The organism is Streptomyces sp. NPDC006261 (genome assembly GCF_040613515.1).
Lineage (GTDB): Bacteria > Actinomycetota > Actinomycetes > Streptomycetales > Streptomycetaceae > Streptomyces.
Genome location: NZ_JBEXSI010000007.1, coordinates 1 through 55,514, shown reverse-complemented (window position 1 = coordinate 55,514; position 55,514 = coordinate 1). Strand labels below are relative to the sequence as shown.

Genomic DNA, 55,514 nt, shown 5'->3' with positions numbered 1-55,514 from the left:
GAGCGCACGGGGGAGTGGGAGCAGGCGCCGCAGGCCACCTGGGAGACGCCGGAGACCGGTGAGGCTCTCCCGGGAGCCGCCCCGGCCCTTACCGGTCCCGCCCTTACCGATTCCCCCACCGGCCCCGCCCCCACCGGCCCCGTTCCCGCCCCCGCCATTACCGCCGTCTCCCCGGCCGACGAGAGCGAGCCCCGGGAGGACGACGGCCGGCCCAAGCGGTTCGCCTACCCGCCGCAGCTCGTCGTGGTCGACGGCGGACAGCCCCAGGTCGCCGCCGCCAAGCGCGCCCTGGACGAGCTGGGCATCGACGACATCGCCGTCTGCGGCCTGGCCAAGCGCCTGGAGGAGGTCTGGCTCCCCGATGACGACGACCCCGTCGTCCTGCCCCGATCCAGCGAGGGCCTCTACCTCCTCCAGCGGGTGCGGGACGAGGCCCACCGCTTCGCCATCACCTACCAGCGCGCCAAGCGGGCCAAGCGCATCCGCTCCAGCCCCCTGGACGACGTGGCGGGCCTGGGCGAGACCCGCAAACAGGCCCTGATCAAGCATTTCGGCTCCGTGAAGAAGCTCCGGCAGGCGACAATCGAGGAGATCTGCGAGGTCCCCGGGATAGGGCGCAGGACGGCCGAATCGGTGGCGGTCGCCCTCGCCTCGGCGGCTCCCGCGGCCCCTGCCGTGAACACGGCCACAGGAGAGATCATGGAAGAGGACGACGGGGGCACGTCATGACCGAGCACACGCGCCGGGCCGACGGCGAAGGCGCCGCCGACAGCGCGCCCGCCGGCGACCGGCAGCACGAACGAACAGACCGAGCAGACGGAGCAGACGTGAGTACGAACGCCACCAACGAGACGGGCGATGCAGCGGTGCCGGCCATCCCCGAGCTGGTGATCATCTCCGGTATGTCCGGCGCCGGACGCAGCACCGCCGCCAAGTGTCTGGAGGACCTCGGCTGGTTCGTCGTCGACAACCTGCCGCCCGCGCTGATCCCCACCATGGTGGAGCTCGGCGCCCGCTCCCAGGGCAACGTGGCGCGGATCGCCGTCGTCGTCGACGTGCGGGGCCGGCGCTTCTTCGACAACCTCCGCGAATCCCTCGCGGACCTGCAGGCCAAGCACGTCACACGGCGGATCGTCTTCCTTGAGTCCTCCGACGACGCACTGGTGCGCCGCTTCGAGTCCGTCCGCCGCCCGCACCCCCTCCAGGGCGACGGCCGCATCGTCGACGGCATCGCCGCCGAGCGCGACCTGCTGCGCGAGCTGCGCGGCGACGCCGACCTGGTCATCGACACCTCCAGCCTCAACGTGCACGAGCTGCGGGCCAAGATGGACGCCCAGTTCGCGGGCGAGTCGGAGCCGGAGCTGCGCGCCACGGTGATGTCCTTCGGCTACAAGTACGGCCTGCCCGTCGACGCCGACCTGGTCGTGGACTGCCGCTTCCTGCCCAACCCGCACTGGGTCCCGGAGCTGCGCCCCTTCACCGGCCTGAACGAGGAGGTCTCCGCCTACGTCTTCGACCAGCCGGGGGCCAAGGAGTTCCTCAACCAGTACACGGAGTTGCTCCAGCTGATCGCCGCCGGCTACCGCCGCGAGGGCAAGCGGTACGTGACCATCGCCGTCGGCTGCACGGGCGGCAAGCACCGGTCCGTCGCCATGTCGGAGAAGCTCTCGGCCCGCCTCGCCGCCGAAGGCGTCGAGACCGTCCTCGTCCACCGGGACATGGGGCGAGAGTGACCGGTCGCAATCTGCGGATGCGGCGGCTGAGCCGCGCCACCTCGGCGCTCTCGGGCCGCAAACGCGGTGGGCAGCCCAAGGTCGTCGCCCTTGGCGGCGGTATGGGCCTATCGGCGTCCCTGGCGGCGCTGCGCCGGATCACCGGCGACCTCACGGCCGTGGTCACCGTCGCCGACGACGGCGGCTCCAGCGGCCGGCTGCGTGAGGAGCTGGGCGTCCTGCCGCCCGGCGACCTGCGCAAGGCGCTAGCCGCGCTCTGCGGCGACGATGACTGGGGCCGCACCTGGTCCCGGGTCATCCAGCACCGATTCGAGTCCAAGGGCGACCTCCATGAGCACGCGGTCGGCAATCTGCTGATCGTCGCCCTCTGGGAGCAGCTCGGCGACCACGTCCAGGCCCTCGACCTGGTCGGCAAGCTGCTCGGCGCGCACGGCCGGGTGCTGCCCATGTCCGCCGTGCCGCTGGAACTCCAGGCGCTGGTGAAGGGCCACGACCCCGAGCTGCCCGACGCGATCGTCACCGTGCGCGGCCAGGCCACGGTGGCGCTCACCCCGGGCGAGGTGCAGTCCGTGCACGTCGTCCCGCCCGACCCGCCGGCCGTCCCGGAAGCCGTCGAGGCGGTCCTCGACGCGGACTGGGTGGTGCTCGGCCCGGGCTCCTGGTTCTCCTCGGTGATCCCGCACCTGCTGGTGCCGGAACTGCTCGACGCACTGGTCACCACGAAGGCCCGCAAGGTCCTGTCGTTGAATCTCGCACCACAGCCCGGTGAAACCGAGGGGTTCTCACCGCAGCGTCATTTGGAGGTTTTGGGACGACACGCCCCTAAACTCGCCTTGGACGTGGTGCTGGCCGACGAGGCAGCCGTGCCCGACCGCGAATCACTCGACGATGCCGCCAGCCGGCTCGGAGCCGCGGTCGAGCTGGCGCCGGTGGCATCGCCCGACGGCGTTCCGGTCCATGATCAGGAGCTGTTGGCCGCCGCGTACGACCGTATTTTTCGGATGCATGGAAGGATCGGCCCATGGCGATGACGCCAGCGGTGAAGGACGAAATCTCTCGGCTTCCCGTGACCCGGACCTGCTGCAGGAAGGCAGAGGTCTCGGCGATTCTTCGGTTCGCGGGCGGGCTGCACCTGGTGAGCGGCCGCATTGTGATCGAGGCGGAGCTGGACACCGCGATGGCGGCGCGCCGGCTCAAGCGCGACATCCTCGAGATCTTCGGGCACAGCTCGGAGCTGATCGTGATGGCCCCCGGCGGACTGCGGCGGGGCTCGCGCTACGTCGTACGGGTGGTGGCGGGCGGCGACCAGCTGGCCCGCCAGACCGGTCTGGTGGACGGCCGCGGCCGCCCCATCCGCGGGCTGCCCCCGCAGGTGGTCTCGGGGGCCACCTGCGACGCCGAGGCCGCCTGGCGCGGGGCGTTCCTCGCGCACGGCTCCCTCACCGAGCCCGGCCGCTCCTCCTCGCTGGAGGTCACCTGCCCCGGCCCGGAGGCGGCACTCGCCCTGGTCGGCGCGGCCCGTCGGCTCTCCATCGCGGCGAAGGCCCGCGAGGTGCGCGGCGTGGACCGGGTCGTCGTCCGCGACGGCGACGCGATCGGCGCCCTGCTCACCCGGCTCGGTGCCCATGAGTCGGTGCTGGCCTGGGAGGAGCGCCGGATGCGGCGCGAGGTCCGCGCCACGGCCAACCGGCTCGCCAACTTCGACGACGCGAACCTCCGCCGCTCGGCCCGCGCGGCGGTCGCCGCCGGGGCCCGGGTGGGGCGCGCGCTGGAGATCCTCGGCGAGGAGGTCCCCGAGCACCTCGCGGCGGCCGGCCGGCTGCGCATGGAGCACAAGCAGGCCTCGCTGGAGGAGCTGGGAGCGCTCGCCGAACCGCCGCTGACGAAGGACGCGGTCGCCGGCCGGATCCGCCGCCTGCTGGCCATGGCCGACAAGCGTGCCCAGGATCTGGGCATCCCCGGCACGGAGGCCACGCTCAGCGAGGAGCTGGCGGACGGCCTGGTCGGCTGACCCGGCCACGGACAGCGCTGCCGACTCGACGGCGAACAGGGGACCTTGGTCCCCCGCCGCCGGGACCAAGGCCCTGAAGCGTGAACGGAGGCCCGTGACCTACTGGGGAGTACGGGCCTCCCGGCGTGTTCCGGTGGCGCGTACGGCCCCTCTCGATGTCACCCCGGAGCCCTTGGAGGGGTAGGGTCGGAGGCGGTCGGGGACATCCCTATACAACTCGCCGGCGTCGAAAACCGGCGTACCTATACGAGGAGATCGGTTCGTGACGATCCGCGTAGGCATCAACGGCTTTGGCCGCATCGGTCGTAACTACTTCCGCGCGCTGCTGGAGCAGGGTGCGGACATCGAGATCGTGGCTGTCAACGACCTGGGTGACACTGCGACCACGGCCCACCTGCTGAAGTACGACACCATTCTGGGTCGTCTCAAGGCAGAGGTCAGCCACACCGCCGACACCATCACGGTCGACGGTCACACCATCAAGGTGCTCTCCGAGCGCAACCCGGCCGACATCCCCTGGGGTGAGCTGGGCGTCGACGTCGTCATCGAGTCGACCGGCATCTTCACCAAGAAGGCCGACGCGGAGAAGCACATCGCCGGTGGCGCCAAGAAGGTCCTCATCTCGGCTCCGGCCAAGGACGAGGACATCACCATCGTGATGGGCGTCAACCAGGACAAGTACGACGCGGCCAACCACCACGTCATCTCCAACGCCTCCTGCACCACCAACTGTGTGGCGCCGATGGCCAAGGTTCTCGACGAGAACTTCGGCATCGTCAAGGGCCTGATGACGACGGTCCACGCGTACACCAACGACCAGCGCATCCTGGACTTCCCGCACTCGGACCTGCGCCGCGCCCGCGCCGCCGCCGAGAACATCATCCCGACCACGACCGGTGCCGCCAAGGCCACCGCTCTGGTCCTCCCGCAGCTCAAGGGCAAGCTCGACGGCATCGCGATGCGTGTCCCGGTCCCGACCGGTTCCGCCACCGACCTCGTCGTCACCCTGGACCGCGAGGTCACCAAGGACGAGGTCAACGCCGCGTTCAAGAAGGCCTCCGACGACGGCGACCTCAAGGGCTTCCTGACGTACACCGAGGACCCGATCGTCTCCTCGGACATCGTCGGCGACCCGTCGTCCTGCACCTTCGACTCCTCCCTGACCATGGTCCAGGAGGGGAACACGGTGAAGATCCTCGGCTGGTACGACAACGAGTGGGGCTACTCCAACCGCCTCGTCGACCTCACGGTCTTCGTCGGCGAGCAGCTCTGACCCTCGGGTCGGCAGGCACATCGATGTGAGCGAAGGGGCTCGGCCGGCGCAACGAAGCGCCGACCGAGCCCCTTAGCATGCTCATCGGTCCTCCCAAGGAGTAAACGGAACAGATGAAGACGATCGACGAACTTCTCACCGAAGGGGTCGCCGGCAGGCGGGTATTCGTCCGCGCCGACCTCAACGTGCCGCTGGACGGCACCACCATCACCGACGACGGCCGCATCCGCGCGGTCCTGCCGACGGTCGCCAAGCTCGCCGAAGCCGGCGCGCGGGTCGTCGTCGCCTCGCACCTGGGCCGCCCCAAGGGCGCCCCGGACCCGGTGTTCTCGCTGGCACCCGCCGCCGCACGCCTCGGTGAACTCCTCGGTGCCGACGTCGCCTTCGCGACCGACACCATCGGCGACTCCGCCCGCGCCACCGTCGCGGGCCTCACCGACGGCCAGGTCGCCGTCGTCGAGAACCTCCGCTTCAATGCCGGAGAGACCTCCAAGGACGACGCCGAGCGCGGCGCCTTCGCCGACCGGCTCGCCGAGCTCGCGGACGTGTACGTGGGCGACGGCTTCGGTGCCGTACACCGCAAGCACGCCTCGGTGGTCGACCTCCCGGCCCGGCTGCCGCACTACGCGGGCTACCTCATCGCCACCGAGGTCGGCGTGCTGAAGAAGCTCACCACCGATGTCGAGCGGCCGTACGCCGTCGTCCTCGGCGGTGCCAAGGTCTCCGACAAGCTCGGCGTCATCGACCACCTGCTGGAGAAGGCCGACCGCATCCTCATCGGCGGCGGCATGGTGTTCACCTTCCTCGCGGCCCAGGGTCACGAGGTCGGCGCCTCGCTGCTCCAGGAGGACCAGATCCCGGTCGTCAAGGAGTACCTCGAGCGGGCCGAGAAGCTCGGCGTGGAGTTCGTGCTCCCCGTCGACGTGCTGGTCGCACAGACGTTCCCCGACGTGAAGACCAAGGCCCCGGCCCACCCGGCCACGGTCGCCGCCGACGCCATCCCGGCCGGTCGGATGGGCCTGGACATCGGCCCGGAGTCCGGCAGGCTGTACGCGGCGAAGCTCGCCGACGCGGCCACCATTTTCTGGAACGGTCCGATGGGCGTCTTCGAGCACCCCGACTACGCCGAGGGCACCCGTGCGGTCGCCCAGGCGCTCCTCGACTCCCCGGCGTTCACCGTCGTCGGCGGCGGCGACTCCGCCGCGGCCGTGCGCATCCTGGGCTTCGACGAGAATGCTTTCGGACATATTTCGACCGGTGGCGGCGCCAGCCTCGAATACCTCGAGGGCAAGACGCTTCCCGGCCTCGCCGCACTGGAGGACTGAACCTCAATGACCACCCGCACCCCGCTGATGGCGGGCAACTGGAAGATGAACCTCAACCACCTCGAGGCCATCGCCCACGTCCAGAAGCTCTCCTTCGCCCTGGCCGACAAGGACTACGACGCCGTCGAGGTCGCCGTCCTGCCGCCCTTCACCGACCTGCGCTCCGTGCAGACCCTGGTGGACGGCGACAAGCTGAAGATCAAGTACGGCGCCCAGGACATCTCCGCGCACGACTCCGGTGCGTACACCGGTGAGATCTCCGGCGCGATGCTCGCCAAGCTGCGCTGCACGTACGTGGCCGTCGGCCACAGCGAGCGCCGCCAGTACCACGGCGAGAGCGACGAGATCTGCAACGCCAAGGTGAAGGCCGCCTACAAGCACGGCCTGACCCCGATCCTCTGCGTCGGCGAGGGCCTGGACATCCGCAAGGCCGGTGACCAGGTCTCCTACACGCTCGCGCAGCTCGACGGCGCCCTGAAGGACATCCCGGCCGAGCAGGCCGAGTCCATCGTCATCGCCTACGAGCCGGTCTGGGCGATCGGGACCGGCGAGGTCGCCACCCCCGACGACGCCCAGGAGGTCTGCGGTGCGATCCGCCGCCGGCTGGCCGAGCTGTACTCGCAGGAGCTGGCCGACGCCGTCCGCATCCAGTACGGCGGCTCGGTGAAGTCCGGCAACGTGGCGGCCATCATGGCGCAGCCCGACGTGGACGGCGCCCTCATCGGCGGCGCCGCGCTGGACGCCGACGAGTTCGTCAAGATCGTCCGCTTCCGCGACCAGTGAGTATGCGGTAGCGCGGATCCGTCGTACCCTTGCGGGGGCCGTGGGGGTTGCCACCCTCCGGCCCCCGCTGTACGTACAGGCAGTAGTCGAGAATTCTGAAAGTAGGGACCAGCCGTGGTTATGGCGTTCCAGATCGCTCTGATCGTCTTCAGCCTGATGCTGATGCTGCTGGTGCTCATGCACAAGGGCAAGGGCGGCGGCCTCTCCGACATGTTCGGTGGCGGGATGCAGTCGTCCGTCGGCGGCTCCTCCGTCGCCGAACGTAACCTCGACCGCATCACCGTTGTGGTGGGTCTGGTCTGGTTCGCCTGCGTCGTCGTCCTCGGCCTGCTGGTCAAGCTGGGTGACTGACCCGTCGTGGCGCGATTGCCGGTGAGGGTGTAACTCCTTGCACTGGACGCGCGTTGGGCCTTACGTAGACTGGGGCATCCTCGAGCACCATCACGCAGGGAGTTACGACCGTGGCAAGTGGCAACGCGATCCGGGGAAGCCGGGTCGGAGCGGGGCCGATGGGTGAGGCCGAGCGGGGCGAGTCCGCGCCGCGCCTCCGCATCTCCTTCTGGTGCTCGAACGGGCACGAGACGCAGCCGAGCTTCGCCCATGACGCGCAGGTGCCGGACACGTGGGACTGCCCGCGCTGCGGCTTCCCGGCCGGCCAGGACCGGGACAGCCCCCCGGACCCGCCCCGCACCGAGCCGTACAAGACGCACCTCGCTTACGTACGCGAGCGGCGCAGCGACGAGGACGGCGAGGCCATCCTCGCCGAGGCCCTCGCCAAGCTCCGCGGCGAGATCTAGCACCGCCACGGCCCGCACAGCGCCACGGATTCACCCAGTCGTTCACCGGCCGGACACCCCACAGGTGTCCGGCCGGACCGCGTTTCCCCCTCCGGGCCCGCGTCCACGCCACCCGCCTCCTCGATCAATTAGGTTGGAGGGGCAGCGGGGAAGCTGACGTACAAGAAGAAGTGGGCTGATATCCGGGATGAACGCAGCAAGCCGAACCAAGCTCAACCAGACCCCCGAGTGGACGGCTCTCGCCAAGCACCGTGAGGAGTTCGGCGCGACCCAGCTGCGCGAGCTGTTCGCGCAGGCGCCGGACCGGGGCACCGCCTACACCCTCAGGGTCGGCGACCTCCACCTCGACTACTCCAAGCACCTGGTCACCGACGAGACGCTGCGCCTGCTGCGCGAGCTCGCCGCCGCCACCGGGGTCGCCGGGCTGCGGGACGCGATGTTCCGCGGGGAGAAGATCAACACCACCGAGGACCGGGCCGTCCTGCACACCGCGCTCCGCGCCCCGCGCGGCGCGGTGATCGAGGTCGACGGTGAGAACGTCGTGCCCGCCGTGCACGCCGTCCTGGACAAGATGGCCGCCTTCGCCGAGAAGGTCAGGGCCGGTGAGTGGACCGGCCACACGGGCAAGCCCGTCAAGAACATCGTCAACATCGGCATCGGCGGCTCCGACCTCGGCCCCGCCATGGCGTACGAGGTGCTGCGCTCCTTCACGGACCGCTCCCTCACCGTCCGGTTCGTCTCCAACGTCGACGGCGCCGACCTCCACGAGGCGGTCCGCGACCTGGACCCCGCCGAGACGCTGTTCATCGTCGCCTCGAAGACGTTCACCACGATCGAGACGATCACCAACGCGACCTCCGCCCGGGACTGGCTCCTCACCGAGCTGCGGGCCGGTCAGGACGCCGTCGCCCAGCACTTCGTGGCGCTGTCGACCAACGCCGAGAAGGTCGACGAGTTCGGCATCGACACGGCCAACATGTTCGAGTTCTGGGACTGGGTCGGCGGCCGCTACTCCTACGACTCCGCGATCGGCCTCTCGCTGATGATCGCCATCGGCCCGGACCGGTTCCGCGAGATGCTCGACGGCTTCCACCTCGTCGACGAGCACTTCCGCACCGCCCCCGCCGAGGAGAACGCCCCGCTCCTGCTCGGCCTGCTCGGCGTCTGGTACGGCAACTTCTTCGACGCCCAGTCGCACGCGGTGCTGCCCTACAGCCACTACCTGTCCAAGTTCACCGCGTACCTCCAGCAGCTCGACATGGAGTCCAACGGCAAGTCCGTGGACCGCGAGGGCGACCCGGTCGACTGGCAGACCGGGCCGGTCGTCTGGGGCACGCCCGGCACCAACGGGCAGCACGCGTACTACCAGTTGATCCACCAGGGCACCAAGCTGATCCCGGCGGACTTCATCGGCTTCGCCGCCCCGGTCCACGACCTGCTGCCCGGCCTGATCGCCCAGCACGACCTGCTGATGGCGAACTTCTTCGCCCAGACCCAGGCGCTCGCCTTCGGCAGGACGCCCGACGAGGTCCGCGCGGAGGGCGTGCCCGAGGAGCTCGTCCCGCACAAGACGTTCCGGGGCAACCACCCGACGACCACGATCCTCGCCGACCGGCTGACCCCCTCGGTCCTCGGCCAGCTCATCGCGCTCTACGAGCACAAGGTCTTCGTCCAGGGCGCCATCTGGAACATCGACTCCTTCGACCAGTGGGGTGTCGAACTCGGAAAGGTCCTCGCCAAGAAGATCGAGCCCGTCCTGACCGGGGAGGCCGGCACCGGGGAGCTCGACAGCTCCACCGCCGCTCTGGTCGCCGCCTACCGCACGCTGCGGGGGCGCTGAGCCCATGCCGACGGGGGAGGGGACGGCGACGGTACGGCTGCGGCCGCCGCGCAACACGCTGAACGAGCGGGTGGTGAACTGGTGGCGGGTCCAGTGGCTGCTGATGACCGCGGCAGCCGTCGTCCCGCTCGCCGTCCTCGGCGGGCTGATCGAGCCCGCCCGCTTCTGGCTGCTGCTGCCCGCCGCGGTGTTCGCCGCGGCGGGCGTGGCGGCCGCCGTCCTCCTCCCGCTGTGGTGGTACCGCACCCACCGCTGGGAGGTCACTCAGGACGCGGTGTACGTACGCACCGGGTTCTTCTGGCAGGAGTGGCGGATCGCGCCGATGTCCCGGATCCAGACCGTGGACACCGTCCGCGGCCCGCTGGAACAGCTCTACCGGCTCGCCACCGTCACGGTCACCACCGCCTCCTCCAAGGGCGCGGTACGGATCGAGGGCCTGGACCACGAGGTCGCCGCCGAACTGGCCGAACGGCTCACCCGCATCACCCGTAACACCCCCGGCGACGCCACATGAGCACCCCGCGCGCCCCGTACGCCTCCGGGGAAGGCTGGCGCCGCCTCGACCCCCGTACGGTCCTGGTCACCGCCCTCGTCGTGGCGGGCGTCGTCGCGGGTGCCGCCGTGCCCGCCACCCTCGGCCTGGCCCGCTGGCTCGGGCTCCCCGGCGCGGTGCTCTGGGCGCTCGCCGCGGCCGCCGGAGTCATCGGGGCCGCGGCGGGTGCCGACCGGGTCCGCTGGCACCGCACCCGCTACCGGACCGGCGAGGAGCGCGTCGAGCTCCACACCGGTCTCCTCCTCGTCAAGCGCCGCTCCCTGGCCCGGACCCGCATCCGCACCGTCGACCTCACCGCCAACCCGCTGCTGCGCCTCCTGGGCCTCGTCACCGTCAGGATCGGCACCGGCGAGCACGGCGGCGACTCCACGCTGGAGCTGGACCCGGTCACCCGCGCCGAGGGCGAACGGCTCCGTCGCCTCCTGCTGGAACGCGCCACCACCCCGCAGCCCGGGGCCCACCGCGACGGCGAACTGGCCACCCTCGACCCGCGCTGGATCCGTTACGCACCGGTCTCCTTCCTCGCCCCCATGCTCGGCGGCGCGGCCGTCGGAGCCGTGATGCAGATCAGCGACTGGGCCGGGGCGCAGGGCGAGGTCATCGCCTGGGTCGGCGACCGCTTCCAGGAGACCCCGCTCCTCTGGGTGTTCGTCATCCTCGCCGCCGCCGCCCTGGTGGCGGGTGTGGCCGGGGCGCTCGGCCTCTGGATCGAGATGTGGTGGAACTACCGCCTGGAGCGTGAGCCCGGCGGCACCATCAGGGTCCGGCGCGGGCTGTTCACCTCCCGGTCCATCTCCGTCGAGGAGGCCCGGCTGCGCGGGGTCGACCTGGTCGAACCCCTCGGCGTACGGCTGCTCGGTGCCGCCCGGCTGGACGCCATCACCACCGGGCTCGCCCAGGACAACGAGTCCAGGGACGCCGGCCACAACACGGTCCTCCCGGTGGTGCCGCGCCCGCTGGCCGACTCCGTCGCCGCCGCGATACTCCGGGAGGAGGCCACCCCGACCGGCGCCCCGCTGACCCGCCACCCCCGCGCCGCCCGCGGCCGCCGACTGCGCTGGTCGCTCGCCGCCGCCCTCGCCCCGCTCCTGCTGCTCACCGTCCTCGGGGCGCTCCTCACCCCCGTACTCCTGTGGATCGCGCTCGGCTGCGCGGTGGTGTTCCCGCCGCTCGCGGTGGCGCTCGCCCTGGACGCGTACCGGAACCTCGGCCACGCGCTCTCCGGCCGCTACCTGGTCACCCGCTCGGGCACGCTCCGCCGCTCCACCGCGGCCCTGGAACGGGCCGGGGTGATCGGCTGGACCGTGAAGCAGTCGTACTTCCAGCGGCGGGCGGGGCTGCTCACCCTCACGGCCACCACGGCCGCCGGAGGGGGCGCCTACGCGGCGTACGACACCGATGCGGCCGAGGGCCTCACCTTCGCGGCCGAGGCCGTCCCCGGACTGCTGGAGCCCTTCCTGGAGCGCACGGTGCGCCCCGGCCTCTGACGGACGGTTCCGGAGCGCGATGTGCGCCCCCGGCCCGTGACCGACGGCACAGCCGGCCTCCTGGGCAGCGCGGCCGCTGTCGGCGACGATAGCGATCATGACCTTCACCCACCGCCGTACGGTCCTCGCCGCCCTGGCCACCGCGGCCGTCAGCGGCCCGCTGCTCGGCTCGCTCACCGCGACTACCGCCCACGCCACCGACGACCTGGACATCTACACCTCCAACACCGACCTCTACAAGAAGCTGGCCGGACAGGAGGGCGTCGAGTTCGCCCGCCGCTACCGGAGACACGAGTACGCCGACCACTCGACCCCGCAGAGATATCCGTACAACCGGACCACCGTCATGGCCCTGCACGGCGGCGGCATCGAGACCGGCACCTCCGAACTCTGCCTCGCCATAGCCGGCTACCACCCGGCCACGCTCGCCCCGCTGCAGGACGGCCACGGGGTGCACGACTACTGGATGTTCGAGGGGCTGCGCACCTCCGGCAACCGCGACCTGCACGTCACCGCCAAGAACTGCGACGATCACGTCGCCATCTCCATGGCGGCCGGCAGCCTCAACGTCCTGAGTCTGCACGGCTGTACGTCGGCCCAGGCGGGCACCGTCCCGCAGGCCGTGGTGGTCGGCGGGCTCAACACCCGCTTCAAGACCCTGCTCAAGGCCGAGTTCGACAGGGTGGGCATCGCCTGGCGGGACGGGAACGAGACGCCCGACCTGGCCGGCGTCAATCCCAGCAACCCCGTCAACCGCACCATGCTGTCCAAGGGCGGTCAGCTGGAGCTCACCACGGAGCTGCGCGCCGCCATGTTCACGAACAACACCCGTGCGGGCCGGGCCGGCAGCACGACCCCGGTCTTCGACCGCTTCACCGCCGCCTGCCGGGCCGCGATCACCAAGCTGGAGCAGGGCACGGACCAGGTCATCCTCTGAGGCCCGCGGCTCCTTCGCCGCCGTGCGTCGTGTCGATGACGCAGAAGCGGTTGCCCTCGGTGCCGGCGAGGACCACGAAGTCCGGGTCCGGCGGGTAGAGCTCCCACGCGACCCGATCGGCGCCGAGCCCGATCAGCCGCTCCACCTCGGCCTCCTGGGTGGCGGAGTGGAGGTCGAGGTGGGCCCGGGGGACCTCCCGCACGGGGGAGGCGGAACGACCCGGCGCCACCCCGACGCCGGGCCCTTCGGCCGCGACCAGCACCACCCAGTCGTCCGTCCCCGGCTCACGCTCGGTGTACGTGAGCGCGGCCTTCCAGAAGGCGGCGGCCCGTTGTACGTCGCTCGCGCCCATCACCACGGTTCCGACGTGCACCATGGGGGGCGAGCTTTTCACACCGCAGGCCCGGCCCGCTGAGGAAGAGCGGGCCGGGCCTGGTGGCCGAAAAGCCGAAAACGGTCAGGCAGAAGCCGGCGGGTACAGCGTGCGCGGCAGCTGGGATGCCGCCGCCGCGTCCAGCAGCCAGAGCGTCCTGCTGCGCCCGTACGCGCCCGCCGCGGGCGCCTGCGTCTCCCCGGCGCCCGACAGCGCGATGGCCGCGGCCCCCGCCTTGTCCTCGCCCGCCGCCAGCAGCCACACCTCACGCGCCGCGCGGATCGCGGGGAGCGTGAGCGAGACGCGGACCGGCGGCGGCTTGGGGGCCCCGTGCACACCGACGACGGTGCGCTCGGTCTCCCGTACCGCGGGCAGCTCCGGGAAGAGCGAGGCCACATGGGTGTCCGGCCCGACGCCCAGCATCAGCACGTCGAACGCCGGCACCCGGCCGTGGTCCTCCGGCCCCGCGGCGGCGGCCAGTTCGGCCGCGTAACCGGCGGCCGCCTCGTCCACGTCCTCGCCGTACGGGCCGTCCGACGCGGGCATCGCGTGCACCCGGGCCGGGTCGAGCGGCACCGCGTCGAGCAGCGCCTCGCGGGCCTGGGTGACGTTCCGCTCGGGATCGCCCTCAGGCAGGAACCGCTCGTCGCCCCACCACAGGTCCAGGCGCGCCCAGTCGACCGCGTCCCGGGCGGGTGCGGCAGCCAGCGCGGCCAGCAGGCCGTTGCCGTTGCGCCCACCGGTCAGCACCACCGAGGCGTGGCCCCGGGCGGCCTGGGCGTCCACGATCCTCGTGATCAGCCGGGCCGCCGCGGCCTGCGCCATCAGCTCCTTGTCGCGGTGCACGACCAGCTGAGGAGGCGTCACTTGGCGGCCGCCTTCTTGGCCGGGGCCTTCTTCGCGGCGGGCGCCTTCTGCTCGCCGCCGTCCTCCTCGGGGGCCTTCTCCGCCGCGGCGGCCTTGACCTCGCCGCCCGCGTGGAGCCTCTCCACCCCGAACTTCACCGCGGCCTCGTAGGTGTTGTCCGGGTCGAGCCGGCGCAGCTCCTCCGCCAGCAGCTCGGCGGTTTCGCGGCGCTTGAGCGCCACCCCGCGGTCCGGCTGGCCCTGCATGGAGAGCGTGGCCAGCGAGCCGTCGGCCCGGTCGAGGACGATGACGCCGTTCTTCGTCTCCATCCGGACGGCGGTCAGCCCGGGGCCACCGGAGTACGTGCGTTGCACCGGGACGCCGAGCCGGTCCGCGAGCCACATCGCGAGCAGCTCGCAGCTCGGGTTGTCGCTCTCGCCCTCGACGGTGACACCGATGACCTCCGCGGGCTGCTGGTCCAGCGCCGCGGCCAGCATCGAGCGCCACGGCGTGATCCGGGTCCACGACAGGTCGGTGTCGCCGGGGCTGTACGTCGCCGCCCGCACCGCCAGCTCGTCCAGCGGGCGCTCGGCGGAGTAGCCGTCGGTGATCCGGCGCTGGGCGAGGGCGCCCAGCGGGTCCTTCGCCGCGTCGGCGGGCGCGTCCTCGGGCCACCACACCACGACCGGGGCGTCCGGCAGCAGCAGCGGGAGCACCACCGACTGGGCGTGGTTGGCCAGTTCGCCGTGGAGGCGCAGCACCACGGTCTCGCCGGTCCCCGCGTCGGAACCGACCCGGACCTCGGCGTCGAGACGGGCGTCGCGCCGGGCGCGCGGCGAGCGGCTGACCCGCTTGATCACCGCGATGATCCGCGAGGGGTGCTCGCGGGATGCGTCACCGGCCGACTTGAGCGCGTCGTACGCGTTCTCCTCGTCGGTGACGATGACCAGGGTGAGCACCATGCCGATGGCGGGGGTGCCGATGGCCCGGCGGGCCGAGACCAGCGCCTGGTTGATCTTGCTGGATGTGGTTTCCGTGAGATCGATCTTCATGGCCGCCTCCAGCTCCGTCCGTCACGTGCGAGCATCTCGTCGGCCTCGGCCGGACCCCAGGTGCCGGCCGCGTACTTCGCGGGCTTGCCGTGCTTGTCCCAGTACTCCTCGATCGGGTCGAGGATGGTCCAGGAGAGCTCGACCTCCTGGTGGCGCGGGAACAGGTTGGCGTCGCCGAGCAGCACGTCCAGCAGGAGCCGCTCGTACGCCTCCGGACTGGACTCCGTGAAGGACTCTCCGTACGCGAAGTCCATCGTGACGTCCCGGACCTCCATCGAGGTGCCGGGCACCTTGGAGCCGAAGCGCACGGTGACGCCCTCGTCCGGCTGGACCCGGATGACCAGGGCGTTGCCGCCGAGCTCCTCCGTGGCACCGGACTCGAAGGGCAGGTAGGGCGCGCGCTTGAAGACGACCGCGATCTCCGTGACCCGGCGGCCGAGCCGCTTTCCGGTGCGCAGGTAGAACGGCACGCCCGCCCACCGGCGGTTGTTGATCGTCAGCTTGATCGCGGCGAAGGTGTCGGTCGTCGACTTGGGGTCGATGCCGTCCTCCTCGCAGTAGCCGAGGACCTCCTGGCCGCCCTGCCAGGCGTGCTCGTACTGGGCGCGCACGGTGTGCAGACCGAGGTCCTCGGGCAGCTCGACGGCGGTGAGCACCTTGAGCTTCTCGGCGACCAGGGCCTTCGGGTGGAAGGAGCCCGGCTCCTCCATCGCGGTGAGCGCCAGCAGCTGGAGCAGGTGGTTCTGGATGACGTCACGGGCGGCGCCGATGCCGTCGTAGTAGCCGGCCCGGCCGCCGATGCCGATGTCCTCGGCCATCGTGATCTGTACGTGGTCGACGTAGGACCGGTTCCAGATCGGCTCGAACATCGTGTTGGCGAACCGCAGCGCCAGGATGTTCTGGACCGTCTCCTTGCCCAGGTAGTGGTCGATCCGGAAGACCTCGTTGGGCGGGAAGACGTCGTGCACGAGCTGGTTGAGCTCCTGCGCGCTGGCCAGGTCGTGGCCGAACGGCTTCTCGATGACGGCCCGTCGCCAGGAGCCCTCGGTCTGGTCGGCGAGCCCGTGCTTCTTGAGCTGCTGGACGACCTTGGGGAAGAACTTCGGCGGCACGGAGAGGTAGAAGGCGTAGTTGCCTCCGGTGCCCTGGGCCTTGTCGAGCTCCTGGATCGTCGCCTTCAGCGTCTCGAACGCCTCGTCGTCGTCGAAGTCGCCCTGGACGAAGCGCATCCCCTGGATGAGCTGCTGCCAGACCTCTTCGCGGAACGGTGTACGGGCGTGCTCCTTGACGGCGTCGTGGACGACCTGGGCGAAGTCCTCGTCCTCCCAGTCGCGGCGGGCGAAGCCGATGAGCGAGAAGCCCGGTGGCAGCAGGCCGCGGTTGGCCAGGTCGTAGACGGCGGGCATCAGCTTTTTACGGGACAAATCGCCCGTGACGCCAAAGATGACCAGGCCCGACGGCCCCGCGATACGCGGGAGCCGTCGGTCCTGTGCGTCACGGAGCGGGTTGGCTCCGGGAACAGCAGACAAAGTGGTCAGCCCTCCGAGGGAGCGAGGCGCGAGAGCTCCGCCTCGGTCGACTTGAGCAGGTCGGTCCAGGACGCCTCGAACTTCTCGACGCCCTCGTCCTCCAGCACCTGCACGACGTCGTCGTACGAGATGCCGAGCTTCTTGATCGCGTCGAGGTCGGCGCGGGCCTGGTCGTAGCCGCCGGCGACGGTGTTGCCGGTGATCTCGCCGTGGTCGGCCACGGCGTCCAGGGTCGCCTCCGGCATGGTGTTCACCGTGTTGGGGGCGACCAGGTCGTCGACGTACAGGGTGTCCTTCAGCGACGGGTCCTTGACGCCGGTGGAGGCCCACAGCGGGCGCTGCTTGTTGGCCTGCGCCTTGTCCAGGGGGGCCCAGCGGTCGCTCGAGAAGACCTCCTCGTACGCCTCGTAGGCCAGGCGCGCGTTGGCCAGGGCGGACTTGCCCTTGGCGGCCTTCGCCTCGTCGGACCCGATGGCGTCCAGACGCTTGTCGATCTCGGTGTCCACGCGGGACACGAAGAAGGACGCCACCGAGTGGATCTTGGAGAGGTCCAGGCCCGCGGCCTTCGCCTTCTCCAGACCCGCCAGGTAGGCGTCCATGACCGCGCGGTAGCGCTCCAGCGAGAAGATCAGCGTCACGTTGACGCTGATACCCCGGCCGATCGTCTCGGTGATCGCCGGGAGACCGGCCTTGGTCGCCGGGATCTTGATGAGCGTGTTCGGCCGGTCGACCAGCCACGCCAGCTGCTTGGCCTCGGCGGTGGTGGCCGTGGTGTTGTGGGCCAGACGGGGGTCCACCTCGATGGAGACCCGGCCGTCCTGGCCGCCGGTCGCGTCGAAGACCGGGCGCAGGATGTCGGCGGCGTCACGGACGTCCGCCGTCGTGATCATGCGGACCGCTTCCTCGACGGTGACGCGGCGGGCGGCGAGGTCGGTGAGCTGCTGCTCGTAACCGTCGCCCTGCGAGATCGCCTTCTGGAAGATCGACGGGTTGGTGGTGACGCCGACGACATGGCTCTGGTCGATCAGCTCGGCCAGGTTGCCCGAGGTGATCCGCTTGCGCGACAGGTCGTCGAGCCAGATCGCCACGCCCTCGTCGGAGAGGCGCTTGAGTGCGTCTGTCATGGGTTGCATCTCCTACTAGTCGTATATCTACGTCGTATATACGGCGTCAGCGTGCTGCGGCGGCGAGAGATTCCCGCGCGGCGGCGGCCACGTTCTCGGCGGTGAAGCCGAACTCGCGGAAGAGGACCTTCGCGTCGGCCGAGGCACCGAAGTGCTCCAGGGAGACGATCCGGCCGGCGTCCCCGACGTACCGGTACCAGGTCAGGCCGATGCCCGCCTCGACGGCGACCCGCGCCTTGACCGACGGCGGGAGCACGCTCTCCTTGTAACCCTGATCCTGCTCCTCGAACCACTCGACCGACGGCATCGAGACGACCCGGGTCGGCACACCGGCCGCCTGGAGCTGCTCACGCGCCTCGACGGCGACGTGGACCTCGGAGCCGGTCGCGATGAGCAGCGCCTGCGGCGTCGTGTTCTGCCCGGAGGGCCCTTCGGCCTCGAACAGGACGTAACCGCCCTTGGCCGCGTCCTCGTTCGCCTCGTACGTCGGAACGCCCTGCCGGGTCAGCGCCAGGCCGTGCGGGGCGCCCTCGCCGAACACCTTGGTGTAGCGGCGCAGGATCTCGCGCCAGGCGATGGCCGTCTCGTTGGCGTCGGCCGGGCGCACGACGTTCAGGCCCGGGATGGCGCGCAGCGCGGCCAGGTGCTCGACCGGCTGGTGGGTCGGGCCGTCCTCGCCGAGGCCGATCGAGTCGTGCGTCCACACGTACGTCACCGGCAGGTGCATCAGCGCGGAGAGCCGCACCGCGTTGCGCATGTAGTCGGAGAACACCAGGAAGGTGCCGCCGTAGATGCGGGTGTTGCCGTGCAGCGCGATGCCGTTCATCGCGGCGGCCATCGCGTGCTCGCGGATCCCGAAGTGGATCGTGCGGCCGTACGGGTCGGCCTCCGGCAGCGGGTTGCCCACCGGCAGGAACGACGACGTCTTGTCGATGGTGGTGTTGTTCGAGCCGGCGAGGTCGGCGGAGCCGCCCCACAGCTCGGGCACGACCTCGCCCAGCGCCTGGAGCACCTTGCCGGACGCGGCACGGGTGGCCAGGGACTTGCCGGCCTCGAAGACCGGGAGCTTCTCCTCCCAGCCGGCGGGCAGCTCGCCCGCCGCGATCCGGTCGAAGTCGGCGGCGCGCTCCGGGTTGGCGGTGCGCCACGCGGCGAACCCCTTGTCCCACTCGGCGCGGGCCTCACGGCCGCGGTCCAGGGCCTCACGGGTGTGGCCGATGACAGCGTCGGAGACCTCGAAGGTCTGCTCCGGGTCGAAACCGAGGACCCGCTTGGTCGCCGCGATCTCGTCGTCGCCGAGCGCCGAACCGTGTGCGGCCTCGGTGTTCTGGGCGTTCGGCGCGGGCCAGGCGATGATCGAGCGGGCCGCGATGAACGAGGGGCGCTCGGTCTCCGCCTTCGCCGCCTGGAGCGCCGCGTACAGACCCGCCGGGTCCAGGTCGCCGCTCGGCAGCTGCTCGACGCGCTGGACGTGCCAGCCGTACGCCTCGTACCGCTTCAGGGTGTCCTCGGAGACCGCGGTCTCCGTGTCGCCCTCGATGGAGATGTGGTTGTCGTCCCAGAGCAGGACCAGGTTGCCCAGCTTCTGGTGCCCGGCCAGCGAGGACGCCTCGGCCGAGATGCCCTCCTGGAGGCAGCCGTCACCGGCGATGACCCAGACCGTGTGGTCGAAGGGCGAGGTGCCGGGGGCCGCCTCGGGGTCGAACAGGCCGCGCTCGTAGCGGGCGGCCATGGCCATGCCCACCGCGTTGGCGACACCCTGGCCCAGCGGGCCGGTCGTCGTCTCGACACCGGTGGTGTGCCCGTACTCCGGGTGCCCCGGGGTCTTGGAGCCCCAGGTCCGGAACGCCTTCAGGTCGTCCAGCTCCAGGCCGTAACCGGCGAGGTAGAGCTGGATGTACAGGGTCAGGCTGGAGTGGCCCGCCGAGAGGACGAACCGGTCGCGGCCGGTCCACTCCGCGTCCGCGGGGTCGTGCCGCATGACCTTCTGGAACAGGGTGTACGCGGCGGGAGCCAGGCTCATGGCCGTACCCGGGTGGCCGTTTCCGACTTTCTGTACGGCGTCCGCGGCGAGGACGCGGGCGGTGTCCACGGCCCGCTGGTCCAAATCGGTCCACTGGAGGTCTGTGGTGGTCGGCTTGTTGCTCACCCTGAGTCAGGGCTCCTCTCCACTGTCGTAAACCGGTGACTGTTACCGCACCGGGCGTTGCCGAGCCTACCCCCGCCGCGGGGCACACTTCCCGAGCACTTTCCAGGGTGCGGGGGGCCTGCGCACTTCGCCTCCCGGCGGACGGGCCCCCTACATCCGCACAGTCACCCTCAACACGACCCCACCCCCGCGAAGGACGGTGTGTGCCCAACGTTTAGAGTGGTCGGGTTCGCGCAAGTCTTCACCGGGCCTCCTCGCCCGGAGCTTGCTGGGATTTCTCTGTCAGGGGTGTGCGTGACGGCCGTCGAGTCCCGACCCGCAGGGGTCGCCTTGACTCCCAGCCCAGGGGGCCATCGCCCGTACGGGGCCCGTGTCAAGGCATTCGTGGCGCTTACCAAGCCACGGATCATCGAGCTGTTGCTCATCACCACCGTTCCGGTGATGTTCCTCGCCGCCCAGGGCGTACCCGACCTGTGGCTCGTGCTCACCACCACCATCGGGGGGTACCTCTCGGCGGGCGGCGCCAACGCGCTGAACATGTACATCGACCGCGATATCGACGCGCTGATGGACCGCACGTCCCAGCGTCCGCTGGTCACCGGCATGGTCAGCCCCCGTGAGTGCCTCGCCTTCGGATTCGCCCTCGCGGTGATCTCCACGCTCTGGTTCGGAGTGTTCGTCAACTGGCTGTCCGCGGGACTCGCCCTCGGCGCGCTGCTCTTCTACGTCGTCGTCTACACGATGCTGCTGAAGCGCCGCACCTCGCAGAACATCATCTGGGGCGGCATCGCCGGCTGCATGCCGGTGCTCATCGGCTGGTCCTCCGTGACGAACTCCCTCTCCTGGGCCGCCGTCATCCTCTTCGCCGTCATCTTCTTCTGGACGCCGCCGCACTACTGGCCGCTCTCCATGAAGGTGAAGGAGGACTACGCCCGGGTCGGCGTCCCGATGCTCCCGGTCGTCGCCTCCAACCAGGTGGTCGCCAGGCAGATCGTCATCTACAGCTGGGTGATGGTCGGCGTCTCGCTGCTGCTCACCCCGCTGGGCTACACCGGCTGGTTCTACCTGTCGGTGGCGCTGCTGGCGGGCGGCTTCTGGCTCTGGGAGGCCCACGGGCTGCAGAACCGGTCCAAGGCCGGGGTGACGGGCGCCAAACTCAAGGAGATGCGGCTGTTCCACTGGTCCATCACCTACGTCTCGCTGCTCTTCCTGGCCGTCGCGGTGGACCCCTTCCTCCGCTAGTTCTTCCCCCTTCGGGCGGGTCACGTGGCACAAGCCACGTGACCCGCCCGTCGCCGTTCGAACTACTCGTCGGTAGCATCCTGTTCATGGGAGAGACGGCAGCAGACGCAGCAGACACCGGGCAGACCTCGCGGACGGACGCCAGGAAGGCGGCCCGCTCGGAGCGCAGGGCGGCGAAGCTCGCCCGTGAGATCGGGGCCTTCGCCAAGGAGCACGGCGGCGCCGAGGGGCAGCTCGCCTACATCGGCCAGGCGGGCGCCCGCATCGTCCTGGTCGGCCAGGACGGTGCCTGGGGCGACCTGGTGGCCCCGACGTACGCCGTGGCCGAGAGGGCGGCGGAGAAGTCCGGGATCGCGATGCACGAGGAGTTCGACGGCGACTTCGCCCTCAAGGTCCGCACGGGCCCGTACGAGTGGTCGCGGATGGCCGGGATCCAGGTCGGCGGGCCGTCCAACGACCGCTGAGCGGATACGACGAAGGGGCGGCGGGCACATGCCCGCCGCCCCTTCGTCGTACGAGAACCCCTAGACCGCCGGAGCGGACGCCGGCTCCCGCTCTTCGGCGGAGGCGGGCGGGCCCGGCAGCGTGGCCGGCTCGTCGTCGCCGCGCTCGCGCATGCTCATCACCAGGCGGATCACGGCGATCCACATGATGGCCGAGCCGAACATGTGGACGCCGACGAGGATCTCGGGGACGTCGCTGAAGTACTGCACGTACCCGATCGCGCCCTGGGCGAGCAGCACGACCAGCAGGTCGCGGGCGCGGGCCCGGGTGTCGGCGGGGGCGTCGACCACCCGCAGGGCCAGCCACATCGCGACGGCCAGCGCGCAGACCACCCAGGCGGCGATGGCGTGCACATGGGCGGCGGCCGACCAGTCCCACGGCATACGCGGTACGTCGCTGCTGTCGCCCGCGTGCTTGCCGGAACCGGTCACCGAGGTGCCGAGCACGATGAGGACCATGGTGGTCGCCAGGATCGCCCAGGAGAGGCGCCGTACCGGCAGGGGGACGCGGGGTCGCGCCGGGCCGTCGCCCTCGCCGACCCGGGCCCAGGTGATCACGGTGACCGCGAGCAGCGCGTTGGCGAGCAGGAAGTGCCCGGCCACCGTCCACGGGTTGAGCCCCGCCCAGACGGTGATGCCGCCGAGGACGGCGTTGCCCAGCACGATCCAGAACTGCGACCAGGCCAGCCGGGTCACCTTGCGGCGGCGCGGCTCGGCGGAGCGGGTCGCGATGATCGCCCAGCCGACGGCCGCCGACAGGACGTACGTCAGCATGCGGTTGCCGAACTCGATCGCGCCGTGCAGGCCCTGCTCGGGCGTCGCGAAGAGGCTGTCGTCGGTGCACTTGGGCCAGGTGTCGCAGCCGAGGCCCGAACCGGTCAGCCGGACGGCACCGCCGGTCACGATGATGAAGACGCTCATCATCACGGCGGAGAGCGCGGCACGCTTCACCACTTTGGTGGACGGCGTCCAGCGCTTGGCGATGGCAGAGATGGGGGTTTCCACGCGGACCATCGTAGGACGAGGCTTGTGCATGTTTTCACGAGGGGTGGGTTCGCACCCGCTTGCCCGCGAAAGTCCCCGGACGGCCTACTCCCAGCGGAAGAGCTTGGCCGCGGCGCCCAGCCCCAGCACCGCCCAGGCCGCCAGGATCCCGGCCTGGGCCCACGGCATCGACGCGCCGTGCTGCAGGACGTCCCGCAAGCCCTCCGAGAGCGCCGAGATGGGCAGCATCCCCAGCACCGCCTGCACCGCGTCCGGGAACTTGTCCAGCGGCACGATGACCCCGCCGCCGACCAGCAGCAGCAGGAAGACCAGGTTGGCGGCGGCGAGCGTCGCCTCGGCCTTCAGCGTCCCGGCCATCAGCAGTCCGAGCCCGGAGAACGCGGCGGTCCCCAGCACCAGGAGCAGCAGGACGGAGAGCGGGTTGCCCTGCGGCGACCAGCCGAGCGCGAGGGCGATCGCCGTCAGCAGCAGTACCTGGAGCACCTCGGTGACCAGCACCGACAGGGTCTTCGCCGTCATCAGCGCCCAGCGGGGCAGCGGGGAGGCCCCGAGCCGCTTGAGGACCCCGTAGCGGCGCTCGAAGCCGGTGGCGATGGCCTGGCCGGTGAACGCCGTCGACATCACGGCCAGCGCCAGGACGCCCGGTGCCAGGAAGTCGACCGACGCGCCCGAGCCGGTGTCGACGATGTCGACCGCGCTGAACAGCACCAGCAGCAGCGTCGGAATGATCACTGTCAGCAGCAGCTGCTCGCCGTTGCGCAGCAGCATCCGGGTCTCCAGCGCGGTCTGCGCGGCGATCATCCGGGGGAGCGGGGCGGCGCCGGGGCGCGGGGTGTACGTACCGGCGCTCATGCGCGCAGCTCCTTGCCGGTCAGTTCGAGGAAGACGTCCTCCAGGGTGTGCCGCTCCACGGAAATGCCCTCCGGCATCACGCCGTGCTGGGCGCACCAGGAGGTGACGGTGGCCAGCAGTTGCGGGTCGATGGTCCCGGTGATGCGGTACGTCCCCGGGAGCGGCTCGGCGGCCTCGGAGCCGTCGGGCAGCGCCTTGACCAGCGCGCCGAGGTCGAGTCCCGTACGCCCGGTGAAGCGCAGGGTGTTCTCGGCGCCGCCCCGGCAGAGCTGCTCCGGCGAGCCCTGGGCGATGACCCGGCCCGCGTCGATGATCGCGACGTCGTCGGCGAGCGCCTCGGCCTCGTCCATGAAGTGGGTGGTCAGCACCACGGAGACCCCGTCTCCGCGCAGCTCGCGCACCAGGTCCCAGGTGGAGCGGCGGGCCTGCGGGTCGAGCCCGGCGGTCGGCTCGTCCAGGAAGACCAGCTCGGGCCGGCCGACGACCGCGAGGGCCAGGGCGAGGCGCTGCTGCTGGCCGCCGGAGAGCCGCCGGTAGGCGGTGCGGCCGCAGGAGCCGAGGCCGAGCCGTTCGATCAGGGCGTCCACGTGCAGCGGGTGGGCGTGCAGCTTCGCCATGTGGCGGAGCATCTCGTCCGCCCGGGCGCCGGAGTAGACGCCGCCGGACTGGAGCATGACCCCGATCCGGGGGCGCAGCCGCTCCGCGTCGGCGACCGGATCGAGTCCGAGGACGCGTACGGTGCCGGCGTCGGGACGGCGGTAGCCCTCGCAGGTCTCGATCGTGGTGGTCTTCCCTGCGCCGTTCGGGCCGAGCACGGCCGTCACCACGCCCGCCGTAACCGCCAGATCGAGGCCGTCCACCGCGGTCTTCGTGCCGTACCGCTTCACCAGGCCCTTGACCTGTACGACGGGCTCGTTCTCCATGGCGCGTAAGTCTAGGCAGCGCCTCGCGCGGGCCTTCTCCCGGGGCCAGATTAGGTAACCCTAAGTGATGAACCGCACCGTAGATCGTTCCGGACCGTGGTTGTCATGGCCGAATGAATTACGCAACAATGGTGTTGTGAAATACGACGGTGGGTCTTCCCAGGAGGAACTCGCGACCGGTGAGCGCTCGACGCGCAACCGGGTCGCGCGCTCCATCCTGGACCACGGTCCGTCCACAGCCGCCGATCTGGCCAAGCGCGTCGGTCTCACCCAGGCCGCCGTCCGCCGCCACCTGGACGCCCTCGTCTCCGACGGGGTCGTGGAAGCCCGTGAACAGCGGGTCTACGGGGCGCGGACCCGCGGCAGGCCCGCCAAGGTGTTCGCCTTGACGGACTGCGGCCGGGACGCCTTCGATCAGTCCTACGACAAGCTGGCCGCGGACGCCCTGCGCTTCATCGCCGAATCCGGCGGGGACGAGGCGGTCACCGCCTTCGCCCGGGCCCGGATGGCGGCGATGGGCGAGGCGTACCGCGCCGCGGTCGAGGCCGCGGCGCCCTCGGAGCGCACGGAGGCCCTCGCCAGGGCCCTGAGCACCGACGGGTACGCTGCTACGGCGCGAAGCGCGCCGGGCCCGCAGCAGGGCGAGCAGCTGTGCCAGCACCACTGCCCGGTGGCGCATGTCGCCGAGCAGTTCCCACAGCTGTGCGAGGCGGAGACGGAATTCTTCTCCAGCCTCCTCGGGACCCATGTGCAGCGTCTGGCCACCCTCGCCCACGGCGACGGCGTGTGCACGACGTACGTGCCGCGCAGCGGCCAGGCAGCACCCCCACAGACCACCCATTCAGCATCTGCAAGCACGGCCGGGAGGAACCCCGCATGACGCTCCCCACGGAGACTGCCCACCCTGAGCTCGAGGGTCTGGGTACGTACGAATTCGGCTGGGCCGACTCCGACGCGGCAGGCGCGGCGGCGAAGCGCGGCCTCTCCGAGGCTGTCGTCCGCGACATCTCGGAGAAGAAGAACGAGCCCGAGTGGATGCTGAAGCTGCGGCTCAAGGGCCTCAAGCTCTTCGGCAAGAAGCCCATGCCGAACTGGGGCTCCGACCTGTCGGGCATCGACTTCGACAACATCAAGTACTTCGTGCGGTCCACGGAGAAGCAGGCGGCCTCCTGGGAGGAGCTGCCCGAGGACATCAAGAACACGTACGACAAGCTCGGCATCCCCGAGGCGGAGAAGCAGCGCCTCGTCGCCGGTGTCGCCGCGCAGTACGAGTCCGAGGTCGTCTACCACCAGATCAACGAGGAGCTGGAGGCGCAGGGTGTCATCTTCATGGACACCGACACCGCGCTGAAGGAGCACCCGGAGCTCTTCAAGGAGTACTTCGGCACCGTCATCCCCGTCGGTGACAACAAGTTCGCCTCGCTGAACTCGGCCGTGTGGTCCGGCGGCTCGTTCATCTACGTGCCCAAGGGTGTCCACGTCGAGATCCCGCTCCAGGCCTACTTCCGTATCAACACGGAGAACATGGGCCAGTTCGAGCGGACGCTGATCATCGTCGACGAGGACGCCTACGTCCACTACGTCGAGGGCTGCACCGCCCCGATCTACTCCTCGGACTCGCTGCACAGCGCCGTGGTCGAGATCATCGTGAAGAAGGGCGGCCGCTGCCGCTACACGACCATCCAGAACTGGTCGAACAACGTCTACAACCTGGTCACCAAGCGGGCCGTGGCCTACGAGGGCGCGACCATGGAGTGGGTCGACGGCAACATCGGCTCCAAGGTGACCATGAAGTACCCGGCCATCTACCTGATGGGCGAGCACGCCAAGGGCGAGACCCTCTCGATCGCCTTCGCGGGCGAGGGCCAGCACCAGGACGCCGGCGCCAAGATGGTCCACATGGCGCCGAACACCTCCTCCAACATCGTCTCCAAGTCGGTGGCGCGAGGCGGCGGCCGTACGTCCTACCGCGGTCTGATCGAGATCGGCGAGGGCGCGCCGGGCGCGAAGTCCAACGTGCTCTGCGACGCTCTCCTGGTCGACACGATCTCGCGGTCGGACACCTACCCCTACGTCGATGTCCGCGAGGACGACGTGTCGATGGGCCACGAGGCGACCGTCTCCAAGGTCTCCGAGGACCAGCTCTTCTACCTCATGAGCCGCGGACTGACCGAGTTCGAGGCCATGGCGATGATCGTGCGCGGCTTCGTCGAGCCGATCGCGAAGGAGCTGCCCATGGAGTACGCCCTGGAGCTCAACCGGCTGATCGAGCTGCAGATGGAGGGTTCGGTCGGCTAGGTCCTCGGTCCGAGGACGACACGGGGCGGTCGCACGCGGCCGCCCCGGCCCCCACCGAACCACCCCCTTCTTGACTGAGAAAGCGAGCACTACGACAGCCATGGCTGAGGCTCAGAACACACCGGTGGGCTCCACCACCGCCGGCTCCATCGCGGTGGCCGCCGAGTCGACCGTCGCCACGCGCATGAGCGCGCCCCCGTCCTTCGACGTCGCGGACTTCCCCGTCCCGCACGGTCGCGAGGAGGAGTGGCGCTTCACCCCGCTGGAGCGGCTGCGCGGGCTGCACGACGGCACCGCGGTCGCGAACGGCGGCGGCGTGAAGGTCGCGATCGACGCGCCCGAGGGCGTCACCGTCGAGACCGTCGGCCGCGACGACGCCCGGCTCGGCAAGGCCGGTACGCCGGTGGACCGGGTCGCCGCCCAGGCGTACAGCTCCTTCGAGCAGGCCTCGGTCGTCACCGTCGCCAAGGAGGCCGTGCTCACCGAGCCGGTCCGGATCACCGTGCACGGTGAGGGCGGCACCGCCTACGGCCACCAGCTCATCGAGCTCGGTGCCTTCGCCGAGGCCGTCGTCGTCATCGACCACACCGGTGACGCGGTGCTCGCCGCCAACGTCGACTACGTCCTCGGCGACGGCGCCAAGCTGACCGTCGTCTCCGTCCAGGACTGGGACGACACGGCCGTCCACGTCGGCCAGCACAACGCGCTGATCGGCCGGGACGCCTCCTTCAAGTCGATCGTCGTCACCTTCGGCGGCGACCTGGTCCGCCTGCACCCGCGGGTCGCCTACGCGGCCCCCGGCGGCGAGGCGGAGCTCTTCGGTCTGTACTTCACCGACAAGGGCCAGCACCAGGAGCACCGCCTCCTGGTCGACCACAACACCCCGCACTGCAAGTCCAACGCGGTGTACAAGGGCGCACTCCAGGGCGACGGCGCGCACGCCGTCTGGATCGGGGACGTCCTCATCCAGGCCGCCGCCGAGGGCACCGACACCTACGAGATGAACCGGAACCTCGTCCTCACCGACGGCGCCCGGGTCGACTCCGTACCCAACCTGGAGATCGAGACCGGCGAGATCGTCGGCGCCGGCCACGCCTCGGCGACCGGCCGCTTCGACGACGAGCAGCTCTTCTACCTCCAGTCCCGCGGCATCCCGGCCGAGGAGGCCCGCCGCCTGGTCGTGCGCGGCTTCTTCGCCGAGCTGGTCCAGCAGATCGGCCTGCCGGACGTGGAAGCGCGTCTGCTCGACAAGATCGAGACCGAGCTGAAGGCGTCCGTCTGATGGCCTTCGTCAAGGCGTGCGCGCTGAGTGAGCTGGAGGACGACACCCCGAAGCGGGTGGAGCTCGACGGCACACCGGTCTCCGTCGTCCGCACCGAGGGCGAGGTGTTCGCGATCAACGACATCTGCTCGCACGCGAACGTGTCGCTCTCGGAGGGCGAGGTGGAGGACTGTTCGATCGAGTGCTGGCTGCACGGCTCGTCGTTCGACCTCCGCACCGGCAAGCCGTCCGGCCTTCCCGCGACGCGCCCCGTCCCCGTATACCCCGTAAAGATCGAAGGGGACGATGTGCTCGTCTCCGTCACCCAGGAGTCCTGAGTCACCCATGGCAACGCTTGAAATCCGCGACCTGCACGTCTCCGTCGAGGCCGACAACGCCACGAAGGAGATCCTCAAGGGCGTCGACCTGACCGTGAAGCAGGGCGAGACCCACGCCATCATGGGCCCCAACGGGTCCGGCAAGTCCACCCTCGCGTACTCGCTCGCGGGTCACCCCAAGTACACGATCACGAGTGGCACGGTCACCCTGGACGGCGAGGACGTCCTGGAGATGTCCGTCGACGAGCGCGCCCGCGCCGGCCTGTTCCTCGCCATGCAGTACCCCGTCGAGATCCCCGGTGTCTCGGTCTCCAACTTCCTGCGCACCTCCGCCACCGCCGTCCGCGGCGAGGCGCCCAAGCTGCGTACGTGGGTCAAGGAGGTCAAGGAGACGATGGCCGGACTTCAGATGGACCCGGCCTTCGCCGAGCGCAACGTCAACGAGGGCTTCTCCGGCGGTGAGAAGAAGCGCCACGAGATCCTTCAGCTGGAGCTCCTCAAGCCGAAGATCGCCGTCCTGGACGAGACCGACTCCGGGCTGGACGTCGACGCGCTCAAGACCGTCTCCGAGGGCGTCAACCGGGTCCGTGCGACCGGCGAGGTCGGCACGCTGCTGATCACGCACTACACCCGCATCCTGAAGTACATCAAGCCCGACTTCGTGCACGTGTTCGCCAACGGCCGGATCGCGGCCTCCGGCGGCGCCGAGCTGGCCGACGAGCTGGAGAACGAGGGCTACGAGGCATACACGAAGGGTGGCGCTTCCGCGTGACTGACGCCCGACAGGGGCTCACCGGCCTCCTCGACACCGAGGCGATCCGCAAGGACTTCCCGATCCTGGACCGCACGGTCCACGACGGCAAGAAGATCGTTTACCTGGACTCCGCGGCGACCTCGCAGAAGCCGCGCCAGGTCCTCGACGCGCTCAACACGTACTACGAGCGCCACAACGCGAACGTGCACCGAGGCGTCTACACGGTCGCCGAGGAGGCCACCGCGCTGTACGAAGGCGCCCGTGACAAGGTCGCGGCCTTCATCAACGCACCGAGCCGCAACGAGGTGATCTTCACCAAGAACGCCTCGGAGTCGCTCAACCTCGTGGCCAACATGCTCGGCTGGGCGGATGAGCCCTATCGGGTGGACAGCGACACCGAGATCGTCACCACGGAGATGGAGCACCACTCCAACATCGTGCCGTGGCAGCTGCTCTCGCAGCGCACCGGCGCGAAGCTGAAGTGGTTCGGCATCACCGACGACGGCCGGCTCGACCTGTCGAACATCGACGAGATCATCACCGAGAAGACGAAGATCGTCTCCTTCACGCTGGTCTCCAACATTCTCGGCACCGTCAACCCGGTCGAGCAGATCATCCGCCGCGCCCAGCAGGTCGGCGCGCTGGTCTGCATCGACGCCTCGCAGGCCGCCCCGCACATGGTGCTGGACGTGCAGGCGCTCCAGGCCGACTTCGTGGCCTTCACCGGCCACAAGATGGTCGGCCCGACCGGCATCGGCGTGCTCTGGGGACGGCAGGAGCTCCTGGAGGACCTGCCGCCGTTCCTCGGTGGCGGCGAGATGATCGAGACCGTGTCGATGCACTCGTCGACGTATGCGCCGGCGCCGCACAAGTTCGAGGCCGGTACGCCCCCGATCGCCCAGGCCGTCGGCCTCGGCGCGGCCGTGGACTACCTCTCGGCGATCGGCATGGAGAACATCCACAACCATGAGAAGGCGATCACCGAATATGCGGTGAAGCGCCTCCTGGAGGTCCCGGACCTGCGGATCATCGGTCCGGCGACGGCCGAGGACCGCGGGGCGACGATCTCCTTCACGCTCGGCGACATCCACCCGCACGACGTGGGCCAGGTCCTCGACGAGCTGGGCATCTGCGTCCGGGTCGGCCACCACTGCGCGCGCCCGGTCTGCCTGCGGTACGGAATTCCCGCGACGACGCGAGCGTCGTTCTATCTGTACTCCACGCCCGCCGAGGTCGACGCACTGGTGGACGGGCTGGAGCACGTCCGGAACTTCTTCGGCTGAGGGCGTAATGGTGAAGCTTGATTCGATGTACCAGGAAGTGATCCTGGACCACTACAAGCACCCCCACGGGCGTGGCCTGCGGGACGGCGACGCCGAGGTGCACCACGTCAATCCGACGTGCGGCGACGAGATCACGCTCCGGGTGAAGTACGACGGCGAGACCATCGCCGACGTGAGCTACGAGGGCCAGGGCTGCTCCATCAGCCAGGCCTCCGCCTCCGTGCTGAACGAGCTGCTCGTCGGCAAGGAGCTGCCCGAGGCGCAGAAGATCCAGGCGGCCTTCCTGGAGCTGATGCAGTCCAAGGGCCAGCTGGAGCCGGACGACGCGATGGAGGAGGTCCTGGAGGACGCCGTCGCGTTCGCCGGCGTCTCCAAGTACCCCGCCCGGGTCAAGTGCGCGCTGCTGAGCTGGATGGCGTGGAAGGACGCGACGGCCAAGGCGCTGTCCGAAGGGAAGACCGCATGAGCGAGAACGAGACCGCGACCATGAAGCCGGCCTCCGAGGAGGAGGTCCGCGAGGCGCTGTACGACGTCGTCGACCCCGAGCTGGGCATCGACGTCGTCAACCTGGGCCTGATCTACGGCATCCACGTCGACGACGCCAACATCGCCACCCTCGACATGACCCTGACGTCCGCGGCCTGCCCGCTGACCGATGTCATCGAGGACCAGGCGAAGTCCGCCACGGACGGCATCGTCAACGAGCTCCGGATCAACTGGGTCTGGATGCCGCCGTGGGGCCCGGACAAGATCACGGACGACGGGCGCGAGCAGCTGCGTGCGCTGGGGTTCAACGTCTGACCCGGCGCTTCCCCGTACGACGGAGACGGCCATGTCCGCCAGGCATACTGGCGGACATGGCCGTCTCGCTGTACCACCTCGCCGTCGATGCCCATGACCTGCCGCTCCTGGCCCGCTTCTGGAGCGCGGTGCTGGACTGGAAGATCCTCTTCGAGGACGAGGAGGAGATCGTCATCGGCGCCCACGAGACCGCGCTGCCGGGCATGTGCTTCCTCCCCGTGCCGGAGGGGAAGACCGTCAAGAACCGGCTGCACATCGACCTGACTCCCGACGACCAGGACGCCGAGGTGGAGCGCATCCTCGCGCTCGGCGCCCGGCGGCTGGACGTCGGGCAGGGGCCGGAGGCCACCTGGGTGGTGCTGGCCGATCCCGAGGGCAACGAGTTCTGCGTGCTGCGCCCGAAGCGGACCCTGACCGACTGAGTCCCGGTCCTACGCCGGGCCTGCCGGCGGCGGGCCGTACTGCTCGGGCACGGTCTGTGCCGCCGCCTCCGCCAGGACCGGGCCCAGGTTCTCGTTGCGCATCCGGAGGTCCACGTACAGCAGTCCGGTCACCAGCGGCGGGAAGATCGACGAGAAGAGCTGGCTCACCAGCCCGCTGAGCATGGACAGCACCACGAAGCCGCCGAACAGGGCGAGGATCTGGCCGCCGCTCGGTTCGCCCATCGTGTCCGTGCCGTCCAGGGAGCCGGGGATCATGCCGAGCGCCTGGAACGGCATCTGGATCATGTAGCCGACCATGGTCGCCAGCCCGAAGGCGAGCAGCCCGATACCGAGGACCCGCCACCAGCTGCCGCGGACCAGCTGCGCCGAGCGGCGCAGAGCCGCGACCGGCCGCTGTGCCTCGAAGACCACGATCGTCGGGGCCAGGGAGAACTTCACCCAGAGCCAGATCGCGACCGGGGCGAGCACCAGCCAGCCGAGAAGGCCGAACAGGAGCAGCGGCCAAGCCGTGTCCGAGTCGCCGAGCGAGACGGCGTAGACGACCGTGGCGACCATGGTGAACATGATGACCAGGAAGGGGATGGCCACGGCCAGGGCCAGCAGGAACACCGTGCCGATCATGGCCCAGACCCGCGACCAGGCGCGCCTCCAGACGGTGCCGAAGCTGATCGGGCGGCCCAGGACGGCCTCCTGGAGGACCACCGGGACCGCCGCCTGGACGACGGCCGACGCCAGCAGGTAGGCGATGAGGCCGAGGACCATCAGGACGCCGAACGCGATGCCCAGCGGGACCAGTTGTGCCGTGTCCGGTTCGCCGGGCCCCGTAAGGTCGTCCCAGTTGGCCGCCACGGTCGAGAAGGCGATGGCCAGTCCGACGCCCATGACGGCCGTGGCCGCGCCGAAGAGCGCCAGGGCTGTTCCGACCAGCGGCTTCCAGTAGCCGCCGATCGTCGCGAAGGCGCCGCTGAGCATGTCCGAGACCCTCAGCGGCGCCAGGGGTATCACCCCCGGCTTGGGCGGCGCCGCCCATCCGCCCGTCCAGCCGCCCGGTCCCTGCGCTCCTCCGTGGAAGGGCCCCCCACCGTGGGGTGCGCCCCCGTACGGGCCACCGCCCCACCCCGCATCCTGCGCCACTGTCTCTCCGCTCAAAGTCGTCGGCCCGTACCGCCGGGCCGTTCCGTCGGTCGGCACACCGTAGCGCCCCCGACGTGGGCCGATGATATGTACAGCTGTACGCAACGATGTGTACAGTCGTCCACATGGGATACGCATACGGACTGCTGGCCGCGGCGATCGCGGCGGAGGTGGCCGGGACGACGGCCATGAAGTACAGCGAGGGGTTCACTCGCCTCTGGCCCTCGATCGGCACGGCGGTGGGCTATCTCATCGCCTTCACCCTGCTCGCCCAGACCCTCAAGACGCTCTCCGTGGGCACCGCGTACGCGATCTGGGCCGGTGTGGGCACGGCAGCCGTGGCCCTCATCGGCATCCTCTTCCTGGGGGAGTCCAGCAGCCTGGTCAAGATCGCGGGGGTGGCCCTGATCGTCGCCGGGGTCGTCGTGCTCAACCTGGGAGGGGCGCACTGATGGCCCGCAGATACGACCCCGAGCGGCGGACGCGGATCATCGACGCGGCGCTGCGGGTGATAGCGGCCGACGGGATAGCCGGGCTCAGCCACCGGACCGTGGCCGCCGAGGCCGATGTGCCGCTCGGCTCGACCACGTACCACTTCGGCTCGCTGGACGAGCTGCTGACGGCCGCCCTGCGCCGGTCCAACGAGAACTTCGCCCAGGCGCTGCGCGACAGTGATGTCGGTGCCGCCTCCCCCGCCGGGGACGGGCCCGGCTCCGGCCTCGCCGATGAGCTGACCCGGGTGCTGGGGGAGTGGTTCGCGGGCGACCGGGGCGTGATCGAGCTGGAGTACGAGCTGTACCTCGCGGCCCTGCGCCGCCCGGTCCTGCGTCCCGTCGCCGCCGAGTGGACCACGTCGGCGGTCGAGGTGCTGTCCGCGCGCACCGACCCGGCCACCGCGCGGGCACTGGTCGCGCTGCTGGACGGTGTCTGCCTCCAGGTGCTGCTGACCGGCTCCGCCTTCGATCCGGCCTACACCCGCGAGATGCTGGCCCGGGTCGTGGAGGGGGGAGAGGCGGGGGGCCGGGCCTGAGGAGCCCTGGGCGTGGAGGGCCGGCCGGGGGAGGGGGTGCGGCAGCCGCAAGCTGAGACCGGTTCGCCCGAGCGGGCCCCGGCCCGTTAGGTTTCTGTCCATGACCGACACGACTTCCCAGGCCACTTCCCGCACCACCGGCGCCGTCGCCGCCGGCCTCGCCACCGTCGCCGGTGACGGCACCGTCCTCGACACCTGGTTCCCCGCCCCCGAGTTGAGCGCCGAGCCCGGCCCGGCCGGCACGCAGCGGCTCACCCCGGACGAGGCCGTGAACCGCCTCGGTGAGGGCGCCGCCAAGGCCATCGGCGTGGACGCCCGGCGCGGTGTCGAGGTCGTCGCCGTCTCCACGGTCATCTCCTCGCTGGAGGACAAGCCGCTCGACGCGCACGACGCGTACCTGCGCCTGCACCTGCTCTCGCACCGGCTCGTCCGGCCGCACGGCCAGAACCTCGACGGACTCTTCGGCCTGCTGGCCAACGTCGCCTGGACCTCGCTCGGCCCGGTCGCGGTCGACGACCTGGAGCGGGTCCGCCTCAACGCCCGCGCCGAGGGGCTGCACCTCCAGGTGACCTCGGTCGACAAGTTCCCGCGCATGACGGACTACGTCGCTCCCAAGGGCGTCCGGATCGCCGACGCCGACCGGGTCCGGCTCGGTGCGCACCTCGCCGCCGGGACCACCGTCATGCACGAGGGCTTCGTCAACTTCAACGCGGGCACGCTCGGCACCTCCATGGTCGAGGGCCGCATCTCCGCGGGCGTCGTCGTCGGCGACGGCTCCGACATCGGCGGCGGCGCCTCCACCATGGGCACCCTCTCCGGCGGCGGCAACGTCCGCATCGTCATCGGCGAGCGCTGCCTGGTCGGCGCGGAGGCCGGCGTCGGCATCGCGCTCGGCGACGAGTGCGTCGTGGAGGCCGGGCTGTACGTCACGGCCGGCACCCGCGTCACGCTGCCGGACGGCCAGGTCGTCAAGGCCCGGGAACTCTCCGGCGCCTCCAACATCCTCTTCCGCCGCAACTCGGTCACCGGCACGGTCGAGGCCCGTCCGAACAACGCGGTGTGGGGCGGGCTGAACGACGTCCTGCACGCCCACAACTAGTTCTCTCATGGAGCTTCAGGCCGCGAGGAGCTCCTCGTACGCCGCACGCAGCCCGTCGACCGCCTCGCGCCCGGCGGGCTGCAGCGGTTCCCGGACCGGGCCCGCGTCCAGCAGGGCCTTCACCGTGACGGTGCCGGGAAGACCGCCCGCCATCATCAGCTCGGCGAGAGGGACCGTCAGTCCGTTGAGCCGGGCCGCCTCGCCGGTGCGCCCCGCGTCGAACGCGTCCAGCGGCGCCCGCATCTGGCGCGGGGCCACGTTGGCGACGGTGCTGACGTAGCCCGAGCCGCCCAGCGCGTACAGCGGGAGGTTGAGCTCCTCGCTCCCCGAGTAGTACGCCAGCGAGCTCCGCGCCAGCACCTTCGTGGAGCCGAGCAGGTCGTAGGCGCAGTCCTTCACCGCGACGACGCGCGGGTGGTCCGCGAGCCGCAGCAGGGTCTCCGGTTCGATCCGGACGCCGGTGCGGCCGGGGATGTCGTACAGCATCAGCGGTACGCCGGTGGCCTCGGCGATCCGCAGGAAGTACGTCTCCACGGCGGCCTGCGGCGGGCGGCTGTAGTACGGCGGAACCACCAACAGCCCGTCCGCGCCCGCCTCTTCGGCCTCCCGTGCCAGGCGCACCGCGTGCGCGGTATCCGCGCTGCCGACGCCGGAGAGCAGCGGCACCCCGTCGCCGACCTCCGCCCGGACCGCCCGCAGCAGGGCCGACTTCTCCGCGTCCGATGTGGTGGGTGACTCCCCGGTGGTGCCGCTGAGCACCAGCCCGTCGCACCCCTCGGCCACCAGGTGCGCGGCGTGGGCGCGGGCGGCGTCGAGGTCCAGCGCGCCGGTGGCGGTGAACGGCGTGATCATGGCGCAGAGGGTGCGGCCGAAGGGGCGGGGTGCGGTGGCAGTCATGTCCGAAGTGTCGGCCCCGGCGACCGTGAAGGTCCACTTAGATCTGCTTGCCCGGATCGAGAAGAGATGCTGAACAGTGCCATGAGGAGCCGCCCCCTGACATGATCGAACACGCGGACGGCGTACGGCCGGGTGCCGCGACGAGGGCGGGCGAGGGGCGGAAGACATGGGTGAGCGGGTGCGGGGCCGCCGCGTGCGGACGGGCAGGCGGGCCTCGGTGGCGGTCCTGCCGGCGGCGGTGGCCGCCGTGGTGCTCACCGGTTGCTCGGGCTTCCTCGTCCCGGCCGGTGAGGGTGAACCCGTCCCCGCCCCGACCGCCACCGCCGAGGCGCCGCCACCGCCACCCCCACCGCCCTCCGCCACGCCGCCGCCGGTGGCCGACGTGCCGGCGCAGGGCCCGGACCCGTCCCCCGCCCCCGCGCCCACCGGCGAGTGCCCCGCCTCCGGGGCCGTGGTGACCATGGGGGAGGTGCTGGCCACGATGATGAGCCGTGCGGTCGTCCTGACCCTGACCAACTGCGGCTCGAAGCCCTACCGGGTCGACGGCTACCCTTCGGTCCAGGCGCTCGGCGAGGACGGTGAGCGCCTCCCGGTGAAGGTCAACCCGGCCGGCTCGCAGTTCGGCCGCGACCAGGGCCCCGAGGCGCTCACCCTGAAGCCGGGCGCCACCGTGAAGTCGATGCTCGCCTGGGTCTCCACCCAGGAGGGCGGCGAGCTCGTCATGGCCGACGCCCTGGAGCTGGCCGCCGCCCCCGACGCCGGGGCGCGGGTCTACCCGCTGGAGGGCCATGACATCCGGTACATGGACGAGCTGAACATCACGGCCTGGCGGGCGGAGCTGCCCGGGGGGTAGGCGCCTTGACCTCAAGCGCACTTGAGGTGTGACGGTGGTGGCAACGACGCACCGACCGGTGTGCGTGAGAGGGGAGAGCCACCATGACCGTGCGCTTCACCGACCGCCCGGATCCGGCCCGTAGGGACGCCGGGATCGCCAAGGCCAGCACCTGGGACGTCGGTACGCCGGAGCGGCAGCGGCAGGCCGTCGACGCCATCCGGAAGGCGTGGGAGAGCCGCAAGTGGCCGCACCCCGGGCTGCTCTCGTACAGCGTCTACGTGGGCGAGGACGGCAGGACCCTGCTCCACTACTCCCAGTGGGCCGGCGAGGAGGCCTACGGGGACTTCGTCCGGGAGGGCCGCGACGCCCGCAACGCCGACATCGACGCCGCCGTGCCCGGCATCGAACGCCTCGCCCTGCACACGTACGAGCTGTACCGCTCGGGGCTCCAGGCCGAGGGCGACACCCGCGAGCCCGGGTGCGTCGTGATCGTGGACGTGGAGTTCGAAGGGCCCGGCCCGGCGCGGCAACGCGACTGGATCGACGCCGTGTTCGAGGCGCTCGGCGAGGACCCCCATCCGCCCGCCGGTGGCATCGCCGCACACTTCCACGTCAGCACCGACGGCACTCGGGTCCTCAACTACGCCGAGTGGGAGAGCGCCGAACACCACATCGCGGCACTCGCCGCGCCCGGCGAGGGGGTCGGCTCCCCGTCGCCGCTGTGGGAACGCGTACGGAAGTACCCGGGGATGACCGGCGGGGGCGTGAACCGCTACAGGACCGCGCTCAGCATGGAGGCGGGCGCGGGCGCATAAAGGAGCGCGCCGGGCGACGGACGGCGAACGACGTCTAGGCTTGGGCGGCTGAACCACGTACGCACTCCGTACGCTCCCGAGCACGCACCGAGGAGAACTCCCGATGTCCGCAGAGCGCCCCATCCTGCCGCCGGTGCGGCTGCACTCCGAGGCCGAACTGGCGCGGGACGCGCTCGCCGCACCGCTCTTCGTGCGCGCCGTGAAGCTCGCCCGCTGGGCCGGTCCGGACACCCGCGTCGGTGCGGGCGGCGAACTCGTCGAGGCGCAACTGCCCGCCGCCGCCGAGCACCTCGGCCTCCCCGCCGACGAGGACGGGGCCGCGTACGCCAGCGAGGCCTGGCGGCTGGCCGTGGACACCGGGCTCCTCGATGTGACGGACCCGGAGGAGGGGGAGGTCCCGGACGGCTCGGAGGAGTCGGAGGCCGAGGGCACCGCCACCGCGGGCGAGAACCTGGCGCTGCTCACCACCGGTTCCCCGCAGGACATCCTCGGGATCTGGCTCGACGGCCTCGACGCCGTGCACGCCGACGCCACCGCGCCCGTCCTGGACGACTTCGCGGACCTCGTCGGTGAGGACGGCTCGATCGACTTCGACGCCCTGGACTGGGACCCGGAGGCGGAGGCGGAGTTCCTCGACGGGGTCCTCGGCAACCTCTATCTGCTCACCCTCGCGGACAACGGCGCGGGCGACGGCCCGGTGCCGCTGCCCGCCCTCGCCGCGTCGATGATCGCCCCCGACGACATGGGCGAGCCCACCGACGACATCCTGGAGCAGGTGTCGGAGGCGATGATGCGCCTCGACGACCAGTTCCGGCTCCTCGAACCCATCGGGATCGTCCAGTACCAGCCCGTCGACGAGGCGTTGATGGTCGAGGAGGGCGACGCGCCGGACGCCTCCGCCGGGGTCGACGAGGAGGACGTCACCCGGTACGGGATGGTCCAGCTCACCCCGCTCGGCCTGTACGGCGTCCGGGCCCGGATGCTGGAGGCCGGGGTGGACGCCCCCGCCGTCGGAGACCTCGCCGACAAGGGCGCCGACGCCCTCCTCGACGGCATCGCGTACTACCCGGAGGCCGCCGCCCGCGCCGAGATCCAGCTCTGGCTCGCCGGGCGCGGCACCCAGGGCGCGGTCGCGGCGGCAGCCGAGCTGCTGGCGGCGGCCCGCGGCACGGACGAGGGCGCGCCGCTGCGCCGCCTCCACTGCCAGCAGGCGCTCGCCCTCGCCGGCGAGGAGGCCGAACCCGCCGTACGCGCGGTCCTCGGCGACCAGGAGCTCGGCGGCCTGGCCAGGGTCTGGCTCGCCGAGCACGGCGCGGCCGACGTCCCGCCCCCGCCGGAGGCGATGATCTTCTGGCTGGCCATCGACACGATCGCCGCCCAACTGGACGCGGACGGCGAACTCGACGAGCTCCAGGGCCTGGTCGAGGGGCTCTCCGCGCAGCACAGCGGCTTCTTCGAGGAGGTCTGGCGGGTCGACCACCCGGCCACGGCCGACGTGCTGGAGGCCATGGGCCGCCTGCACAGCGACAAGAAGGCGGCGAAGGACGCCCGTAAGGCCGCGTTCAAGGCCCGGTCGCGCGCGGGGGGCTGAGGGCCGGTAGCCCAGGTGTTGGGCGCCGGCCGCCGAGGTCCTGGAGATCCGGGCTTGCCGCAGGTGTCCTCGGTCACTTCCGCTGGTCGAGGTGGGCGTTGATGATGTCCAGCGGCACCGACGCCGTACGGGCGGTGCAGCGCCGCCACCGGGGTCACGACCGCCTGCTCGTCGTCACCGACGAGCAGGCGCCGTACACCTGCCGTGGCGATGCCACGTGGGGGGCTGCGGACATGGTGCCCCTCTACACCTGGAACCTGGCCGGATACCGGCTCGGCCACGCCCCGTCCGGCGACGGAAACCGCCACACGTTCGGGGGGCTTTCCGACACCGCCTTCCGCATGGTTCCGCTGCTGGAGGCGGGGGTAAGCGCTGGCTGGCCCTGGTGAGCGCGGGTCACGAATCCGGCACTTCTAGGGCTCGGGCGGCAAACGGGCATGGCGTAGGGCCTTCACAGGGCGCATACTCGACTTAATGAAACAGTCAGCCGGCTCCCGGCGATACCTGCCTTCCAGTCCCTTCAACCGCCCGGCCCAGGAGGCCCCACCGGTCGAATGCTTCGATGTGGGCGACAGGGTGTCGCACGACCAGTTCGGGCTCGGCAGAATCCTTGCTGTCGAGGGCGACAACGACGCAGTCCTCATCGACTTCTCTGGGCGACAGGGGAGGATCCTGAGCCCGTACTCCAAGCTGACCAAGCTCTGAGACACCGGACGAGCACGAGCAGCGTCCGCGTTCTCCGGATCCGGGGCACCTGAATCACTTCAGGTGCCCCGGATGCCGTTGCGGCCGGCCGGGCTCCGGAGCTACAGGGACTGGGCGGCGGGCTTCACCATGCCCCGTACGGTGCGTGACTTCACGAACTCGCCGATGGCCGTCATCTCCCACTCACCGGTGAACTGCTTGATCAGCTTGGCCATCATGACGCCGGTCTGCGGCTCGGCGCCGGTCAGGTCGAAGCGGACCAGCTCCTCGCCGGTGGCCGCGTCGATCAGGCGGCAGTAGGCCTTGGCGACCTCGTTGAACTTCTGGCCGGTGAACGAGTTCACCGTGAAGACCAGGCCCGTCGCCTCGGCCGGGATGCGGCCCAGGTCAACGACGATCGTCTCGTCGTCCCCGGCGCCCTCACCCGTGAGGTTGTCGCCGGAGTGCTTGATCGCCCCGTTGAGGATGGAGAGCTTGCCGAAGTAGCAGCTGTCCAGGTGGTTGCGGTTGGGGCCGTAGGCGATGACCGAGGCATCCAGGTCGATGTCCTTGCCGCGGAACGCGGGCTCCCAGCCGAGCCCCATCTTGACCTGCGAGAGGAGCGGGGCGCCGCCCTTGACCAGGGAGACCGTCTGGTTCTTCTGGAGGTTGACCCGGCCCTTGTCGAGGTTGATCTTCCCGGCGGCCGCGGGCGGGGCGGCGGGCGGTGCCGGCGGAGCGGCGGGGGCCGGCGGGGCGATCCTCGGGTCGACCGGAGCGGCCACCGGAGCCACCGGGGCGGCTGCGGCCGGGACGGGTGGGGCGGCAGGCTCCTCGACCGAGACGCCGAAGTCCGTGGCAATGCCGGCCAGCCCGTTCGCATACCCCTGGCCGACCGCTCGGGCCTTCCATGCGCCGTTGCGCAGGTAGATCTCGATGACCACGAGGGCCGTCTCGCCGCCCAGCTGGGGCGGGGTGAACGTGGCCAGCGCGGTGTCGTCGTCCGCGTTGCGCACGGTGGCGGTGGGCTCGATGCCCTGGAAGGTCTGTCCTGCGGCGTCGGGGCTCGCGGTGACGACGATCTTCTCGATGCCGGGCGGGACCGCGGCGGTGTCCACCACGATGGCGTCGGGTGCGGAGCCCCCGCCGGCGCGGTAGGTCACACCGGGGCCCGCGGGCTGGTTGTAGAAGATGAAGTCGTCGTCGGAGCGCACCTTGCCGTCGGCGGTGAGCAGCAGGCCCGAGACGTCGAGCCGCACCGGAGCGGCGACGTCCACCGCCACACGGACGGCGGAGAGAGGGATGTTCGAGCCGGGGGTCATTGCGGTCATGCACGGGGTAACGAACGACCCCGCTTTGCCGTTCCCTTACCTTTGCGGCCGTTCGGCAGGCCCCTTCCGCGGCCGTCGAGGCGTTCTCGGCGGCGGTTGCGCGGGTGGTCGCGGGCCGTACGTTCGTTGCCGTGCTTGTACGCCCCGCTCCAGCGCGCCATCACCAGCTGGGCGTCGCCCGATGTCACCTCCGCGGTGTGCGTGCTGGCTGACGTTCCGGCCGCCATTCACATCAGTGAACGGGGCGGGCCTGAGTAGGGGAGGCCAAGAGGTCTCCTCAGCCTTGACCCGCCATCAGAGGCTGCTCTAGCGTGGCCGTGTTCAGAAGTATGCACATCGATCAGACTGGTGCACGCTTGAATCTGCTCAGGGAGCGCCCGTGGCCTCAGCCCCCCTCGCCGCCCGGCTCAGCGAAGTCGCCGGGCCGCTCTTCTTCCGCGTGACCGCCTGCGGAACCGACGGCACCGTCGGACTCGACGTCCTCCGGGCCCTGGGCAAGGCAGGCGTCCGGCTCCAGGGCCTGGACGCCGGCGAGGTACGCACCCCGCTCACCGAACCGCCCACCGCCCACGCAGAGGACCACATCGAGATCATCGCGAGCGGCCGCGCCCTGCTGGCCGAGGGCGCCTCTGAAGGCGAGCAGGCATGAAGGCGAGCGCGTTCCTCTACCCGTGGGACGTGGTCGGGGACCCGGCCGCCGCCTCCCGCATCGCCGACCTCGGCGTCCAGCAGGTCACGCTGGCCTCCGCCTACCACTCCACCCGCGCCCTGACCCCCCGCCACCCCGCCCACCGCGTCGTCACGGCCGAACACGCCGCCGTCCTCCACCCGCCGGACCCGGCCCGCTGGGCGGGACGCGCCCTCGCCCCGTACCGGCAGAGCTGGATGGCCAGCGAGGACCCGTACGGTGAAGCGGCCGAGGCCCTGGCCGCCGCCGGTATCGAGGTGCACAGCTGGGCCGTCCTCGCGCACAACTCCCGCCTCGGCTCCGAGCACCCGGACACCTCGGTCCGCAACGCGTACGGGGACCGCTACCCCTGGGCCCCCTGCATCGCCCGCCCCGCCGTCCGCGCTTACCTCGTGGACCTGGCTGCCGAGGCCGCCGCCCGGCCCGGCGCGCGCGGCACCGAGCTGGAGTCCTGCGGCTGGTACGGCTTCGCCCACCTCCACGCCCACGACAAGGTCACCGGCGTCCCACTCGGCGACGCGGCGCAGTACCTTTTGTCGCTCTGCTTCTGTACGGAGTGCCGCCAGGGGTACGGGGAAGCCGGCGCCGACCCGGACGAACTGGCCGCCGCCGTCCGCCGCGCCCTGGAACCGGCCTGGTCGGGCAGCGGCTCCACCGAGTCCGGCTGGGACGGCGTCGGCGAGCTGCTGGGCCCTGGTCTCGCGGACGCCACCTGGCGGTGGCGCGGCCGGGCCGCCCGTACGTTGCAGGAGTCGGCCGTCGCCGCCGTACGGGCCGAGGCCCCGCCGGGCTTCCAGGTGCTGCTGCACGCCGACCCCGCCCCGTACCGCACCGGGGCCAACGCCGGTGTGGACCCCGGCCACATCCTCGCCGTGGCGGACGGCGTCGTGCTGCCCTGCACAGGACCCGACGCCGTCCGGGAAACGGTTCTCGGGCCGTTCACGGGCCGCACCGGAGTGCTCGCGGCCAACTTCGGCGTCGTCACCGGGATGGGCGGCAGCCCGGCCACCCTGGAGCGCGACGCGGCCCACGCCGCCTCCCTCGGCGCGAACCAACTGCGCCTGTACCACGCGGGCCTGGCCTCCGGGCCGGACCTGACGGCCGTGGCCGGCGCGCTGTCACGGATCGGGTGAGGCGGGGGGTTCGGGAAGGGGCGGCGTGGTCAGCCGTTGGGCCGGGCCCCGCCCCCGGGCCCCCGGTTCTCATCGCTCCAGTGCCGCCTTCATCATCTTCTGCGCGATCGGCGCCGCCAGGCCGTTGCCGCTGACCTCGGAGCGTGCCGAGCCGGAGTCCTCGACGATCACCGCGACGGCGACCTCCTTGCCGCTGCTGTCGTCCTTGGCGTACGACGTGAACCAGGCGTACGGGGTGTTGCTGTTGTCCACGCCGTTCTGGGCGGTCCCGGTCTTTCCGCCGACCTCGGCCCCGGCGATCTTGGCGTTGGTGCCGGTGCCCTCCTCGACGACGGTCACCATCGCGCTGCGCAGCTGCTTCGCTGTCTCCTCTTTCACCACCCGTTCGCTCTCCCCGTCGCCGGTCTCCTCCAGCGTGGAGCCGTCCCCGTCCGTCACCGACGACACCATGTGCGGGGCGGCCGGCTCGCCGCCGTTGGCGAGGGCCGCCGTGACCATCGCCATCTGGAGCGGGGTCGCGGTGACCTCGAACTGGCCGATCCCCGTCAGCGCCGTCTGCGCCTTGTCCATGCCGGTCGGGTAGACGCTCTCGGCGGCCCGCACCGGGACGTCCAGCTTCTCGGTGTCGAAGCCGAAGGCGTCCGCCATCTCCTTGACCTTGTCCTGGCCGAGGTCGGCGGCCACCTTGGCGAAGACGTTGTTGCAGGAGAACTGGAGCGCGGTGCGCAGGGTCGCGTTCTCGCAGGGGGCGGAGGCGCTCTCGTTGCGCAGGACGGTACGGGTGCCGGGCAGGGTGTACGGGTCGGGGCTCTTCGTCGCCTCGTCGACGGAGCCGTACAGCCCGTTCTCCAGCGCCGCCGCCGCGACCACCAGCTTGAACGTGGAACCCGGCGCCAGCGGCTGCCGCAGTGCCCGGTTGACCAGCGGCTTCTCCTGGTCGTCCAGCAGCTCCTTCCAGGCGTCGCCGTCGTCCGTGCCGCTGATCTCCGAGGGGTCGTACGAGGGTGTGGAGACCATGCCGAGGATGCGGCCGGTCCCCGGGTCGATGGCCACGGCCGCGCCCTTGTCGTCGCCGAGCGCCTCGTACGCCGCCTTCTGGACGCCCGGGTCGATCGTGGTGAGGACGTTGCCCGGGGCGGCCTGCTCGCCGGTGAGCAGATCGGCCGGGTCCTTCAGGCGGTCGTCCGTGCCGTCCAGGACGTCGCTGTAGATGCCTTCGAGCTGGGTCGCCCCGTACGCCTGCGAGCTGTAGCCCGTCACGGCCGCGTAGAGCTCGCCCTGCGTGTAGGTCCTCTTGTACCGGAGGTCGCCGCCACTGGTCCCCTTCGATCCGGTGACCGGCGAACCGGCCACGATGATGTCCCCGAGCGGATGCGCGTACTGCGCGATGGTGTTCCGCCGGTTGTGCTCGTCGTCTGCGAGCGCCTTGGCCTGGTAGCCCTGCACCCATGTCGCCCGCACCAGCAGGGCGAGCACCATGAGCAGGCAGAAGACCGAAGCGCGCCTGATTGTCTTGTTCATCCCGCTGGAGGGACGAGCGGGGGCGTTCCGCCCGTTCCCGGTCGTGCCGCTTCTCACCGATTTCTCACGCGGTCCACCAGGCTGTGACGCTCGGCCGGGCGGCTCAGCCCGGAGTGATGAACCCGCACTCGTACGCCGCGATGACCGCCTGCGTACGGTCCCGGGCGCCGGTCTTCGCGAGGATCGCCGCCACATGGGTCTTCGCCGTCGCCGGACCGACCGCGAGCCGCCCCGCGATCTGCGCGTTGGTCAGCCCCGCCGCCATCAGCCGCAGCACGTCCGCCTCCCGCCCGGTCAGCCGCGCCACCCACGCCGGGGCGGGCGTCTCCCGCCGCCCGGTGTGCCGGCCGGCCAGGGTGCGGACCGCCGCCGGATAGAGGAGCGAGTCGCCGCACGCCACCAGCCGCACCGCCTGCACCAGCTCCTCGGCCGCCGACCGCTTCAGCAGGAACCCGGCGGCTCCGGCGTGCAGGGCGTCGTACACGTACGCGTCGTTCTCGAAGGTCGTCACCACGACGATCCGCGGCGGATCCTCCAGGGTGGCGAGGATCTGCTCGGTGGCCCGGATGCCGTCGATCTCCGGCATCCGCACGTCCATCAGCACCACGTCGGGCCGCAGGGCGCGCACCACGGAGACGGCCTCCGCCCCCGTGGCGGCCTCCCCGACCACCTCGATGCCCTCCTCGGCGCCCAGGATCGCGCGCAGCGCCGTACGCACCATCTCCTCGTCGTCCGCGACCACGACCCGCACCACCGGTGGCCCCCCGCTCATGACCGCTCCTCGCCGTGGGCCGTGAGCGGCAGCCGGGCGGTCAGCCGCCAGCCGCCGTCGTACGGTCCCGCCTCACTCCGGCCGCCCAGCAGCGCGGCCCGCTCCGCGATGCCGCGCAGCCCCCGGCCGCCCCCGGGGCGCACCACCGCGGGCCGCTCGCCCACCGGGTTCTCCAGCACGATCTCCAGCTCCCTCTCCCGTACCGCGATCAGCAGCCGTACGGGGGACCTGCTGCCCCCGCCGTGCCGCAGGACGTTGCTCAGCCCCTCCTGCACGATCCGGTACGCCTCCCGCGAGACCACCGGCAGCACGCCGCCCGGGTCGCCCTCCCGCTCGTACGCCACCGGCACCCCGCAGTGCTCCAGCAGCCCGCCGAGCGCGTCGAGCTCAGGACCGTACGCCGCTTCCCCGTCCCCCGGCTCCTCCTCCCGGCGCAACAGCCCCACCACGGAGTCCAGCTCGCCGACCGTCCGCCGCGTCGTCTCCTCGATCGCGGTCAACGCCCGGCGGACGAAATCCGGATCGCGGTCCAGGACCCGCCGGGCCGCCCCCGCCTGAAGGGTCACCGCGCTCAGGGCGTGGCCCACCGAGTCGTGCAGCTCCCGGGCGAGCCGGTTGCGCACGGCCAGGTCCGCCGCCCGGCGCTCGGCGGCGGCCAGCCGGTCCTCGGGCGTCGGCCCGAGCAGCACCGGCACCCGCCGGGCCAGCAGCTCCCCCGCGCCGGCCGCCACCAGAGCCATCGCCACCAGCATCGCGAGCCCGGCGAACGGCGCGAGGGCCAGGGCCCACGGCTCGACCAGCACGCCGCTTCCGGCCGCGAGCCAGGACTCGCGCAGCGCCGCCGAGAACGGCAGACCCATCACCGCGACGGCGAACGGCGTCAGCGCCAGCGTCATCCCGCTGACGATCCCGCCGAGACCCAGATGCAGCGTGAACCAGCCGGTGGTCCGCACCCGGGCCTGCCGGGTCCGGGCGGGGCCCTCGGCCAGAAGTGCGGGCGGGACCCCGCACAGGGCCCGGGCCGCGGCCGCGGACAGCGGCCGGACGAGCGGGAAGAAGCCGCTGACCGCCACCATCGGCAGGGCGCAGGCGAACGCGGCCAACTGCGCGGGCACGGAGGAGAAGAGCCCCGCCCCGCCGCTCGCCATGCTGACCAGCACTGTGCCGACCAGGAAGTACGGCGTCAACAGCGCGCCACCGATGATCAGATGCAGCCAGCGCAGCCGCGCCCGCCGCCCGATCAGCGGGGCGAGCAGTCTCACGCGCGGGTGCCGGAAGACGTGGAGGCCGCCGCGCGCTCAGCGAGGAGGTGCGCGACCGGCAGCGCGATGAGGGTTCCGACCAGCATCTGCACAGCGTAGATCAGCACCATCGCCGTCGTCGGCCGATCGGAGACGTCACCCGCACCCACCAGGGCGGCGAGGCTCAACCAGCCTCCCCAGCAAGCCACTTGCGCCGAACCGGCCCAGACGAGGACGAGCGGCACCCGCAACGGGAGCCGGCCACCGCGCCGGAAGGCGAGCAGCAGCACCCCGACGACGGCGACGGCCACGAAGAGCGCGTTGACAGCCTCCAGCACGTGGAAGTCGCTCGTACGCCCCGCCACGCGCCCTTCGTCGAGCCCGGCCGTCGACCCGGCCGCCCAGAGCAGATGGGCGAGGCCCGGCGCGAGGGCGACCAGGGCGGCGGCCACGACGGTGACCCGCAGCACGGCGGAGGCCTGAGTCCGGGCAAGGTCCCGCAGCCGGCCCTGCCAGAGGCGGCCCCAGCGCTCCCGGGCGTACAGCGCGAAAAGGGTGCCCAGCGCGATTCCCTGGACGATGAAGCCGCCGTAGACGACGCCGAAGACCCACGGGTCGAGGAAGGGATCACCGCCGCCCCCGCCGGACGTCTGCCCCCCGTCGCCTCCGAGGAGCCGGACGGCCATCTGCAGCGGGTAGGCCGTCATGATCGGCAGCAGCAGACCGCTCGCCACCCACATCGGCAGGACCAGCAGCCAGGCAGGCACCCGCAGGCCCCAGGTCCGGGTGAGCAGCAGGGCGAGGACGACGACGCAGGCGACCATCAGGACCGTGACCGCGTTGCCGACGACCAGCACGATGCCGCCGTCCAGCAGCGGGCTCCCGTCCGGGATACCGACCCGGCTGCCCGCCATCCAGGCCGCCTTGAGGCCGACGTAGGGCACGCAGGCCACGATGGCGAGCACCCGCGCCACCGCCCGGACCCGGCCGACGCGGTGCGGGTGCGGGGGTTCCGCCGGCGGTCGCCCGGGGCGCTGCGGGAGGGCGGGGGCCGGGGGCTGGGCGGGAGCCCGGTTCGCTGTCGTCATGACGACCACGCTCCCGCGCTGCCGCCGCCCGCACCTCCTGCCTGGCGACGATCCGCCTCCGCCGTACGGGGGAGACCCCGGGTCACAGCCTCCGCGTGGCGAGAGTGAGCCGGTCCCGGGCGTCCAGGAGGGCGTCCTTGACCGTCTGCTCGTGGCCGGGCGTGAGGCGGGCGACCGGCACCGAGCAGCTGATCGCGTCGCGGGCGGGCGTCCGGTAGGGGATCGCCACGCCGAAGCAGCGCAGGCCGAGGGTGTTCTCCTCGCGGTCCACCGCGTAGCCCTGTTCGCGGACCAGGCGCAGCTCCTCGATGAGCTTCTCGCGGTCGGTGGTGGTGTGTTCGGTCAGCGCGGGCAGCGTCTCGGGGAGCATCTTGCGGACCTGCTCGTCGCTGTGGGTGGCCAGCAGGGCCTTGCCGAGCGAGGTGGAGTGCGCGGGCAGCCGGCGGCCGACCCGGGTGAAGGGGCGCAGATAGTGCTGGGACTGCCGGGTGGCGAGGTACACCACGTTCGTCCCGTCGAGGCGGGCCAGGTGGATGGTCTCCGTGGTGTCGTCGGAGAGCCGGTCCAGGGTGGGCCGGGCGGCGGCCACGACCTCGTCGCCGTCGATGTAGGACGTGCCCACCAGCAGGGCCCGCACCCCGATCCCGTACCGCGTGCCCGTCGCGTCCGTCTCCACCCAGCCGAGCTCCACCAGGGTGCGCAGCAGCATGTAGAGGCTGGACTTGGGGTAGCCCACGGCCTCCTGGACGGCGGCGAGCGAGTGCATGCCGGGGCGCCCCGCGAAGTATTCGAGCAGCTCCACCGTTCGTACCGCGGACTTGACCTGTGCCCCACCGGACTCGGCGACCGACATCGCCCCACGCTCCTTCTCCGGCCTTCGGCTCTGTGCCCGAAAGCCCGCCACCATGGATTGCCAACACGGAAGGCCCGGAAATAGAGTCCGAGCACGTTCACGATCAGGAACTCTGTTCAGAATAGCGAACGCTGCCTGATGTGCGGCCCCGCGTGCGAGGGCCGCCCGAACCCGGAGGGAATCACGGTGAGTGCAGCACCAGTCTGGAGTGTCGACCCCCGAAGCGGGAACCCGCGCGAGCAGGTTGCGGTGGAGGCTACCGCCGAGGAGGTCGACCGGGTGGTCCGGGCGGCCCACTCCGTACGCGACGCCCTGTCCGACCGCACGGCACGCGCCGCGTTCCTGCGCGCCGCGGCGGAGCTGCTGGAGGAGTCCGGCGAGCACATCATCGAGGCCGCCGACGCGGAGACCGCCCTCGGCCCGGCCCGGCTCAGCGGCGAACTAGCGCGCACCGCGGCCCAGTTGCGGGCTTTCGCGGAGGTCGTCGACGAGGGCGCCTACCTCGACATCCACATCGACCACGAGGACGGCTCCCGCACCCCGCCCTGGCCCGACCTGCGCCGCTGGAAGATCCCGCTCGGGGTCGTCGCCGTCTACGCGGCCAGCAACTTCCCGCTCGCCTTCTCCGTCCCCGGCGGCGACACCGCCAGCGCCCTGGCGGCGGGCTGCCCGGTCGTCGTCAAGGCCCACCCGGGCCACCCGGCCACCTCCGAACTCTGCGCCTCGGTGCTCCGCCGTGCCGCCGCCCGCGCCGGCCTGCCCGAGGACGTGGTGACCCTGGTCCACGGCTTCGACGCGGGCGTCGAGCTGGTACGCCACCCGCTGGTGAGCGCTGCGGGCTTCACCGGCTCGGTGCGCGGCGGACGCGCCCTGTTCGACGCGGCGGCAGCCCGCCCCGCCCCCATCCCCTTCCACGGCGAACTCGGCTCGCTCAACCCGGTCGTCGTCACCGAGGCGGCCGCCGCCGAGCGTTCCGCGGAGATCGGCGCCGGGCTCGGCGCCTCGATGACCCTGGGTGCCGGCCAGTTCTGCACCAAGCCCGGCTTCGTCCTCGCCCCGGCCGGCGACACGGGCGACCGGCTGCTCAAGGCCCTCACCGAGACGGTCAGCTCCGCCGGCTCCGGTGTGATGCTGGACCACCGGATGCGGGACGCCTTCCTCGCCGGTGTACGCGAACGGGCCGGACTCCCGGACGTCGAGGCCCCCGTCACCCCCGGCGCGGGCAGCGAGCACACCGTCTCCGCCGGATTCCTGACCGTACCGGCCGCCCTCCTGACCGCCGAGGGCCCGCACGACGCGCTCCTGGAGGAGTGCTTCGGCCCGGTCACCGTGATCGCGCGCTACGACTCCGAGGAGGAGGTCGCCGCCGTCCTCGCCCGACTCCCCGGCAACCTCACCGCCACCCTCCAGACCGCGACCGCGGGCGACGACCCGGAGGCGGTCGGCCTCCTCGCCGCCCTCACCCCGCTCGCCGGCCGCATCCTGGTCAACGGCTGGCCCACCGGCGTCGCCGTCGCCCCGGCCCAGCACCACGGCGGGCCCTACCCGGCCGCCACCTCCCCCTCCACCTCGGTCGGCGCCACGGCCATCGAGCGCTGGCTGCGCCCGGTGACGTACCAGAGCATCCCCGACCCCCTCCTCCCGCCGGAGCTGCGCGAGGCCAACCCCCTGTCCCTGCCCCGCCGCGTGGACGGCCGCCGCACATGAGCCTGCACCTGGACGGGTTTCCTTTCGCCCTGGACGCCTTCGGCCCCGACGGCCGCTGGACCCACGCCGACGGCATCCTGACCGGCCGGGCCGGACCCGGCCAGGACCTCTTCGTACCGCCGTCCGGTGAAGCCCTGGATCCGGCGACCGACGCGCCACGCCTGCTCGGCGCGGTGGGGGACGGCGACTTCCGGCTGCTCGCCCGGGTACGCCCCGGCCTGGTCGCGGCGGGCGACGCCGGAGCCCTCCACCTCCATGTCGGGGACCGTGACTGGGCCAAACTCTGCCTGGAGCACTCCTCGGGCCTGGCGACCGTCTGCAGCGTCGTCACCCGAGGCCACTCCGACGACGCCAACGCCTTCGTGGTGGAGGAGGACGGCTACTGGCTCCGCCTCAGCCGCACCGGCAACGCCTACGCCTTCCACGCCTCCGCCGACGGCGAGACCTGGACCTTCGTCCGCGTCTTCACCCTGGGCACCGCCGAGCAGCGGGCGGCCGCCCGGGCCGGCTTCCTGGTGCAGTCGCCCACGGGGGAGGGGTGCGGCGCGGTCTTCGACCGGATCGTGTTCCTGGCCGGGGGAGTGGAGGACCCGCGGGACGGGCGGTGACGTACGCGGGCGGGGAATCACCTGGTCAGGTTCGGTGTTCGACCGAGTGGTCCGTCCGGCGGAGGTAAGTCTCCGCACCCCGTCCGCGACCCCCGCCACCCCTGGAGAGAAGAAGAGTCATGCGCGTCGAGATCTGGTCCGATATCGCTTGTCCCTGGTGCTACATCGGCAAGGCCCGCTTCGAGAAGGGCCTCGCCGAGTTCGCCCACCGGGACCAGGTCGAGGTCGTGCACCGCTCCTTCGAGCTGGATCCCGGGCGGGCCAAGGGCGAGAGGGAGCAGGTCATCGACATGCTGGCCGCCAAGTACGGACGGACCCGCGAGGAGGCCGCCGCCATGGAGGCCAACGTCGCCGCCAACGCGCAGGCCGAGGGGCTCGGTTACCGTACCGAGGGCCGGGACCACGGCAACACCTTCGACATCCACCGGCTGCTGCACCTGGCCAAGGCCCGCGGCCGCCAGGACGAGCTGCTGACCCTCGCCTACCGGGCCAACTTCGCCGAGGAGCGTTCCGTCTTCGACGACGACGTGCTGCTCGCCCTCGCCGTGGAGGCCGGGCTCGACGCCGACGACGCGCGTGCCGTGCTCGCCGACCCCGGGGCGTACGCCGACGAGGTCCGGGCCGATGAGCGCGAGGCGTCCGAGCTGGGCGCAAACGCGGTGCCGTTCTTCGTGCTCGACCGGCGGTACGGGATCTCCGGCGGCCAGCCCTCGGAGGTCTTCGTCCAGGCGCTGGAGCAGGCGTGGAAGGACCGTCCGGCCACCACGCTGACCACCGTCGGCGGCGCCGCGGCGGCCTGCGACACCGACGGGGCCTGCGAGGTCCCGAAGGGCTGAGGCCCGCCCAGTTATAAGGAATCCTTGGGTGCGCCCCGTGGGAACTGGTAATTGACTATGAGTCGCGGGGGCTCCAGGCTGGACGTATGACGATCTCTCCGCTCAGTCAGGTGGCCGCCGCCGAGTTCGCGCCTGAGGTGACGTACCTCAACACCTCCAGCTGGGGGCTGCTGCCCCGCCGCACCATCGCCGCCGTCAAAGCCCTCGCCGACGAGAACGCCGCCGGCCGCCGGATCGGCGCGGGCAGCTTCGACGCGGTGGAGGCGGCCCGGGTCGGCTTCGCCCGGCTGGCCGGGGTCAGGCCGGAGCGGGTCGCCACCGGCAGCTCGGTCACCGTCCATGTCGGGCTGATCGCCGCCTCGCTCCCGGCGGGCGCCGAAGTCCTGGCGCCCGAGGGGGAGTTCACCTCCGTCGTCAGCCCGTTCGCGCTCCGCGGCGACCTGCGCGTGCGGTACGTCCCGCTCACGGACCTCGCCGGCGCCGTACGGCCCACCACCGCGCTCGTCGCCTTCTCCTCGGTCCAGTCGGCCGACGGCCGGGTCGCCGACCTCGCCGCCGTCCGCGCGGCCGCCGCCGTCCACGGGGCCCGGACGCTGCTGGACGCCACCCAGTCGGCGGGCTGGTCCCCGCTGGACGCCGGGGCGTACGACTACACCGTCACCGGCGGCTTCAAGTTCCTGCTCTGCCCCCGGGGTACGTCGTTCCTCACCGTGACCGAGGAGGCGCAGGCCACCCTGCCGCCGCTCTTCGCGGGCTGGGTCGCCGCCGGTGCGCCCTGGACGAGCAACTACGGCCCGCTGGAGCGGGTCGCCCCCGGCGCCCGGGGGTTCGACGAGCCGCCCGCCTTCCTCTCGTACCACGGGGCCGAGCACTCCCTCGCGCTGCTCGCCGAGATCGGCACCGACGCGCTGTACGCGCACGCCACCTCGCTGGCCGCCCGGCTGCGCGCGGGCCTGACGGAGCTGGGGCACGAGGTGGTGCCGGGGGAGTCGGCGATCGTCTCCGTGCCCGGGCTCGACAGCCGCCAGGACGAGCTCACGCGGGCCGGGATCGCGGTCTCGGCGCCGGCCGGGAACCTGCGGATCTCCTGCCATCTCTACAACACGGAGGCGGATGTGGACCGGGTGCTGGACGTGCTGGGCTGAGACTGCCCTCAGCCACGTGTGGGAGAACCAGGTCCTGTTCGGCTACGACACCACGCTGCTGCCCGCCGCCCGCTGGTTCTCCCACCGCCGAGGGGGGTTCTACCGGGGCTCCCCGTTCCACCGCCACGCGGTGCGGCGCGGGTGGTCCGGCAGTTCGGCGCGGCCGGTGGCCCAGAGCAGGACGGTCCACCGGTCGCCGCCCGCCGGGGCGTCGGGGAAGAGCCGGGCCAGCACCCGGTCGCAGAGGTCGGCGGGCGGCGCCCACTCCAGGCGCAGGCCCTCCGCGAGGTCATGGGTGTGCACCAGGGTCTCCACCACGCCCATCGCGGCGAAGCCCTCCGGGTCGGAGACCCCGAATCCGTGGTACGACCGCACCTCGGGCGGGGTGGTCCGCGCCATCGAGGCCAGCAGCGCCCCGCTCGCCTCCAGGGTCGCCAGCAGCCCGGTGGGTCCGGCCGCCCGGTCGGCGAGGACCGCGTTGGCCGGGCCGCCCGGCCGATCCGCTGTCCACCGGTAGGGCACCTCGCCGTCCAGCGGGGGCGTACGCGGGCCCAGCTGGACGGCGTACGCGAAAAGGTCGTCGCTCAGGTGCTCCACCGTCTCCCAGCAGGTCCATTCCAGTGTCCCGGCCGGTTTGTCCCAGCCCTCCGCCGGGGCTCCGGCCAGCGTGTCCACCGCGAGCCGGACAGCGGTCGTCACATCGTCGGCGGTCACCGGCAGCCGGGTCCCGCTCAGCGCGGCCCGCTCGGCGGCGGAGCACTCCACGCAGAACTCGTTGCCCTCGGGGTCCGCCAGCGTCGCCCACCCCCGCCCGTTCGGTTCGCGATGGTCGCCCACCAGGGTGGCGCCGAGCGCGAGGAGCCGCTCGACCTCCTCGTCCCGGGTGCGGTCCTGAGGCTGGACGTCGAGGTGGACCCGGTTCTTGACGGTCTTCGTGTCGGGCCCCTGGACGAAGAGGATTGCCGCGCCCGGGGTTTCGAGCAGGGCCTCCGGATCGCCGGGGAAGTCGTCGGCGGCGAGCGGGGCGCCGAGCACCTGGGACCAGAAGCTGCCGAGCGCGTAGGCGTCGGAGCAGTCGACGGTGATGTGCCGTACGTGAGAAGTCATGGCCGCCACCCTGGCCGGTGGCCGGTGGCGGGGTCCAGCGAGTTACGCGCCAAGGGCCCGGGATGGCGTACTGTCCCGGGCCCCGCGGTGCCTTCTGGAGGTGCTACTTCACCGGGGTGAAGTCCCGCGCCCCGATGAACTCGGGGCGGCGGATCGGCGCCGCGAACGGCTCCTGAGCCTCGTTCTCCACGCTGTTGAAGACGATGAAGACGTTGGAGCGCGCGTACGGGGTGATGTTGTCACCCGAGCCGTGCATGGCGTTGCAGTCGAACCAGGTCGCCGAACCGGCCTTGCCCGTGAAGAGCCTGATGCCGTGGCGGTCTGCCATCTTCGTCAGCGCCTCGTCGGACGGGGTGCCGGCGTCCTGCATCTGTAGCGACTTCTTGTAGTTGTCCTTCGGCGTCTCGCCCGCACAGCCGAGGAACGACTTGTGCGAACCGGGCATGATCATCAGCCCGCCGTTGGTGTCGAAGTTCTCGGTGAGCGCGATCGACACGGAGACGGTCCGCATGTTCGGCAGACCGTCCTCGGCGTGCCACGTCTCGAAGTCCGAGTGCCAGTAGAAGCCCGAGGCGCCGAAACCCGGCTTCACATTGATACGGGACTGGTGGACGTACACGTCCGAGCCCAGGATCTGGCGGGCGCGGCCCACCACCCGCTCGTCGCGGACCAGCCCGGCGAAGACCTCGCTGATCTTGTGCACCTCGAAGACGGACCGTACGTTCTGCGACTGCTTCTCCACGATGGAGCGCTCGTCGGCCCGGATCCGCGGGTCGGCGACCAGCCGGTCCAGCTCGGCCCGGTAGACGGCGACCTCGTCGGGGGTGATGAGCTGGTCGACGGTGAGGAAGCCGTCGTGCTCGTATCCCTGGAGATCCTTGGCGGCGATCGGGCCCGGTGCGCCCGGCGCGGACCAGATGACCGGGTCCTGGCGGGGAGTGGTCATCTCGGCGGCGCCGCGCGAGGGGTACAGATCGGCGCGTACTTCGGTGGTCATACGGTTCAGGCCTCCTCGGTCAGCAGTGGGTAGACACCGTTCTCGTCATGGTCCTCCCGTCCGGTGACGGGCGGGTTGAAGACGCACACGCAGCGGAAGTCGGTCTTGGGCCGCAGGGTGTGCCGCTCATGCCCGTCCAGCAGGTACATCGTGCCGGGGGAGATCCAGTGGGTCTCGCCGGTCTCGTCGTTGGTGAGCTCGGCCTCGCCCTCGGTGCACAGGACCGCCTCGATGTGGTTCGCGTACCACATGGAGGTCTCGGTGCCCGCGTAGAGCACGGTCTCGTGGAGCGAGAAGCCCACCTTCTCCTTGGCGAGCACGATGCGCTTGCTCTCCCAGGTGCCGGACGCGGCCTTCACATGCCGGTCGGTGTTCTCGATGTCCTTGAACGATCGGACGATCACGGTGAGCAGTGCCTTTCTCTTGAATGCCGCCCCGGGCCTGCGAGGCCCGGGGCTTTACTTCCCGCCTGCCCCGGACTCGCCGGGTCAGGCCGTCTCGCGGATGCAGCGGGCCAGCGTGCGCAGGCCCTCGTCCAGCTCGTCGGGGGTGACGGTCAGCGGCGGCAGCAGCTTGACGACCTCGCTCTGCGGGCCGGAGGTCTCCAGCAGGAGCCCCAGCTCGAAGGCGCGGGCGCAGACCGCGGAGGCGCGCGCCGGGTCCTGGAACTCCATGCCCCAGACCAGACCGCGGCCGCGGAACTGCGCGGTCGGCTCCTCGGCGCAGATGGCCAGCAGCGCCTGCTCGACCTGCTCGCCGCGGGCCAGGGTCTGCTTCTCCATCTGACCGTCGGCCCAGTACGCCTGCAGCGCGGCGGCGGCCGTCACGAAGGCCGGGTTGTTGCCGCGGAAGGTGCCGTTGTGCTCGCCCGGCTCCCAGATGTCCAG

At 71.5% G+C, this 55,514-nt stretch carries 57 protein-coding genes and 2 pseudogenes (1 of these 59 running past the window's edge); 38 read left to right on the top strand and 21 right to left on the bottom strand.

Annotation, left to right across the window (positions count from 1 at the left end; translation table 11 throughout):
• The 13 genes from uvrC to ABZ154_RS06050 form a co-directional block, all read left to right on the top strand.
• Positions 1-729, top strand: the final stretch of a protein-coding gene (gene uvrC / locus ABZ154_RS06110) for an excinuclease ABC subunit UvrC (RefSeq protein WP_356829518.1). Its footprint begins 1,398 nt before the window's first position; only the last 729 of its 2,127 coding nucleotides appear in the window; the start codon falls outside the window, past its left edge; the stop codon is at positions 727-729.
• Complete coding sequence (rapZ, locus tag ABZ154_RS06105; protein ID WP_356829516.1) at positions 726-1,733, top strand: RNase adapter RapZ; 1,008 nt, start codon at positions 726-728, stop codon at positions 1,731-1,733. The genes uvrC and rapZ overlap by 4 nt, the downstream gene beginning before the upstream one ends.
• Entirely contained in the window at positions 1,730-2,764 is a 1,035-nt protein-coding gene (gene yvcK / locus ABZ154_RS06100) for a uridine diphosphate-N-acetylglucosamine-binding protein YvcK (RefSeq protein ID WP_356829514.1), read from the top strand. Before rapZ ends, yvcK begins: the two co-directional genes overlap by 4 nt.
• Positions 2,755-3,744 (top strand): DNA-binding protein WhiA, encoded by a 990-nt coding sequence (gene whiA, locus ABZ154_RS06095; RefSeq protein WP_026241502.1) that lies wholly within the window; start codon positions 2,755-2,757, stop codon positions 3,742-3,744. Before yvcK ends, whiA begins: the two co-directional genes overlap by 10 nt.
• A 262-nt stretch (positions 3,745-4,006) precedes the next feature.
• Positions 4,007-5,017: a type I glyceraldehyde-3-phosphate dehydrogenase gene (gene gap, locus ABZ154_RS06090; RefSeq protein ID WP_356829512.1), complete on the top strand. Its 1,011-nt coding sequence runs from the start codon at positions 4,007-4,009 to the stop codon at positions 5,015-5,017.
• A gap of 113 nt (positions 5,018-5,130) precedes the next feature.
• A complete protein-coding gene (locus ABZ154_RS06085; protein WP_356829510.1) occupies positions 5,131-6,342 on the top strand; it encodes a phosphoglycerate kinase in 1,212 nt (403 codons plus the stop codon).
• A gap of 6 nt (positions 6,343-6,348) precedes the next feature.
• Positions 6,349-7,125, top strand: coding sequence for a triose-phosphate isomerase (gene tpiA / locus ABZ154_RS06080; protein WP_356829509.1), 777 nt, complete (start codon positions 6,349-6,351; stop codon positions 7,123-7,125).
• A 114-nt stretch (positions 7,126-7,239) separates the two neighbouring features.
• Positions 7,240-7,476, top strand: coding sequence for a preprotein translocase subunit SecG (gene secG, locus ABZ154_RS06075; RefSeq protein WP_356829507.1), 237 nt, complete (start codon positions 7,240-7,242; stop codon positions 7,474-7,476).
• Between the two features lie 110 nt (positions 7,477-7,586).
• A complete protein-coding gene (locus ABZ154_RS06070) occupies positions 7,587-7,922 on the top strand; it encodes an RNA polymerase-binding protein RbpA (RefSeq protein ID WP_073880172.1) in 336 nt (111 codons plus the stop codon).
• A 187-nt stretch (positions 7,923-8,109) separates the two neighbouring features.
• Positions 8,110-9,762 carry a glucose-6-phosphate isomerase gene (gene pgi, locus ABZ154_RS06065; RefSeq protein WP_356829505.1) on the top strand — a complete coding sequence of 551 codons (1,653 nt, stop codon included), beginning with the start codon at positions 8,110-8,112 and terminating at the stop codon, positions 9,760-9,762.
• Positions 9,763-9,766: 4 nt separating this feature from the next.
• Complete coding sequence (locus tag ABZ154_RS06060) at positions 9,767-10,276, top strand: PH domain-containing protein (protein ID WP_356829503.1); 510 nt, start codon at positions 9,767-9,769, stop codon at positions 10,274-10,276.
• Positions 10,273-11,802 (top strand): PH domain-containing protein, encoded by a 1,530-nt coding sequence (locus ABZ154_RS06055; RefSeq protein WP_356829501.1) that lies wholly within the window; start codon positions 10,273-10,275, stop codon positions 11,800-11,802. The genes ABZ154_RS06060 and ABZ154_RS06055 overlap by 4 nt, the downstream gene beginning before the upstream one ends.
• 97 nt (positions 11,803-11,899) lie before the next feature.
• Positions 11,900-12,739, top strand: a complete 840-nt coding sequence (locus ABZ154_RS06050) for a poly-gamma-glutamate hydrolase family protein (RefSeq protein ID WP_356829499.1) — start codon at positions 11,900-11,902, stop codon at positions 12,737-12,739.
• Here ABZ154_RS06050 and ABZ154_RS06045 read toward each other — a convergent pair.
• From ABZ154_RS06045 to tkt, 6 genes are all read right to left on the bottom strand, one after another.
• On the bottom strand, positions 12,729-13,115 hold the full coding sequence (locus tag ABZ154_RS06045) for a VOC family protein (protein ID WP_356829497.1): 387 nt from the start codon (positions 13,113-13,115) through the stop codon (positions 12,729-12,731). The two genes, ABZ154_RS06050 and ABZ154_RS06045, sit on opposite strands and share 11 nt — an antisense overlap.
• Before the next feature lie 81 nt (positions 13,116-13,196).
• The gene (gene pgl / locus ABZ154_RS06040; protein WP_356829495.1) at positions 13,197-13,979 is read right to left on the bottom strand and encodes a 6-phosphogluconolactonase; all 783 of its coding nucleotides are present in this window, start codon (positions 13,977-13,979) and stop codon (positions 13,197-13,199) included.
• Positions 13,976-15,010 (bottom strand): glucose-6-phosphate dehydrogenase assembly protein OpcA, encoded by a 1,035-nt coding sequence (gene opcA / locus ABZ154_RS06035; protein ID WP_356829493.1) that lies wholly within the window; start codon positions 15,008-15,010, stop codon positions 13,976-13,978. Before opcA ends, pgl begins: the two co-directional genes overlap by 4 nt.
• The gene (gene zwf / locus ABZ154_RS06030) at positions 15,007-16,539 is read right to left on the bottom strand and encodes a glucose-6-phosphate dehydrogenase (RefSeq protein WP_356829491.1); all 1,533 of its coding nucleotides are present in this window, start codon (positions 16,537-16,539) and stop codon (positions 15,007-15,009) included. Before zwf ends, opcA begins: the two co-directional genes overlap by 4 nt.
• Positions 16,540-16,544: 5 nt before the next feature.
• Positions 16,545-17,663 (bottom strand): transaldolase, encoded by a 1,119-nt coding sequence (gene tal, locus ABZ154_RS06025; RefSeq protein WP_356829489.1) that lies wholly within the window; start codon positions 17,661-17,663, stop codon positions 16,545-16,547.
• Positions 17,664-17,709: 46 nt separating this feature from the next.
• Positions 17,710-19,812: a transketolase gene (gene tkt / locus ABZ154_RS06020; protein ID WP_356829487.1), complete on the bottom strand. Its 2,103-nt coding sequence runs from the start codon at positions 19,810-19,812 to the stop codon at positions 17,710-17,712.
• A gap of 288 nt (positions 19,813-20,100) precedes the next feature.
• Here tkt and ABZ154_RS06015 point away from each other — a divergent pair, with 288 nt between their 5' ends.
• Together ABZ154_RS06015 and ABZ154_RS06010 are read left to right on the top strand one after the other, a co-directional pair.
• A complete protein-coding gene (locus ABZ154_RS06015) occupies positions 20,101-21,054 on the top strand; it encodes a heme o synthase (RefSeq protein ID WP_356829485.1) in 954 nt (317 codons plus the stop codon).
• Positions 21,055-21,140: 86 nt separating this feature from the next.
• The gene (locus ABZ154_RS06010) at positions 21,141-21,518 is read left to right on the top strand and encodes a hypothetical protein (protein ID WP_356829483.1); all 378 of its coding nucleotides are present in this window, start codon (positions 21,141-21,143) and stop codon (positions 21,516-21,518) included.
• Positions 21,519-21,578: 60 nt separating this feature from the next.
• On the opposite strand, the gene ABZ154_RS06005 is transcribed toward ABZ154_RS06010, so the two are convergent.
• The 3 genes from ABZ154_RS06005 to ABZ154_RS05995 all read right to left on the bottom strand — a co-directional run bounded on the left by ABZ154_RS06005 (position 21,579) and on the right by ABZ154_RS05995 (position 24,337).
• Positions 21,579-22,571 (bottom strand): COX15/CtaA family protein, encoded by a 993-nt coding sequence (locus ABZ154_RS06005; RefSeq protein ID WP_356829481.1) that lies wholly within the window; start codon positions 22,569-22,571, stop codon positions 21,579-21,581.
• Between the two features lie 75 nt (positions 22,572-22,646).
• The gene (locus ABZ154_RS06000) at positions 22,647-23,414 is read right to left on the bottom strand and encodes an ABC transporter permease (RefSeq protein ID WP_356829479.1); all 768 of its coding nucleotides are present in this window, start codon (positions 23,412-23,414) and stop codon (positions 22,647-22,649) included.
• On the bottom strand, positions 23,411-24,337 hold the full coding sequence (locus ABZ154_RS05995) for an ABC transporter ATP-binding protein (RefSeq protein ID WP_356829477.1): 927 nt from the start codon (positions 24,335-24,337) through the stop codon (positions 23,411-23,413). Before ABZ154_RS05995 ends, ABZ154_RS06000 begins: the two co-directional genes overlap by 4 nt.
• A gap of 136 nt (positions 24,338-24,473) precedes the next feature.
• Here ABZ154_RS05995 and ABZ154_RS05990 point away from each other — a divergent pair, with 136 nt between their 5' ends.
• The 9 genes from ABZ154_RS05990 (at position 24,474) to ABZ154_RS05950 (ending at position 31,494) form a co-directional block, all read left to right on the top strand.
• The gene (locus ABZ154_RS05990) at positions 24,474-25,217 is read left to right on the top strand and encodes a metalloregulator ArsR/SmtB family transcription factor (RefSeq protein ID WP_356829475.1); all 744 of its coding nucleotides are present in this window, start codon (positions 24,474-24,476) and stop codon (positions 25,215-25,217) included.
• Positions 25,214-26,635 carry a Fe-S cluster assembly protein SufB gene (gene sufB / locus ABZ154_RS05985; protein ID WP_030568051.1) on the top strand — a complete coding sequence of 474 codons (1,422 nt, stop codon included), beginning with the start codon at positions 25,214-25,216 and terminating at the stop codon, positions 26,633-26,635. The genes ABZ154_RS05990 and sufB overlap by 4 nt, the downstream gene beginning before the upstream one ends.
• 100 nt (positions 26,636-26,735) lie before the next feature.
• A complete protein-coding gene (sufD, locus tag ABZ154_RS05980; RefSeq protein ID WP_356829473.1) occupies positions 26,736-27,917 on the top strand; it encodes a Fe-S cluster assembly protein SufD in 1,182 nt (393 codons plus the stop codon).
• Positions 27,917-28,234, top strand: a complete 318-nt coding sequence (locus ABZ154_RS05975; protein WP_018555702.1) for a bifunctional 3-phenylpropionate/cinnamic acid dioxygenase ferredoxin subunit — start codon at positions 27,917-27,919, stop codon at positions 28,232-28,234. The genes sufD and ABZ154_RS05975 overlap by 1 nt, the downstream gene beginning before the upstream one ends.
• 7 nt (positions 28,235-28,241) lie before the next feature.
• Positions 28,242-29,006, top strand: a complete 765-nt coding sequence (gene sufC, locus ABZ154_RS05970) for a Fe-S cluster assembly ATPase SufC (protein WP_356829471.1) — start codon at positions 28,242-28,244, stop codon at positions 29,004-29,006.
• Entirely contained in the window at positions 29,003-30,271 is a 1,269-nt protein-coding gene (locus ABZ154_RS05965) for a cysteine desulfurase (RefSeq protein WP_356829469.1), read from the top strand. The genes sufC and ABZ154_RS05965 overlap by 4 nt, the downstream gene beginning before the upstream one ends.
• Before the next feature lie 10 nt (positions 30,272-30,281).
• Entirely contained in the window at positions 30,282-30,737 is a 456-nt protein-coding gene (gene sufU, locus ABZ154_RS05960; RefSeq protein WP_073880112.1) for a Fe-S cluster assembly sulfur transfer protein SufU, read from the top strand.
• Positions 30,734-31,072, top strand: a complete 339-nt coding sequence (locus ABZ154_RS05955) for a metal-sulfur cluster assembly factor (protein ID WP_015607822.1) — start codon at positions 30,734-30,736, stop codon at positions 31,070-31,072. The genes sufU and ABZ154_RS05955 overlap by 4 nt, the downstream gene beginning before the upstream one ends.
• Positions 31,073-31,128: 56 nt before the next feature.
• Positions 31,129-31,494, top strand: a complete 366-nt coding sequence (locus ABZ154_RS05950) for a VOC family protein (protein WP_356829467.1) — start codon at positions 31,129-31,131, stop codon at positions 31,492-31,494.
• 9 nt (positions 31,495-31,503) lie between these two features.
• On the opposite strand, the gene ABZ154_RS05945 is transcribed toward ABZ154_RS05950, so the two are convergent.
• Positions 31,504-32,487 (bottom strand): hypothetical protein, encoded by a 984-nt coding sequence (locus tag ABZ154_RS05945; protein ID WP_356829465.1) that lies wholly within the window; start codon positions 32,485-32,487, stop codon positions 31,504-31,506.
• A 287-nt stretch (positions 32,488-32,774) separates the two neighbouring features.
• Here ABZ154_RS05945 and ABZ154_RS05940 point away from each other — a divergent pair, with 287 nt between their 5' ends.
• The 3 genes from ABZ154_RS05940 to dapD all read left to right on the top strand — a co-directional run bounded on the left by ABZ154_RS05940 (position 32,775) and on the right by dapD (position 34,778).
• Positions 32,775-33,101: a multidrug efflux SMR transporter gene (locus ABZ154_RS05940; RefSeq protein ID WP_073880586.1), complete on the top strand. Its 327-nt coding sequence runs from the start codon at positions 32,775-32,777 to the stop codon at positions 33,099-33,101.
• Positions 33,101-33,679, top strand: a complete 579-nt coding sequence (locus ABZ154_RS05935) for a TetR family transcriptional regulator (protein WP_356829463.1) — start codon at positions 33,101-33,103, stop codon at positions 33,677-33,679. Before ABZ154_RS05940 ends, ABZ154_RS05935 begins: the two co-directional genes overlap by 1 nt.
• 100 nt (positions 33,680-33,779) lie before the next feature.
• Entirely contained in the window at positions 33,780-34,778 is a 999-nt protein-coding gene (dapD, locus tag ABZ154_RS05930; RefSeq protein ID WP_356829461.1) for a 2,3,4,5-tetrahydropyridine-2,6-dicarboxylate N-succinyltransferase, read from the top strand.
• Between the two features lie 15 nt (positions 34,779-34,793).
• Here dapD and dapA read toward each other — a convergent pair whose 3' ends face one another.
• Positions 34,794-35,675 (bottom strand): 4-hydroxy-tetrahydrodipicolinate synthase, encoded by an 882-nt coding sequence (gene dapA, locus ABZ154_RS05925; protein ID WP_356829459.1) that lies wholly within the window; start codon positions 35,673-35,675, stop codon positions 34,794-34,796.
• Positions 35,676-35,841: 166 nt separating this feature from the next.
• Here dapA and ABZ154_RS05920 point away from each other — a divergent pair, with 166 nt between their 5' ends.
• The 5 genes and pseudogenes from ABZ154_RS05920 to ABZ154_RS05900 all read left to right on the top strand — a co-directional run bounded on the left by ABZ154_RS05920 (position 35,842) and on the right by ABZ154_RS05900 (position 39,621).
• Positions 35,842-36,528 (top strand): DUF4232 domain-containing protein, encoded by a 687-nt coding sequence (locus ABZ154_RS05920; protein ID WP_356829457.1) that lies wholly within the window; start codon positions 35,842-35,844, stop codon positions 36,526-36,528.
• Between the two features lie 83 nt (positions 36,529-36,611).
• Complete coding sequence (locus ABZ154_RS05915) at positions 36,612-37,325, top strand: antibiotic biosynthesis monooxygenase (RefSeq protein WP_356829455.1); 714 nt, start codon at positions 36,612-36,614, stop codon at positions 37,323-37,325.
• A gap of 103 nt (positions 37,326-37,428) precedes the next feature.
• On the top strand, positions 37,429-38,916 hold the full coding sequence (locus tag ABZ154_RS05910) for a hypothetical protein (protein WP_356829453.1): 1,488 nt from the start codon (positions 37,429-37,431) through the stop codon (positions 38,914-38,916).
• A gap of 113 nt (positions 38,917-39,029) precedes the next feature.
• A pseudogene (locus tag ABZ154_RS05905) lies at positions 39,030-39,305 on the top strand (TROVE domain-containing protein); the annotation flags it as partial.
• Between the two features lie 85 nt (positions 39,306-39,390).
• Positions 39,391-39,621 carry a hypothetical protein gene (locus ABZ154_RS05900; RefSeq protein ID WP_015607807.1) on the top strand — a complete coding sequence of 77 codons (231 nt, stop codon included), beginning with the start codon at positions 39,391-39,393 and terminating at the stop codon, positions 39,619-39,621.
• A 101-nt stretch (positions 39,622-39,722) separates the two neighbouring features.
• On the opposite strand, the gene ABZ154_RS05895 is transcribed toward ABZ154_RS05900, so the two are convergent.
• Positions 39,723-40,931, bottom strand: a complete 1,209-nt coding sequence (locus ABZ154_RS05895) for a TerD family protein (protein WP_356829451.1) — start codon at positions 40,929-40,931, stop codon at positions 39,723-39,725.
• A 496-nt stretch (positions 40,932-41,427) separates the two neighbouring features.
• Between ABZ154_RS05895 and ABZ154_RS05890 the strand changes: the two are divergent.
• Positions 41,428-41,580, top strand: a pseudogene (locus ABZ154_RS05890) (5-dehydro-4-deoxyglucarate dehydratase); the annotation flags it as partial.
• Entirely contained in the window at positions 41,577-42,752 is a 1,176-nt protein-coding gene (locus ABZ154_RS05885) for a hypothetical protein (protein ID WP_356829449.1), read from the top strand. The pseudogene ABZ154_RS05890 and the gene ABZ154_RS05885, both read left to right, overlap by 4 nt.
• A gap of 69 nt (positions 42,753-42,821) precedes the next feature.
• Here ABZ154_RS05885 and ABZ154_RS05880 read toward each other — a convergent pair whose 3' ends face one another.
• The 5 genes from ABZ154_RS05880 to ABZ154_RS05860 all read right to left on the bottom strand — a co-directional run bounded on the left by ABZ154_RS05880 (position 42,822) and on the right by ABZ154_RS05860 (position 48,227).
• Positions 42,822-44,273 (bottom strand): penicillin-binding protein 2, encoded by a 1,452-nt coding sequence (locus tag ABZ154_RS05880; protein ID WP_356829447.1) that lies wholly within the window; start codon positions 44,271-44,273, stop codon positions 42,822-42,824.
• Positions 44,274-44,376: 103 nt separating this feature from the next.
• A complete protein-coding gene (locus ABZ154_RS05875) occupies positions 44,377-45,045 on the bottom strand; it encodes a response regulator transcription factor (protein ID WP_356829445.1) in 669 nt (222 codons plus the stop codon).
• Positions 45,042-46,307 carry a histidine kinase gene (locus ABZ154_RS05870; RefSeq protein WP_356829443.1) on the bottom strand — a complete coding sequence of 422 codons (1,266 nt, stop codon included), beginning with the start codon at positions 46,305-46,307 and terminating at the stop codon, positions 45,042-45,044. The genes ABZ154_RS05875 and ABZ154_RS05870 overlap by 4 nt, the downstream gene beginning before the upstream one ends.
• The gene (locus ABZ154_RS05865) at positions 46,304-47,374 is read right to left on the bottom strand and encodes a hypothetical protein (RefSeq protein WP_356829441.1); all 1,071 of its coding nucleotides are present in this window, start codon (positions 47,372-47,374) and stop codon (positions 46,304-46,306) included. The genes ABZ154_RS05870 and ABZ154_RS05865 overlap by 4 nt, the downstream gene beginning before the upstream one ends.
• 82 nt (positions 47,375-47,456) lie before the next feature.
• Positions 47,457-48,227 (bottom strand): IclR family transcriptional regulator, encoded by a 771-nt coding sequence (locus tag ABZ154_RS05860; protein WP_356829439.1) that lies wholly within the window; start codon positions 48,225-48,227, stop codon positions 47,457-47,459.
• A gap of 186 nt (positions 48,228-48,413) precedes the next feature.
• Between ABZ154_RS05860 and ABZ154_RS05855 the strand changes: the two genes are divergently transcribed.
• From ABZ154_RS05855 to ABZ154_RS05840, 4 genes are all read left to right on the top strand, one after another.
• Entirely contained in the window at positions 48,414-49,934 is a 1,521-nt protein-coding gene (locus tag ABZ154_RS05855) for an aldehyde dehydrogenase (NADP(+)) (protein ID WP_356829437.1), read from the top strand.
• The gene (locus tag ABZ154_RS05850) at positions 49,931-50,542 is read left to right on the top strand and encodes a DUF1349 domain-containing protein (protein ID WP_356829435.1); all 612 of its coding nucleotides are present in this window, start codon (positions 49,931-49,933) and stop codon (positions 50,540-50,542) included. The genes ABZ154_RS05855 and ABZ154_RS05850 overlap by 4 nt, the downstream gene beginning before the upstream one ends.
• Before the next feature lie 119 nt (positions 50,543-50,661).
• Positions 50,662-51,378 (top strand): DsbA family oxidoreductase, encoded by a 717-nt coding sequence (locus tag ABZ154_RS05845; protein WP_356829433.1) that lies wholly within the window; start codon positions 50,662-50,664, stop codon positions 51,376-51,378.
• 86 nt (positions 51,379-51,464) lie between these two features.
• The gene (locus tag ABZ154_RS05840; protein ID WP_356829431.1) at positions 51,465-52,523 is read left to right on the top strand and encodes an aminotransferase class V-fold PLP-dependent enzyme; all 1,059 of its coding nucleotides are present in this window, start codon (positions 51,465-51,467) and stop codon (positions 52,521-52,523) included.
• Between the two features lie 99 nt (positions 52,524-52,622).
• Here the strand turns inward: ABZ154_RS05840 and ABZ154_RS05835 are convergent, their stop codons facing one another.
• From ABZ154_RS05835 to ABZ154_RS05820, 4 genes are all read right to left on the bottom strand, one after another.
• Positions 52,623-53,630 carry a VOC family protein gene (locus ABZ154_RS05835; RefSeq protein WP_356829430.1) on the bottom strand — a complete coding sequence of 336 codons (1,008 nt, stop codon included), beginning with the start codon at positions 53,628-53,630 and terminating at the stop codon, positions 52,623-52,625.
• Between the two features lie 103 nt (positions 53,631-53,733).
• Complete coding sequence (thpD, locus tag ABZ154_RS05830) at positions 53,734-54,627, bottom strand: ectoine hydroxylase (protein ID WP_356829428.1); 894 nt, start codon at positions 54,625-54,627, stop codon at positions 53,734-53,736.
• Between the two features lie 5 nt (positions 54,628-54,632).
• Positions 54,633-55,031 (bottom strand): ectoine synthase, encoded by a 399-nt coding sequence (locus ABZ154_RS05825; protein WP_018488170.1) that lies wholly within the window; start codon positions 55,029-55,031, stop codon positions 54,633-54,635.
• A gap of 84 nt (positions 55,032-55,115) precedes the next feature.
• Positions 55,116-55,514 (bottom strand): aminotransferase class III-fold pyridoxal phosphate-dependent enzyme (locus tag ABZ154_RS05820; protein ID WP_356829426.1); only part of this gene is annotated, 399 nt, incomplete at its 5' end.

Coding starts and splice junctions, on each gene's coding strand:
- ABZ154_RS06005 (WP_356829481.1), bottom strand. CDS start 22,571: ATGGTCCGCGTGGAAACCCCCATCTCTGCCATCGCCAAGCGCTGGACG.
- ABZ154_RS05880 (WP_356829447.1), bottom strand. CDS start 44,273: ATGAACAAGACAATCAGGCGCGCTTCGGTCTTCTGCCTGCTCATGGTG.
- dapD (WP_356829461.1), top strand. CDS start 33,780: ATGACCGACACGACTTCCCAGGCCACTTCCCGCACCACCGGCGCCGTC.
- sufC (WP_356829471.1), top strand. CDS start 28,242: ATGGCAACGCTTGAAATCCGCGACCTGCACGTCTCCGTCGAGGCCGAC.
- whiA (WP_026241502.1), top strand. CDS start 2,755: ATGGCGATGACGCCAGCGGTGAAGGACGAAATCTCTCGGCTTCCCGTG.
- ABZ154_RS05835 (WP_356829430.1), bottom strand. CDS start 53,630: ATGACTTCTCACGTACGGCACATCACCGTCGACTGCTCCGACGCCTAC.
- ABZ154_RS05935 (WP_356829463.1), top strand. CDS start 33,101: ATGGCCCGCAGATACGACCCCGAGCGGCGGACGCGGATCATCGACGCG.
- ABZ154_RS05850 (WP_356829435.1), top strand. CDS start 49,931: ATGAGCCTGCACCTGGACGGGTTTCCTTTCGCCCTGGACGCCTTCGGC.
- sufB (WP_030568051.1), top strand. CDS start 25,214: ATGACGCTCCCCACGGAGACTGCCCACCCTGAGCTCGAGGGTCTGGGT.
- ABZ154_RS05915 (WP_356829455.1), top strand. CDS start 36,612: ATGACCGTGCGCTTCACCGACCGCCCGGATCCGGCCCGTAGGGACGCC.
- ABZ154_RS06085 (WP_356829510.1), top strand. CDS start 5,131: ATGAAGACGATCGACGAACTTCTCACCGAAGGGGTCGCCGGCAGGCGG.
- ABZ154_RS05860 (WP_356829439.1), bottom strand. CDS start 48,227: ATGTCGGTCGCCGAGTCCGGTGGGGCACAGGTCAAGTCCGCGGTACGA.
- ABZ154_RS05950 (WP_356829467.1), top strand. CDS start 31,129: ATGGCCGTCTCGCTGTACCACCTCGCCGTCGATGCCCATGACCTGCCG.
- ABZ154_RS05975 (WP_018555702.1), top strand. CDS start 27,917: ATGGCCTTCGTCAAGGCGTGCGCGCTGAGTGAGCTGGAGGACGACACC.
- ABZ154_RS05920 (WP_356829457.1), top strand. CDS start 35,842: ATGGGTGAGCGGGTGCGGGGCCGCCGCGTGCGGACGGGCAGGCGGGCC.
- sufD (WP_356829473.1), top strand. CDS start 26,736: ATGGCTGAGGCTCAGAACACACCGGTGGGCTCCACCACCGCCGGCTCC.
- ABZ154_RS05840 (WP_356829431.1), top strand. CDS start 51,465: ATGACGATCTCTCCGCTCAGTCAGGTGGCCGCCGCCGAGTTCGCGCCT.
- ABZ154_RS06060 (WP_356829503.1), top strand. CDS start 9,767: ATGCCGACGGGGGAGGGGACGGCGACGGTACGGCTGCGGCCGCCGCGC.
- ABZ154_RS05865 (WP_356829441.1), bottom strand. CDS start 47,374: ATGACGACAGCGAACCGGGCTCCCGCCCAGCCCCCGGCCCCCGCCCTC.
- ABZ154_RS05845 (WP_356829433.1), top strand. CDS start 50,662: ATGCGCGTCGAGATCTGGTCCGATATCGCTTGTCCCTGGTGCTACATC.
- ABZ154_RS05910 (WP_356829453.1), top strand. CDS start 37,429: ATGTCCGCAGAGCGCCCCATCCTGCCGCCGGTGCGGCTGCACTCCGAG.
- rapZ (WP_356829516.1), top strand. CDS start 726: ATGACCGAGCACACGCGCCGGGCCGACGGCGAAGGCGCCGCCGACAGC.
- tpiA (WP_356829509.1), top strand. CDS start 6,349: ATGACCACCCGCACCCCGCTGATGGCGGGCAACTGGAAGATGAACCTC.
- ABZ154_RS05945 (WP_356829465.1), bottom strand. CDS start 32,487: ATGCTCAGCGGCGCCTTCGCGACGATCGGCGGCTACTGGAAGCCGCTG.
- ABZ154_RS05895 (WP_356829451.1), bottom strand. CDS start 40,931: ATGACCGCAATGACCCCCGGCTCGAACATCCCTCTCTCCGCCGTCCGT.
- ABZ154_RS06055 (WP_356829501.1), top strand. CDS start 10,273: ATGAGCACCCCGCGCGCCCCGTACGCCTCCGGGGAAGGCTGGCGCCGC.
- ABZ154_RS06050 (WP_356829499.1), top strand. CDS start 11,900: ATGACCTTCACCCACCGCCGTACGGTCCTCGCCGCCCTGGCCACCGCG.
- ABZ154_RS05995 (WP_356829477.1), bottom strand. CDS start 24,337: ATGGAGAACGAGCCCGTCGTACAGGTCAAGGGCCTGGTGAAGCGGTAC.
- ABZ154_RS06045 (WP_356829497.1), bottom strand. CDS start 13,115: ATGGTGCACGTCGGAACCGTGGTGATGGGCGCGAGCGACGTACAACGG.
- ABZ154_RS05885 (WP_356829449.1), top strand. CDS start 41,577: ATGAAGGCGAGCGCGTTCCTCTACCCGTGGGACGTGGTCGGGGACCCG.
- ABZ154_RS06000 (WP_356829479.1), bottom strand. CDS start 23,414: ATGAGCGCCGGTACGTACACCCCGCGCCCCGGCGCCGCCCCGCTCCCC.
- ABZ154_RS05875 (WP_356829445.1), bottom strand. CDS start 45,045: ATGAGCGGGGGGCCACCGGTGGTGCGGGTCGTGGTCGCGGACGACGAG.
- ABZ154_RS05955 (WP_015607822.1), top strand. CDS start 30,734: ATGAGCGAGAACGAGACCGCGACCATGAAGCCGGCCTCCGAGGAGGAG.
- pgi (WP_356829505.1), top strand. CDS start 8,110: ATGAACGCAGCAAGCCGAACCAAGCTCAACCAGACCCCCGAGTGGACG.
- opcA (WP_356829493.1), bottom strand. CDS start 15,010: ATGAAGATCGATCTCACGGAAACCACATCCAGCAAGATCAACCAGGCG.
- thpD (WP_356829428.1), bottom strand. CDS start 54,627: ATGACCACCGAAGTACGCGCCGATCTGTACCCCTCGCGCGGCGCCGCC.
- ABZ154_RS06010 (WP_356829483.1), top strand. CDS start 21,141: ATGGGAGAGACGGCAGCAGACGCAGCAGACACCGGGCAGACCTCGCGG.
- ABZ154_RS05940 (WP_073880586.1), top strand. CDS start 32,775: ATGGGATACGCATACGGACTGCTGGCCGCGGCGATCGCGGCGGAGGTG.
- tal (WP_356829489.1), bottom strand. CDS start 17,663: ATGACAGACGCACTCAAGCGCCTCTCCGACGAGGGCGTGGCGATCTGG.
- dapA (WP_356829459.1), bottom strand. CDS start 35,675: ATGACTGCCACCGCACCCCGCCCCTTCGGCCGCACCCTCTGCGCCATG.
- ABZ154_RS05900 (WP_015607807.1), top strand. CDS start 39,391: ATGAAACAGTCAGCCGGCTCCCGGCGATACCTGCCTTCCAGTCCCTTC.